The following is a 57,671-nucleotide window of genomic DNA, read 5'->3' as shown; positions in this document are numbered from 1 at the left end:
AATACCTTTTTTGCTAATCTCTTTGCAGAGTATATGATCACTAAAAACTTAAAACTCCGAATCACTGGTGGAGTAAACAAATCCGCCAGCCGTAGAGATGTATTTTATAATTCAAATACATATCAAGGCAGTTTATTTAGTGCAAGCTCTAAAGGAGGTCCCTATGGCTCAATTTCAACTGTGCAAACAGATAATTTTTTAAATGAGAATACTTTAACCTATTCAAAAGTTTTTAATAAAGTGCATCGCTTAAATTTAGTAGGAGGTTTTACCTATCAAAAAAGAAGTGGGAACATATTTGGAGCAACAGCATTTAGTGTGCCTAATGAGGAACTGGGTGTTTATGGATTAGACGAGGGAGTACTTAGCGCTCTTCAATCATCTCTAACAGAAAGTAAGCAGGCATCTTTTTTAGGAAGAGCAATGTATAACTATAAATCTAAATATTATGCTACTGCCAGTTTCCGTACTGATGGTTCTTCCCGTTTTGCTCTAGGTAACCAATGGAGTTATTTCCCTTCAGGGTCACTAGCATGGCGTTTTAGTGGTGAAGATTTTATGAAAAGCTTACCATTTGTTTACGATGCAAAACTAAGAGCAGGATATGGAGTAACCGGCAATAACAGGGTTACAGATTATGCGTTCCGAGCTATACAGGCCATGCCCACAAATGCGGCTTATGCTTTTAATAATGGAGTAACCCCAGGTAGCGTTCTTACGGCTTTATCTAATAATGATTTGAAATGGGAGAGTACAGGACAGTTTGATGCCGGATTGGATTTGGATCTTTTTAAAGGAAGGATCCAGTTTACTACAGATTTTTATATTAAAAAAACTTACGATTTATTATTGAATTCAGGTCTTCCGGGTAGCGTAGGGATATTAAGTACCTTTAAAAATATTGGCGAAGTACAAAATCGTGGATGGGAATTTAGTTTAACAACTGTTAATATTCAAAAGAAAGATTTTAAATGGAGTTCTAATTTTAATATATCATTTAATAAAAATAAAGTTATTGATCTTACAGAAAATCAGGAGGCAATAACGACCTCAGTTGGATGGGATAGTGGTTTTAAAATGCCCTTATACATTGCCAAAAAAGGAGATCCAATCGGTCGTTTCTATGGCTTCGTTTGGGAGGGTGTTTATCAAAAATCTGATTTTAACTACCTTCCTAATGGAACACCCTCACTTAAAGACGAAGTGGCAACAAATGGAGGTACCAGGGCTAGTATCCGACCCGGAGACGTGAAATATAAAGATTTAAATGGCGATGGTATTTTAAATAGTGATGATTATACCATGATTGGGAATCCTTACCCAATTCATACTGGTGGTTTTAGTAATAACTTCGAATACAAACAGTTCGATCTGAATGTTTTCTTCCAATGGTCTTATGGAAATGATGTTTTTAATGCTAATAGACTCTTTTTTGAAGGTTCCAGCGTGGCAAGATCGCATCAAAATCAATACGCGTCTTATATAGATCGTTGGAGCGAAACTAATCAGGAAAGTAAAAATTTCCGGGTAGGTGGACAAGGACCTTACGCTTATTCTTCCCGTGTAGTGGAAGACGGCTCTTACCTTCGTTTGAAAACTGTGTCATTAGGTTATAATTTACCTGTTAAGTATGCAAAATCTCTTAAAATAAGTGCACTTAGGGTTTATTCATCGGCGCAAAATATTTATACCTGGACAAATTATTCCGGTCAAGATCCCGAGGTTTCTACCAAGAACTCAGCATTAACAACAGGATTTGATTATTCTCCTTTTCCAAGAGCCTTAACATTTACTTTTGGCTTAAATGTTACATTATAAATAGGTCTGTCGTTTAATATATAAGAAATGAAACATATTAGTAAAACATTAGCAGTATTAATCCTTTTTATTATGGGTTCCTGCAAAGATATTTTAGAAACCACTCCTAAAGATTTTCTAGATCCTGAGGAATATTATACAAAGGAAGAACATATAAAATCGGCGCTTACAGGAGTATACGCTCCTTTAGGAACAGAGGCAATGTACCATCTAAATCTTATTGGGAGTCTTACCAATGCAAATGATGAAGTCTTAAGATCTGCTACTTCCGGAACCGGACTAACTGGAACGATGGTGTATAATTATTCCGCTTCTGATGCCGCAGTATCTGGTTTGTGGGATGCATGCTATCTGGGTATAAATAGAGCTAATACTTTACTTGCAAATATTGATAAACCTCAAATGGATGAAATATTAAGAGAACAATATAGAGGAGAAGCATTATTTCTTAGAGGATACTATTATTTTGTCTTGGTTGATAACTGGGGTGGTGTACCGCTTAGATTAATCCCTTCAAAATCCTCAGCTGTAAATGTAAATATGGCAAGGTCATCTGTAGGAGCAGTTTATGATCAGATTATAAAAGATATGACAGCAGCCGAGTCATTAGTTGCTAAAATTTCAACATTAGGATTTAGTGGTCGTATTTCTAAAACAGCTGTACAGGGTATATTAGCTCGTGTGAATCTAACTATGGCAGGATTTCCGCTAAAAGATGAAAGCAGATATGCTGAAGCTGCTAAATGGACCAGCAAGGTGATTAATAGTGGAGAACATGCATTAAATAATGATTATCGCCAAATATTTATTAATCATACAGCTGATATTTATGATATTAAAGAATGTATTTGGGAAATAGAAGCGTATGGGAACAACAATAATACCGGTGCATACCAAGAAGGTTCATGGCTGAGTACTTTTGGTCAGATTATTTCTACAGACCTTCAAAACCCGGGTTATGGTTACGGTGCTTTTTATGCAACTGCGAAACTTTACAATTTATATGATGCTACAGATTATAGACGCGACTGGTGCATATCTCCTTTCCGTTACAATGGTAGTGTAAAAGCTGCGGTAACCACATTGTACAATCGTTTCCCCGGAAAATGGCGTCGTGAATACGAACCGTCTCCAAAATCTAAAAACTTCGGTCCTACAAATATTCCAATGTTGCGCTATTCAGATATTCTTTTAATGAGAGCAGAAGCAATTACAGAAATGAAAAAGGCAGCGGACCCTTTAATGGTTGATACTGTTAATTTAGTAAGAAAAAGAGGTTACGGAACATTTCTTTTTGGAGATACCCTAAACAGAATTACAGTTACCAACCAAGGCGTTAACTATAGTGCTGGTAATATGCCTGTAATTACCATATCTGGCGGTGGAGGCACTGGAGCAGCTGCAGTAGCAGTTTTAACAGGTGATAAAATTTCTGCTATTAATATTACGAGTGGAGGAAAATTTTATACATCAGCACCCACTATAACTATTACAGTTCCAACTGGCGGAACAGGAAGTAATGCGCTTGCAACGGCTACTATAACCGCTGTTTCTCCCAATTTATCATCGGCAAAAACTGCATCATACACTACATTTATAGAGGCTATAAAAGAAGAACGAAGTCGCGAATTATGTTATGAAGTATTACGTAATCATGATCTTAAACGCTGGGGTATTTTTATTACGCGTATAAAAGAAGTTGCTAACGAAATAACAATAAGTAGCCCAACCATATACCCAGCTTCTTTTAAGTTTTTATCCCGGGCCGGAGATAATATAGATCAGAGACATCAGCTTTTTCCTATTCCGGCAAGCGAATTATCGTTAAATAAACTGGCAACCCAAAATCCAGGATGGTAGTATTAGATTAAATAAATTTGAGTGATATATGAAAAAAGTTAGTTTTATTTCAAAAGCATTAATTATGATTTTACAACGTAAGTCATTTATATTCATACTATTTGTTGCTATCTCTATGATTTGTGCATGTAGAGATACAGAAGTAAGTGAGCCTTCTTTTGCTATAGAGGCATCTGCAACTACAGTAAATGTAGGCGATAGTATCAATTTTAAATTTTCTGGACACCCAAACCTTATTACATTTTATTCAGGAGAACCTAATAAGGAATTTAAATACCGTAAAAGAGCAAGCATAGAAGACGGGAAAACAACTTTGGAGTTTTCTACTACTAATGCAGTAAAAACTACTCAAGCAAACGGATTTACAGTTTGGGTTTCAACTGATTTCACCGGAGTTAACTCTGCCGTAGCATTAAAGTCCGCTACATGGACAGATATAACAGCGAATATAAATTTGTCTACTGGTGCTAATGTTGTGCCTTCTGGTATAGTAGATTTAAACCAGTATGTTTCATCAACAGAGAGTAATAAACCCATTTTTATAGCATTCAGATATAATGTAGCGGCATCTGCCGGGCAGGGGACATGGGTAATTAAAAGTTTCAATATAAATAACACTACTCCTTCGAGGATTTTTGACCTTGCAAATATTGGAACAGCAGGTTGGGTTGCCACCAGTATTACTAATCCTAGTCTTAACTGGGTTATTGCACCTGCCGAACTTACCATTACTGGACGTGGCTCTGGTTGGGTAGCAACCGAAGATTGGGTGGTTACAAAACCACTTTATATCAATAGAATAGCTCCAGATACAGGTCTTACAATTAAAGATACGGCTTCGCCGGTAAATGATTTCCAGTATGCATTTGAAACACCGGGGACTTACAATGTAAGCTTTGTAGCTGCAAATGCAAATTCTAAAAATCTAAAAGAAACCGTTAAAGAAATAACCATTTTGGTTAATTAGTAATATTATTAAAAAAAAAGAAAACACAGATTATAATAATATGATCAGGTACTATTTGTTTTTTATTGCTTTATTAGCAGTAAACTCTAGCAACGCTCAAGAAGATAATTCATCAAATAAAGGATTATTAAATCTAATAAATGAAGATTTTAAAGATGCGGATGCTCAATATAAATTTTTTAAAACTCAGATTCCGCTAAATGAGTTACCTAGAACACTTGATGAAAAAGGTAAACTAGTAACTAGCGGGTCCGCCTGGTGGTGTAGCGGTTTTTACCCAGGGACATTGCTTTATTTATATGAAAATAGTAAAGATACTGTTTTATATAATGAAGCTATAAGAAGACTTAAGCTACTGGAAAAAGAACAATATAATAAAACCACACACGATCTTGGTTTTATGATGTATTGTAGCTTTGGCCATGCCAATCGTTTAAAGGCTAACGAAAAGTATAAACAAATTTTAATAAATAGCGCAAAATCTTTAAGTGATCGTTTCGACCCAAGAGTAGGCTGTATTCGCTCGTGGGATTCAAAAAAGTCATCAGAATTTTTAGTGATTATTGATAATATGATGAATCTTGAATTATTGTTTTATGCAACAAAAATAACTGGAGATTCTTCTTATTATAAAATTGCCGTTTCGCATGCTGATGTAACCATGAAAAATCATTTTCGCCCAGATTATAGCTCGTACCATTTGGTAGATTACAATCCAGAGACAGGAGAAACCAATGTTAAACGCACTCATCAGGGTGTTGCAGATGAGTCTTCATGGGCAAGAGGGCAGGGTTGGGCATTATATGGTTATACTACCATGTATCGTGAGACAAAAGATAAAAAGTACCTTGATTTCGCAAATAACATAGCCAACTTTATTTTAAATCATCCCAATTTGCCAGCAGATAAAATTCCTTATTGGGATTTTAATGCTCCAGAGGTTCCAAATGCACTAAGAGATGCTTCTGCTGGATCTTTAATAGCATCAGCATTAATAGAACTGGCAGGGTATAACAAAGGAAATGTCTCTAAGAAATATTTGGGAGTAGCTAGGCAAATTATAAAAACACTGTCAACTAAAGAATATAAAGCGGTAGTAGGTACAAATGGCGGTTTTTTATTAAAACATAGCGTAGGAAGCATGCCGCATAAATCTGAAATAGATGTTCCTTTAACCTATGCCGATTATTATTATACAGAGGCATTATTAAGGTATAAAAATCTAATAAAGTAATTAGTAAATCTTGAAGATGAAAATTATAAAAATGCTAATTCTGGCAGTTGTTTTTATGCTGACAGCAAGCAATAGCTTTGCACAACAGTTAAGCTTTAATGATGATATTAATACAGACTCTTTAAGAAAACGATGCTATGATTTTATAACAGGTGGAGCTTACACTTTAAAAGACCCCTTAATAAAATCTAAAATAGAATTGATAAGTCAAAATGCTTTAAATACATGGAAAAAAGGATTTGTAAGTGATACTTTGAACAGAAAAACCCTTTGGAAAGATTTGAAATTTGAAACATCTGCAGATATCACAACTTGTTATACCAGGCTACTTTCAATGACTACTGGTTTTACCATGCAAGGCACAGCGGTATATCAAGATGAAAACTTAAGAAATGACATTATTAATGCACTGGACTGGCTATATGCAAATAAATTTAACGAGCGTATGGCCATCCCTAAATCTGGAGGACATAATAATTGGTGGGATTATCGTATAGGTAGTCCTGATAGGTTATGCAACATCATGGTAATGATGTATGACAAGCTGAGTGTTAAGCAACGAGAGAATTATCTTAAGACCATAAGTTACAGTACACCAAGTGTAAGCAATTATACAGGTGCTAATTTATTGTGGGTAAGCAGAATTATCATATTGAATGGCATTCTTTCCGGAAACACCACAAAAATAAAATATGCTCGTGACGCAATAAAAGAGGTTTTTGAATATGTTAAAACGGGCGACGGTTTTTATAACGACGGATCTTTTATTCAGCATAACAAACATCCTTATGCAGGAGGGTATGGCGCAGCTTTATTAGGCTCGCTGGCCGAACTTATGTACCTCCTACCATCTATAAAAGCTGTTCCATCGAGTGAAAACGTTTACCACTGGGTTTACGACTCATTTGTTCCTCTGATTTATAAAGGAGGAATGATGAGTATGAGTATGGGACGTGAAATTTCCAGGAGTAATGTTTCTGAACATAGGAAAGGCCGTTCTGTTATAGAAGCAATGGTATTATTAGCAAATACAGCCCCTCCTCAGCATACAGCAAAAATAAAGTCGTTAGTGAAGACTTTCGTGATGGAAGATAACTCGGTTTCAAATTACTATTCTATATTATCTTCCATCACGATGATTAGGATGGTAAAAGCCATTGTTGAAGATAAAAGTATCCCTATTTTAAGCAATCAGCTTCTTTATAAACAGTTTGCTAATATGGATAGGGCAGTACAGCACACATTAAATTATGCTTTTGCGGTAAGCATGCATTCATCACGTATTTATAATTTTGAATCCATCAATGAAGAAAACCTTAAAGGATGGCACACTTCAGATGGGATGACTTACTTATATACCGCAGATCAAAAACAATTTGAAGATCATTTTTGGCCTACTATAAATTATCAGCGTTTACCAGGCACAACAATAGTAGATAACAGTAAAGCAGTTCAGAATAAGACAAATGGTATAGATTGGGTTGGTGGTGCCTCTATGCAAGATAAATACGGAGTTACAGGAATGCATCTAGCTCCTTTTGAAAGTTCTTTATCTGCTAAAAAATCATGGTTTATGTTTGATAACGAAATTGTTGCACTTGGTGCAGGCATCACTTATAAGGATAAACAAAATGTAGTGACTACTATCGAACAGCGTAGATTAAGTAAGAAGAACACGAATATTTTTACGATAAATGGGGAGGTGATGCCACAACTTTTTAATGTACATAAACGAAGCGGTATTCAATGGGCACATTTAGAAGGAAATGTTCCAGCTTCGGATGTTGGTTATTATTTCCCGGGTGGAGCAGAATTAAATATCGAAAGAAAGGTTCAAACAGGTTCATGGAAAGATTTAAGGCCTGTAAATTCTGATAAGGAAATAAATAATAATTATGTAACCCTCTGGAAAGACCATGGTAGCCCTGTAGAAGATACTAACAGCGCAGAAAATACGTACTCCTATGCGTTGTTACCCGGTTTTTCTCAGACTAGGGTAAAACAATATAACCGCAATCCCGAAATAGAAATTTTGGAAAATACTTCAAGTGTACAGGCTGTAAGAGACAATAAACTTAATTTATTAGCCGCCAATTTTTGGACAGATAGTATTCAAACTATAGCTATTGTAGGTGGACAACCTTATTTAACAGTTAATAAAAAGACCGCAGTAATGGTGTTAGAAGAATCAAATCGTATCATTATTTCTCTTTCAGACCCGACGATGAAAAATGAAAGTTATACGGAGTTAGAAATTCACTGTGACGCTTTAGAAGTACTTAAGAAAGATCCTCATATTACCATCAAACAAATTAGCCCTGTAATAAAATTATCTGTAGATATGAAAAACTTGCAGGGAAGAACTGTAGCGGTAGAGTTTTCAAAGAAAAAATAGGAAATATTTTATTCAGTATGTCTGGTGCTTTATCAATTTTAAATTAAGTTGTTTGAGCATTCACCCTCTTATTCCAGAATAGTGTATTCAGTATAAGCCATTTATAAGACCAAATAATTATGCTGGAAAAACGACGCAGCTTTATCAGACAAGCATCTTATTTAGCAACTTTATCTATGTTGATGCCTGCTATTCATGTACTTGCCCTTGAGAAGGGGAAAAAGAAAATTCTTTTAAGAAATTGTTGGCAAACTATAAATATCGGAGATATAGCCCATGTTTTTGGTATTATGGAACTGTTTATCAAATATATTCCTGATGTAGAAATCGTTCTTTGGCCGGTTCTAATAGATAATGGTGTTGAGGAATTAATTAAAAAAACATACCCTGAATTAAAGATTGTTAATGGTCGTTTTGATTTGGGTAAAGGAAAACCTGATACTATAGAGCTGCAAAAAGCTTTTGATGAGTGTCACCTTATGATTTACGGTTCTGGATGGTATTACGAGAAAAGTACCGATTTGAGATCGTGGTGGAAGACTACTAAAAAACCTTTTGGTGTTTATGGAGATACCGTTCAAGAGCTAAGTCCAGAACTACAGGACTTATTTAACCATGCCTCTTTTTTCTATTTCAGAGATACAGAGTCTCTAAAATATGTGAAAAGTTTGAATCTTAAATGCCCCGTACAGGAATTTGGTCCCGATTCTACCTTTGGGATAAATCTCCATAATGATAAAAAAGCAGAAGAATATCTCGAGTCGGTTGGACTTGAAAAAGGCAAATTTATTTGTGTAATTCCCCGGTTACGGTATACCCCTAACTGGAAAATGAAAGGTTATGTTCCTTCTGAAGAGGAGAAATGGAAGTATGAAGTTTCTTTAAAATATAAAGAAGCAGATGCTATTAAGCTAAGAGCAATTATAACTTCTTGGGTAGAAGAAACAGGATTGAAGGTACTTGCTTGCCCCGAAGTAGCTTTTCAGGTAGAGTTAGCAAAAGAAACTATTGTAGACCCTCTGTCTGATGAAATTAAGAAGAATGTAGTTTGGCGAGATAGTTTTTGGTTGACGGATGAAGCTGCATCAGTTTACGCTAGATCCAGAGCAGTAGTTAGCTTAGAAATTCACTCTACCATTATTGCTGTTGCAGAAAGAGTTCCGGCTATTCATATCAAGCACCCAACAGATACCCGTAAAGGCCAAATGTGGAGAGATATTGGATTAGCCGATTGGTATTTCGAAATTGACGAAACTCCCGCCTCCCAAATCATAAATAAAGTTTTGGAGATACACCATAATTACCCCCAGGCTTTAGCAAAGCTTGATAAAACCAGAGCTTATTTACAGCAAGTACAGAAAAACACCATGAGTACAATTGAAAATGTACTCATGAACAGCTAAATATTGGTACGCTTTTGATAAGGAGCGCTACTCTGCTTTTTTAAATTAAATTTTTTTATGAAAAGAATTCTACTTTTTGCAAGTTTTTGGCTTTCTTTTAGTTTTTTATATGGTCAGGGTATTTGGACAAAAGCAAGCAATAATTGGACATACGATTTAGGAACTAATACGGGTACAGGACTTTTAGGAGATTCCGGATATACCACCGATGCCATAAACACCACAACCAGTCCATCTGTACGGGGATTTATGCCTTATCCTCCATCAGGAAGTGTAAGCTTGGTAAACGTTGGCAGCGGTACAGGCAAATGGTATTTATTGGGTACTGCGTCTGCTCCAAAATTAAGATATGTCTCCTCCAGTGCAGGTAAAGTCTCTAAACTCTCTGCCTATAATATCGAAAACGCGACTTCCGTAGCCAGTTTTTTCTGTAAAATGGAGTTTAATGTTAATTCAGCAACAGCGCTGGATTGGAGGCTGGCTATCGGAAAAGGCACTACTCATATCAGAAATACAGCAGGCTTGCCTGCTGCTACATCTGTAACCAGTTTCCCTACAATTTTTTCAACGGTACGTTGGAATTTACTTACTGCCGGAACAAATTTAAATTTTACTTATACGCTAAAGACCAGTAATGATGCCACTGTAGTGATTGAGGTGCCAATTACTGGAATAACCTTTAGTAAAGGCAGTATCTATGATATGGAGTTTTATTATAATAATTCTTCCATCGTTCAGGATTATATAAGAGATTCAGTAACTTATTCTATACCAGCTCATTATTATCATATTTGGGCAAATGGAATAAGGTTGAGTGATGCTGTTTCGCATGATTTTCCGGGAATGCAGCTTGGAGAGAATCAGACATTAGACGGGATTGCTTTCCAAGGCGCTACCAGTACACCGGCCGGTTCATCAGAACTGTTATTGGGTAATCTTTCTATCAATCATGTAGAAAGTCCTTTAGGGTTTGACGAAGAAGAAGTAACTCCAGCAGATTCTATTTTACCCATAGTAGTTTTAGATTCTGCTAGAGTAAGTGTAATTTCCGCAATGATTCCTTTGCTTCCCAAAGGAATGGGAGAGCCTTATCACGAAAGGACAACATGGAATGCTTTGCTAGCCTCTGGAAAATTTCAGACACTGATAAACGAAGCGAATCTTGCGCTGACGCAACCCTTGCCGGCTATTACAGATTCCATTTATTTGGCTTATTGGACAGAAGGTGATTCGCAAACCGCCAAAACCATCATGGCTAAAAGACGCTATGTTTTAGCGGCACTTGTGTTTGCCGAGTGTTTTTATAATGATGGTACCTATATACCGGCCATTAACCAAGCGATCAATGATATTATTGGTCAAAAGTCATGGAATTTCCCCAGCGAAGACCGCTCAAAGCATAACTTTAATGGTACACGATATACAATTGCATTATGTGCGGCGGATTACGCACAAACTTTAGGACAGACTTATTATCTTTTAGATGATAAACTGGATACTTTAATGCGTCAGAAGATAAAAAATGCGCTGTATACCAGGATTTTTAATCCTACGATGAGTGCTATAAATACAGCTAATGCGTATGGCGAATTTGGTGATCTTAAAAGTGCAGGTAATCATAATCCGGTATGTATATCTGGAGTAGTAAGCGCCGCTTTAGCAGTTATACCTGCACCTATAGAGCGGGCAGCGTACGTAGCAATTGGCGAACGCTATTCCAACAACGGCGTTGCTGGATTTTTAAATGACGGGTATTGCACAGAAGGTCTTTCTTACTATAATTATGGCTTTGGGCGCTATATCATTTTAAGAGAACAGCTTTTGCAGGCAACCTCTGGTCACGTTGATTTATTCGACAGTCCAAAGATCAGGAAAATTGCAGAGTATGCGCCAAATAGTGAAATAATCAATAACGTTTACCCCACAATAGCCGATTGTACTATAGGCACCGGGCCGAGTTCTTCTTTACTATATTATGTAAATAAGAATTTAGGAATGGGTTTGAAGAGATATGATAGCTATACTTTTACAGGAAATACGAGTACTCAGCTTGTGGACATCATGTGGGGATTTCCAAATTCTGCATCATTAATTCCGGACACGGTAGCTTTATCTTCTCAGATAGGAATTCGTTCTTATTTTAATGTGGCAGGTGTGTTAACCTCAAGACCAGCAGCAAACACAACTTTAAACCTGGCTGCGGTTTTTAAAGGGGGAAACAATGATGAGGAGCATAACCATAATGATGTAGGGTCTTTTAGTGTGGTGTCCGGTTCTGAAATGATGATTGGCGATCCGGGCGCAATCCCTTATACTGCTAAAACTTTTAACTCCGAGCGATATACCTATAAAACTATCAATTCATACGGGCATCCGGTTCCTGTTGTTGCCGGGAAACTGCAAACCACATCAGCATTTGCCAAAGCAGTAGTGTTAGATACAGTTTTTGCCACTGCAGAAGATAAATTAGTGATGGATATTAAATCGGCTTACATGGTGCCACAATTGGTAAAGTTGGAAAGAACTTTTACATATAACCGTACCGATACTGGTTTCGTTTCTGTAAAAGATAACTTTGAATTTACCTCTGCCCAAACTTTTGAAACTGCATTAATCACAAGAGCGGTCTGGCAGTTAATTGCTCCAAACTGTATAGAATTACAAGGAACGAAAGAGAAAATCTATGTCTACATTGCTGTCCCGGGTGCTTTTACCATTACTCCGGAAGTAATCTCTGAAGAAGGAGGATTGCCATATACACGTTTAGGTATTGCTTTAAACATACCAATTCTTGCAGGGGAAATTACACTAACATTTCGCAAGCCAGGTTTCATTGCTGGCATCCCTGGAAATTGGTTACGGCCAACTACACAATGGAATTATAACTCGGGAACAAATTCAGGTGATGGGATATTAGGCGGTGCACCATTTACACAGGGAACTATAGTAAATACAACAACTTTTGGTGGTGTAAAGGGTTTTATGCCTTATCCGGAATCTGGAAGTGTGAGATTAGGTGGAATCACCGATGGTGCAGGAAAGGGTAAATGGTGGCTTACCGGAACAAACGAATGGTCGGCAATACGTTTTGCTTCTTCTAATAGCGGGAAAGTTGCCAAGTTAGCGATGTATGATATTGATGTAGCTACGGCGATAGCAAAAATAAGCTATAAACTCACATTTAATGATAGTACTACTACAGATGCAAACTGGCAATTCGCAATCGGCAAAACAGCAGGTACAACGCTTGCTGCGAACCAGATCAACGGTACAAGTGGTATTACTGGTTCTGGAACCGCCAGCCGTCCAGAGATATTTGCTGCTTTTAGGTGGTTGATGGCCTCCGCAGTATATACTTTTTCTTTCAGAGATAAAGCCAACGCTTCCGCAACCACCACTTTTATTGATATTAACTCTGGTTTTTTTAAGAAAGGCGGTACCTATAACATGGAATTTTATTGCAACAACTCTTCTGCATCCGAAAAATATATAAAAGGAGCAACAGAATACGCTGTTCCTGCAAGAAGTTATCATATTTGGGTAAATGATGAACAGCTGACCTACATCGGTTCTACAAATTTTCTGGCCAATGAGTTACCCGCAGATGAAGTAATTGATGGTTTTGTATTTACCAGTCAAACCAGTAAAACAGGAAATAGTAATAATATTTCTGCTGAAATGAGATTAAGTAATTTACAATTTGATGCTGCTCAAGATACACCGGTATTCCTCTTTAAAAACTTTTCTATCATAAGAGAAGACGAGAAAGTAAGTTTAAAATGGGAAGCAACCTCTGGAAAGCATGATGATGCTTATGAAATATTAAGAGCAGAGAATGCTTCTGCTGGCTTTCATCCCATTGGTGAAATAGATGCGGTAGCTGGCACTTCTGAAAGTTCTCAGTATATTTTTACAGATAAATATCCATTTAATGGGGCCAATTATTATAAGGTAAGACAGAAAGACGCGGACGGAATTTATACAGAATCAGAGGTGCTATCTATAAAAATGAGTGATTATAAAGACTTTTTTGTCTTTATGGATGCTACCGAACTTTTAAACGCTATGGTATTCTCTCAATCGGAAGGGACAGCTACTTTGAGGATAACAGATGTTTCTGGTAAAATTTTATTAGATAGGAATTATACGTTAATAACAGGTTATAATCAGTTTAATGTTGATTCGTCCTCTATTCCGAAAGGTGTGTATGTGGCAACTCTGTTAAAAGATAACAAACAGACAAGTATTAAATTTATAAAGTAATCGTACCAATTTCCATATGAAGCAATAGAAAGTCTGCTTTTTATCCATGTAGAGTCCACATTTTTATATTTAAACGTGGACTCTACATGGAAACATACTTATAAATATTTTAAAATATAAAGAAGTTGATATTTATGACCCGAGCTGCGTTTAAATTATTCTGAATAGCATTCACCCATTATAGGAGTTCCGGTGTATTCAGAATAATAATAACCAATAAAACCATTTATGAGGCAATTAACTACCCGCGTGGTAACTAAATTAATTGGAGTAGCAACCATTGCTTATTTTTCTGTTTGTAATGTTTCTGCACAAGAGACAAATAAAGCGCCGATTAATAAATATAGAATAAAGTCAACATATTCATTGGATCCAGCAAGGCTGAAAGAAATATCCGCCATGTTGCCTGAACAACCCAAAGGAATGGGCGAACCTGCATCCAATCGCTCTGCATGGGATAAATTATTAAATTCCGGTAAATTCGACAGGTTAATTGCAGATGCTGATGCTGCGATTTTAAGTCCGTTGCCAGAATTGACGCATGAAATTTACATGTCTTTCTTTAATTCAAACGATTCGGAAACTTCTAAAATGCTGGTCAGAAAAAGAATAGTGGTTTTTGGTGCCATGGTTTGGGCAGAGTGCCTGAAAAATGATGGTAAGTATATGCCCGGAATTGAGGCGGCTCTGGTAGATCTTATTAATCAGAAATCGTGGAATTTCCCGGCAGAAGATCGCAAGCTGACGAATTACAACGGAACATTATATACGATACATCTTAGTGCGTCATGCTATGCGCATGATATTGCGGAGGCGTTGTATCTATTGGGAGATAAAATCAAACCAGAATTAAGGAAAAAAGCGATGGAAGCACTTTATACAAAAGTACTTACACCAGCAATTACAGGTCATGATACAGGCAACGAACAGTTTGTTTCTTTAACTAATACAGATGGTAATCATAATACCGTTACAATCGCGGGAGTAACAGGTGCTGCGCTAGCCGTTATTCCTGATAAAAATGAGCGAGCTAAGTATGTTGCTATTGCAGAAAGATATATAAAAAACACGCTTGCAGGATTTCTGGATGATGGATACTGTACCGAGGGTTTAGGTTATTACAACTATGGTTTTAAGCATTATATTTTGCTTCGCGAAACCCTTTTACAAGCTACCAATAATAAAATAGATCTTTTTAATGATCCAAAAATAGACAAGATCGCACATTATGTCCCAAATATTGAGATCATGAATAATGTATTTCCAACCATTGGAGATTGCAAAATGAATGAAAAACCTATCAAATTTATGATGTATTATTTGAACCGTACACTTAATCTTGGGTTAAAAAATTATGGTGCCTATACTTTTGATGATAATTTTAATCCACCATTGCAAAACATTTATATGGCTTTTCCTACTGCGGCTACTTATTCCAACCCATCAGGAGATAAAAGTCATAAAACAGGAATCAGGTCTTATTTTGATAAAGCAGGTGTAATTACTGTACGCCCAGAAGAAGGTTCTTCTTGTAAATTAGGCGTTACTTTTAAAGGTGGTCATAATCAGGAATTGCATAATCATAACGATTTGGGTTCGTATACTTTAGTTGCAGATAAAGAATTGCTAAGCGGTGATCCTGGACTTGCTACCTATACCTCTAAAACTTTTACAGCAAAACGTTATACTATTAAAACCATTGCTTCTTACGGGCATCCAGTTCCGCTAGTTGCAGGAAAAGAGCAGTCTACAGGAGCTCAGTCAAAAGCCATTATTTTGAAAAATGATTTTACTGATAAAGAAGACCAGGTTGTAATGGATATTGCGTCTGCGTATGCTGTTCCAGAGCTTAAAAAATTATGTAGAAGCTTTACCTATAACCGGGAAAATGATGGATACCTCACAGTAGGAGACGAAGTTGAGTTTACTGAGTCTAAAGATTATGAAACTGTAATCATAACAAGAGCTAAATGGAAGCAAATAGGAAAAAACCAAATAGAACTTCAGGGGATAAAGGAAAAATTGATAGTTTCTATTCAATCATCTTCAGCTTATACAATAGTGTCCGAAACAATTACTGAGGCACCAAAACCCTATACAAGACTTGCCATAAGATTAAACGAGCCAGTAAAGTATGCAAAAATATCAGTGACTTACAAAAGGGTTAATTAACTTTTTTTTGAAATAGGTGTTAAATTTATTATGAAAAATAGAAGATTATTTTTAAAACAGGCATCGTATATGACAGTCTTGGGAATATTGGCTCCTGTTTTTCAGGCAATCGCTACAATAAATGGAGGTAAAAAGCAAAAGATATTGCTTCGTTCGGGATGGCAAACCATTAACATCGGAGACATTGCACATTCTTTTGGTATTATTGCTTTGATAGAAAAGTATATCCCGGAGGTCGAAATAGTGTTATGGCCAAATTTGTTGGATAGGGGTGTTGATGCCTTAATAAAAAAATATTTTCCCAAAGTGACTGTTCTGAGTAGTAAAACTTCTATTGATGGAAAGCGCTCTTTGGAATTACAAAAAGCTTTTGATGAATGTAACTTCATACTTCATAGTTCCGGCCCTTATGTAACCGCCAAAAAAAATTTGCAGGAATGGTGGGACGAAACAAAAAAGCCATTTGGTATATATGGCGTATCGTTAAATGAAGTAGATGGAGAATTACAGGAACTCATCAATCATGCATCATTCTTTTACTGCAGAGATACAGAATCCTTAAAGTATCTAAAAAACCTGAAATTAAGATGCCCAGTACAGAAGTTTGGTCCAGACTCTACATTTGCAATAAGTATCCATAATGCAGATAAAGCGGGAGCATATCTCAAATCTGTTGGTTTGAAAGAAAAGGAATTTATCTGTGTGATTCCACGTCTTAGATATACACCAAACTGGAAAATTAAAGGAAATATCCCCACCGAACTTGATATTTGGAAAGATAAAGTTTCCGAATTATACCGAAAAGAGGATGCCGAAAAGCTTAGGGAAGTAATCATTAAATGGGTAGAGAAAACAGGATTAAAAGTTCTTGTTTGTCCCGAAGTAATTTACCAGGTAGAATTTTCTAAAGAAACTTTAGTCGACCCTTTACCGGAAGATATTAAAAAGAACGTTGTTTGGAGAGATAGTTTCTGGCTTCCTGACGAAGCGTCTTCAGTATATGCCCAATCAAGAATCGTTATTGGTGTAGAACCTCATTCCCTTATAATGTCCATTGCTAATGGTGTACCAGCAATTCATATCAAACAGCCTTCAGATACAAGGAAAGGACAGATGTGGAGAGATATAGGTTTAGGCGAATGGTATTTTTTAATGGATGAAACGCCTGCATCCCAAATAACAGCTGTCGTATTAAATATTCATAATGATTATCCCGAAGCCATAAAGAAAGTAGAAAAATCGAGAGATTATGTTAGAAAGCTTCAAAAAGAACAAATGAGAGAAATCAAAAAGCTTTTATGAAATTAAAGATTTAATAAAAGTATGCGAGATAATCGACCATGTTATTATTGATAGTAAAATCATAAAAATGATCCGACCATTTGTTTTATGTTGTTGATTGTAAGCTTTATCACAGGTTGCAATCAAAAAAAGAGCAGTAGTTTCTATACCGTTACTTTGTTTTATTTACACGAAAACAGTGGCGATACGATATTGCACAATGAAGCTCTAAACAAGCTCGCGTTGCTAGAAAAAGAACAATACAACACAGGTACCCAAGATTTGGGATTTATGATGTATTGCAGTTTCGGTAACGCAATCAGATGTTATAAACAGGTATTAATTAATAGTGCAAAATCGTTAAGCTCTCGTTTCGATCCAAAAGTTGGGGCTATACGTTCATGGTAGCAGTGGTCGTAGTCCTTATGAAAATAGTCTTTCTTACGATAATAGGGGTAATTTACATATTTCATGGTGTTGGCGGGAAGGGGGGGAATGGTCTCGGAAGTAGGGATATATGCCATATTTACAGTCCCGATCAGGGTAATAACTGGTATAATTATAAAAATGAGAAGGTCGCCAGCGCAAGTACTAATAAAATTGTTGACACATTTACTCCCGGTATTCAACTTAAAATTCCTGACAGGACATGGGGACTGATGAACAGTCAGGCTCAGGTTTCTAACCGTGACGGTATATTCCATGTTGTAATGTATCATTTAAAAGAAAGAGGGAGCAGAACCGTCTTGGGCGAGATTAAAAAATTCAGCTTATTTTCACTACTATCAGGATAAAAAAGGCAAGTTGAAAGAATTTCAAATTCCGGCCATTGGTAATCGTCCTAAGTTGCTTGCAGATAGAAACAGTAATCTATATCTGATTTTTATAGAAAAAGATCCATTTGATAGAATTGTGAAATATTCGGGGGAAATTGAAAATTCTGCAAGTCACTAAAGAAAAGCAGTGGACAGACTGGAAAGAGGTTTATATTTTTGATGATGAATATTTTAATGAGCCTATGATTGACCAGAACAAGTGGGATAATGAACAAATCCTTCCTTACAGGATAAACCAGATGTATCTTCCGGAATATCTGTTGCTATTAAAGTAATAGATGACGGATTTAGTAACAGAAATAGGTAAGGAAGACCTACGCTATAAAAGCAAAAAACTATTATTAGGAATATCCTCTTTTCTAAATTTTTTTAAATCCAGTTGTGTGCTGGCTATTTAGGACTTCTGATTCATATCACATCGTATCTCTTTCAATTTTTAAATTAGAAATAAGCATGGCAGTTCACCCGTTGAGCTTGTTAAGGTGTATATATAAATATAAATCATATGCGATTACTAAGCGATGCTTATATGTCTCATGCTTAATAATTAAACGAATATAATATGAAATTGCAACCTCTATTACTATTAATTTTTATTGGCAAATTTGCCTTTGCCCAAACACAGGGTGTATGGACAAAACCTGTTACAACATGGAAATACGATTTAGGAGCTAATACCGGTACAGGAGTATTAAATTCAGGAATAGGCTATACTACCGAAACAACAGGTGGGAATAGAGTTTCAACTGCATCTTCTAATCAAGGTTTTTTACCTTATCCTCCATCAGGAAGTGCTATGCTTTCAAATATAGCAACACCACCTGTAGGTACAGGAGAATGGAGCTTAGAAAATTATTTGTCGTCTGCCTCTATAAAATTCATTTCTTCAAGGGCAGGTAGGGTAGCTAAGTTTTCACTATATAATATAGGTAATGCATCTCCAGTTAGTAGTTTTTTTTATAAGATATCTTTTGCTGATGCAAATGTAGATGTAATGGACTGGCGTTTTGGTATTGGATTAACAAATGGACGTGTTAATCAATTAAATAATACCACTGCTGGTATACCTGGAAATACATCTAAAACAAGTTTTCCTAATTTTTTCGCAACCTTAAGGTGGGCCGCAAAAGGTAGTGAAATTCCTTTTTCTTATTGTTACAGAGGAGTAGAAGCAGATGGGGAATCAGAAGGAAATACCTATGAGCGTAAACTTAATGGCGCCACTTTCTCAAAGGGGGGCACTTATAATATGGAGTTTTATTGCAATAATTCTTCAGGAGATCAACATTATCTAAGAAATAAAGTTGACTATGCTGTTCCAGCTAATTCCTTTCATATATGGGTTAATAGTGTGCAGTTGACAGCTAATGGGTCTCCGAATATTGGCAGCTATCAACTTGTTCCTAATCTTAAACTAGATGCTTTTGTATTTCAAGGCTCCACAAGTATACCAGCAAAAGCTGCTGTTTGTTATATAAGTGATTTCTTAGTTAACCAAGTTCAAAATCCACTGAAGTAATATGATTTTAGCTTTTTCGCAATTTATTAGGCTAAATAAATCCTTTTAATAATAATAATAATAATAATAATAATTAACCTTAATGAAATAATTATGAAAACAAAACTTTTACTTTTATTATTTATTACAGGTACAAGCTTTGCCAATGCACAAGGTGTATGGGAAAAGGCTTCAACCTCATGGGTGTATAACCTTGGTGCAGGAACAGGTAATGGCACAATAGACGGATCAGGGTATATAGGTACTGTTGCCACCACTTCAGCACCCCCTGCAACAGTAGGTTTCATGCCTATTCCACCTTCTGGAAAGGTGAAACTTTCGAACAAAACTACAGTAGATATAGGAGAAGGTGAATGGTATCTAAAAAATTATTTGTCAAAGCCCGCACTTAAATTTATTTCTTCAAGGAGTGGAAGGGTAGCTAAATTTTCTATGTATGAAATTGCCAATGCTACTCAAGTAGCCAGTTTTTTTTACAAGATCACTTTTGAAGAAAACAGTTCAATGACAGAGATGGATTGGCAATACGCTATAGGAAGAACTAACGGAGCTTCAAACCAGTTAAATAATGAGAATAGTGGTATCCCTGCCAACCCTTCAACGCAGTCTTTCCCAGATTTTTTCGCTACTGTTAGATGGCAGATACCAGTTGCGTCTCCTGCAAATTCAAATCCGGAATTTAGATACTGCTATAAAGGGTCAGGAGGAAACGGAGAAACAGCTGGAACCACATATGAACGAGTATTGAATGGTATCACCTTTTCTCAAGGTGTTAGTTACGATATGGAGTTTTATTGTAATAACTCTTCTGAGGTGCAAAAATATGTGCGTAATACAGTTACATATACATTGCCTTCTAATTCCATGCATATATGGGCAAACGGAACTCAATTAACTGCCAGTATAAGTGGTAGTTCAACAGCTAATATCCCAGGTTACAATTTAGAACGGGACAATAAATTAGACGCGTGTGTTTTTGTCGGGCAAAGAACGTCAATAAGCGGATCAACAAAGCACTCTACTAGCTATATTCAGAATATCGAGATAAACCATGTTCAAACTCCATTGCCAGTTTCTTTAAGATCATTCAACGGTACAAGTAAAGGATCATCAATATTGTTGAAATGGTCAACTGCATCAGAACAAAATAATGCAGGATTTGATGTACTAAAGAAAACAGAGACTTCAGATTTTAAAGTTATAGGTAATGTGGCAGGTGCAGGTAATTCAACAGAAATAAATACCTATTCATTTACCGATTTTAACCCTTCATCAGGTCCTAATTATTACCAGCTAAAACAAATTGATAATAATGGCGAATTCTCACTTTCTAATATAGTGGCTTTAAGTTCTTCTTTAGAAAATCAAGAGTTGAAAATCTATTTGAATAGTGAAGGAAAATTAATGGCATCCGTTTTTTCGAAAAAACTAATAAGTTCCTCTACTATTATCATAACTGATATATCTGGAAAAATACTATTAAATCTGAATACACCTTTGCAAGAAGGGTATAATACCCTCAGCTTAAATGTGAACAACTTGGTAAAAGGCATATATACTGCATCTTTAGTTACGTCAGAAAATAAATTGAGTACTAAATTTATACTGTAAATAGTATTTATACTGAACAGCCTTATTCCATATCGGCCATTTGATGAAAAAAATCATATTCATATTCTTATTTCCATTGCTATTATCTTCAACGGTAAAGGCAGATGATTATGATGTTTTATATGACAGACTATATGCCGATTATGTAGCACCTGTTCCTTTAGGAATGTTAGTTATTCAGGGATATATGGATAGCCAACAGACAAATGGAAGCTGGACAGATATAAACTACGATCAGCATACTTTTGTTGGTGGTTGGCAGCCTATTAAACATTGGGAAAGACTTGCAAGCATGGCATTGGCATTAAAAAAAACAAGTTATTCGTTTTATGGCAATGCTATCCTAAAAGGTAAAATTAAGGCAGGATTACTTTACTGGTATAATCGCACTCCTCAGCCCTATTCTAGTAACTGGTATGATAATGAAATAGCCATGCAGGATCATATCAACAAAATACTGATTTTAGTTAAAAATGATTTTAGCGGTGCAGATTGGGATTCTGTTATAAAAACAGGGTGTGATAAATATTTGTCATTTCCAACAAATTACCATCTTCGCACACTTACTAATGCTGTTTGGATAGCCCGCAATCTGATACATCACGGGGTGATAGAGAAAGATCAAGCAATTTTGCAGGAGGGGATAAACAAAATGGCAACACAACTAGCTATCCAGCCGGGGCATACAGAGGGAGTACAAAAAGATTACTCTTTCTTAGTGCATAGGTTACAAATGTATAATGGCGGGTATGGTAAATCCTTAATAAATACAATTAGTTACTATATGCACTTAATAAGGGGGCTTACATTGGTTGGCTTTAGCACCGAAAACGTAGTGCTGTTAAGTGATTTCTTATTGAATGGAGATCAGTGGATGACTTATGGACAGACGTATGATTTTAGTACGGTGGGACGAAATATTAGTCGTAGAAGCGATCAGGGAATATCGAGTTCGGGATTGAAATCCACGTTAATTAGGATGCAAAGCGTGGATCCTGAAAGAGTTGCGCAATACCAGTTAATGTACAATCACCTGAATAATCCTACCGGAACCATAACCGGTATCATGGGAAATAATTTTTTTTACCGAGCCGATTATATGACACATCGGAGGGAGAATCTTTTTATTGGCGTAAAAATGTGCTCAGCAAGAACGGTGGGAACGGAAGGACTAAATAGTGAAAATCTTTTAGCTTATTGGCTGCCGTTTGGCGCTACAACCATTATGAGGAATACGAATGAGTATTACGATATTTTTGGAGTTTGGGACTGGACAAAAATACCAGGTGTCACCAACCCTGCGGTGCCTGTGATATGGCCTTCAACAAGTGTTTATCATAGCCAGTCTACCAGTTTTGTAGGTGGTGTGTCTGATGGTATTAACGGTATTACTGCTATGCACTTGCAAAAAGACACTGTGATTGGTGGGGTAAATGTAGATATTGAAGCCAAAAAAACCAATTTTTTGTGGAATGGCGAGATGATTTGTCTGGGTGCAGGCATAAACTCTTCTTACAGTGGCGCATCCACTACCACAACCATAAATCAATCGTATTTAAAAACAGCTGTTCTAGTGGATAGCAATATCATCCCAAAGGAAGAAAATACCTATCCTAATGCGAGATGGGTACACCACGACAATACCGGTTATGTTTTTGCAAACAATACAGCTGTTCAAATGAAAACCAATATGCAAAGCGGTAACTGGTACACTATTAACAAAAACCAGGTAAATCAAACCGTAAGTGCAGATATTTTTAAACTATGGATAGATCATGGAAATGCACCATCTAACGCAAGCTATGAATATATAGTTTTACCAAACAAAAGTGTAGCAGAAACTAATGCTTATGCCACTAATATGCCTGTAACAATACATGCAAATACCGCTTCTTTGCAAGCAGTGAGTCATGTTTTGTTGAGGCAAGCGGGTATTGTTTTTTATAACCCAGGAAATATCACGATTGAGCCAGGACTTACCATTTCGGTAGATAAAGCATGTGTTCTGCTGGTAGATTACAGTAAACCAAAAGTAAAAGTCACTCTATCAGATCCAGCACAAATTCAAAGTTCAATACAAGTGTCGTTAAGTTATGCTGGTTCGGAGAGCGAGGTTCTTAACTTTATTATGCCTTTGGGTGATATGTTGGGCAGTAGTGTTTCTTTAGTTGCTTCAAAACCCAGATATGCGAAAGGTTTATGGGAGAAAACAGCGATTGAATGGGAGTATAATCTTGGTGCAAATACAGGTGCTGGGCAGGTAGGTAGTCTGGGTTTTACCGAGCTGGGAGGCTCCTCTATTACAAGCATGCCTTCTTCCCTAGGATTTATGCCTGTTCCATCATCCGGCAAAATACGAATTGCTAACAAAAACACCCCAACTCCCACAGGTGAGGGAGAGTGGCATTTGGTTAAATATGGAGCATCACCTGCACTAAAATTTGTTTCTTCGAAGGCGGGGAGAGTAGCCAAATTTTCTATGTTCGATATCGAAACTGCAACATCAGTGGCCAGTTTTTTTTACACTATTACTTTTGAACAAAACAGTTCTATGAAAGAAATGGACTGGCAGTTTGCTATAGGACGAACAGATGGAGTCAACCCCAATGGCGCAAACCAGTTGATTAATCAAAACAGTGGCGTTCCGGCCAATTCGTCTACTACAGGTTTTGCAGATTTTTTTGCCACTGTAAGATGGCAGATACCTGAAAATTCCCCTTTTAATTCTAATCCAGAATTCAGATACTGTTATAAAGGGTCAGGAATAGGAGAAGAGATTGCAGGAACAACCTATGAGCGGGTATTGAACGGTCTAAAGTTTACACAAGGTACAGCCTATAATATGGAGTTCTATTGCAATAACTCTGCGGAACAGCAAAACTATGTACGCGATGCTGTAACATATACAGTTGCTTCCAATGCTTTGCATATATGGGCCAACGGGATACCATTAACTACTGTTATAGGTGGAATTACAACAAACAATATACCTAGTTATAATTTAGCGGTTAATAATAAATTAGATGCTTGTGTTTTTATAGGTCAAAGGTCTTCAATAATTGGATCAACGAAACATGCTGTCGGTTATATCCAGAATATTATCATAAGACATGTCGAAGAACAAAGTATTATGCCCGTCTCTCTTCAATCTTTTAACATTACAGGCAATGGTTCTTCTATGTTGTTGAAATGGTCAACAGCATCAGAACAAAACAACTACGGATTTGGCGTGTTAAGAAAAGCAAAAGATTCGGAATTTGAAATTATCGGTGATGTACCGGGTGGAGGTGACTCTAAAGGGATTAAATTCTATTCTTTTACAGATTATAACCCTTTTCCTGGTGCTAATTATTATCAGTTAAAACAATTTGATAATAATGGGAAATATTTTTTGTCTAAGGTAATAGCTGCCAATGTGACTAACGCTAAAAATGAATTAAAGATACATGTTAATGCTGCTGAACAATTAGTTGTGTCTTTTTTTGCTAATGATCTCTCAACTTCATCATCAGCCATTTGTATAAATGATATGTATGGAAGATCTGTTTTAAGTGTGAATACTTCTTTAGTACAAGGTCACAATACGATACCGTTAAATATTAGTAATCTGATTAGGGGAGTTTATACAATTACATTAGCTACGGGAAAATACAGGTATAACTCCAAGTTTATTTATTAAAACAAATATTATCATTGTGCTAAAAAAGATACATTTAAAAAGTTGCATCATCTTAATTTTTTCTCTTTTAAACTTTGCTGCAAAAGCTCAGTTGAAATTACCAACCTATTTTAGTAATGATATGATACTACAAAGGGAACAAGTAGTGAAAATATGGGGTTGGAATGCTCCTTCACAAGAAGTAGCTATTAAATTTAATAATAAAGAATATAAGACAACAGCTTCAGTAGATAGTGTTTGGAGAATTAATCTCCCACTAATGAAAGCAGGAGGGCCTTATGATATCAATATAAGAAGTAATGGTAAAGAAGTGTCTTTTGTTAATGTTTACTTTGGCGATGTGTGGTTTTGTAGCGGACAGAGTAATATGAATTTTAAGGTAAAACTAGTTCAGAATCACGATAAAGAGATACAAGATGCAGAGTATCCTCAAATAAGACAATTAGATGTATCTCGGGTAACAGCTCTTAGCCCTCAGCTGAATCTTAAAAGCGCAAAATGGTCTATTGCTAATTCCAATACAATTGATGACTTTTCTGCCGTTGCGTGGTTTTTTGCAAAAGAATTATATAAAAAAGAGGGCATTCCTATTGGCATTATTCATTCCTCATGGGGAGGCTCTCCTATAGAAACTTTTATGAGTGTTGATGCGCTAAAAGATTTTCCATCAGCTCAAAAGAAAATAGCGGTTATCAGCCCCGATTATATAAATGGTATAAAGGCCCGTAATAAAGCATTAATTGCTGCGGCTCCTCCAGGAACTAAAAATCCGGAAGGATTTATAAATGTAGATAACCATTATCCAACCTTTGTTTATAATGCTATGATTGCTCCTTTTTTTTCAAATCCCATAAAAGGAGTCATATGGTATCAGGGAGAAAATAACATAGGCTTGAACTCTTGCTATACTTATGAGGAGATGTTGACTAATATGATTACTTCCTGGAGAACATCATGGCAAAATAGTAATCTGCCATTTTTAGTAGTACAATTGGCTAACTATGGGAAAGTTACCGAAAAGCCAGAATCTGCTGGATGGGCTGTTGTGCAGGAAGCACAATCTAATGTTTCTAAAAAATTAGATTATGTAGGTTTGGCAGTAACCAATGATATTGGAGATCCTAATGATATACATCCAACAAATAAACAAGATGTAGGCAAGCGCCTCGCTTATCAGGCTCGTAAAATTGCGTATAGACAAAAGAATTTAGTGGTGCAAGGTCCAATAGTTAGTAAAATACGTAAACTTAAAGATAGGTTTAAATTAAGTTATGAGAATGTTGGCAGTGGTTTAATGGCAAAAGATAGTGCCAACCAACTAAAAGGATTCGCCATTGCTGGGCAAGACAATGTATTTCACAGGGCAAATGCCTCGATAAAAGGTAATAAAGTAATCGTATGGAGTGAGGATGTATTACAACCTATAAATTTGCGCTATACATTTGAAAGTAGCCCTGCTGCAATTAATTTTTACAATAAAGAAGGCTTTCCTGCAGTCCCATTCCGTACAGATAAATTAAAAGATGCCTCTAAAAGTCGTTAACGAATAATACTTACATTACATGAATTTTTTTAAAATAAGCTGGGCAATATTGCTTTGTATTGCCATTTCAACGAGCTCTTTTGCACAGATCAATACCTCAACAGAAAAGAAAATAGACTCCTTAATCAGTTTAATGACTTTGCAGGAGAAAATAGGGATGATTCACGCCAGTGGTGCATTCACAAGCGGAGGAGTAAAACGTTTGGGCATACCAGAACTGGTAATGAGTGACGGGCCAAGTGGAGTAAGACGTGAAATTGGGAATTTTTGGGAATATTATCGAAAACCACGTCCGGGATATTTAGATTCATCTACCTATTTACCTGTTGGGATGTGTTTAGCGGCCACATGGAATCCTATTCTTGGTTATGCTTATGGAAAGGTTTTGGGCAGCGAAGCAAATTTTCGTGGCAAAGATGTTATACTAGGACCTAGTGTAAATATAATTCGCACACCTCTTAACGGAAGAAATTTTGAGTACCAGAGTGAGGACCCTTATTTATCAGGTAAAATATCTGTTGAATATATAAAGGGAGTACAAGATCAGGGAGTATCGGCATCTGTAAAACACTTTGCTGCAAATAACCAGGAAGTGGACAGGCGAACCATTAATGTTGAAATGAGTGAGCGGGCGTTACGTGAAATTTATCTGCCAGCGTTTAAAGCAGCAGTAGTGGAAGGTAATGTAAATACAGTAATGGGTGCTTATAATAAACTAAGAGGCCAGCATGCTTCGCATAACGAGTACTTAAACAACAAAATACTGAAGGGAGAATGGGGTTTTAAGGGTTTGGTAATGAGCGATTGGGAAGCAGCAAATAATACTTTAGAGGCATTACTTTATGGTTTAGATATAGAAATGGGAGTTGAAATTGACTTAGGTACAGATCCCACAAAATATAATAAATATGTACTAGCAGATACTTCTGTAGTGCCTTTGGTTAAAAGTGGGAAAGTGCCAGAGTCTGTAATAGATGATAAGGTGCGTAGGATTTTGCGGGTGATGTATAAAACCCGTGTTATAGAAGGAAACAGGCCTCAGGGAGCATACAATACACTAGAACATCAGCAGATAGCCTTAAAAGTAGCAGAAGAAGGAATTGTGTTATTGAAAAACACGAATAATATATTGCCATTAAACAAATCAAAAATTAAAAGTATCGCCGTAATTGGAGCAAATGCCGATAGAAAAAATGCACTTGGCGGAGGAAGTTCCCAGGTAAAAGCTTTTTATGAGATAACACCATTGCAAGGAATCAAAACCATTGCCAAAGATAAAATTGCGATTAACTTCACCGAGGGGTATCGAATAGAAAGAACGCCTACTGCAAATACAGATTCTTTAATAAAAGAAGCGGTAAAATTGGCTTCTTCTGCAGATGTAGCTATTGTATTTGGAGGTTGGACAAACAAAAATACAGATACAGATCGTTTGTTTTTAGATGCAGAAACTAATGATAAACCCAATATGGACATGCCATTTGGCCAGGATAAATTAATAGCAGCGGTTTTAAAAGCCAATCCCAAAACAATTATTGTCCTGTTAGGAGGAGGAGCTATAGATATTACACAGTGGGAAGAAAAAGCAAGTGGAATTATCGAGTCTTGGTATAGTGGTATGGAAGGTGGAAATGCACTTGCTAAAATAATTTTTGGAGAGGTAAACCCATCAGGGAAACTGCCTGTTACTTTTCCAAGGAAATTAGAAGATTCTCCGGCTCATAAACTAGGAGAATATCCGGGTAACGGCAATACGGTTCATTATAAAGATGATATTTATGTCGGCTATCGCTATTTTGATACCTATAAAGTAAAACCTCAGTTTGCTTTTGGGCATGGTTTATCCTATACCACTTTTAGATATAATAACATAAAAACAAGAAAGATCGCACCAGATAAAGTTGAGGTAACCATGTCTATAACTAATACAGGTAAAATAGCTGGTGCTGAAGTTGTACAATTATACATCAAAGATGAGAAATCTTCATTGCCACGCCCATATAAAGAACTAAAATCCTTTCAAAAGGTCTTTTTAAAAGATGGCGAGTCAAAACATCTTACATTTCTACTAAACAGCGATGCATTTAGTTATTATGATGATAGGAATGGTAAATGGGTTGTTGAACCTGGTATATTTGAATTATTAATAGGAAGTGCCTCTGATGATATCAGATTGAAACATAAGTTTAGTCTTTAAACGGGTTTATGAAAAAGAAAATCATAATTACCTTTCTCTTAATAATGTGCGTTCGGAACATGTTGATAGCTCAACCTAAAATTGTGCTTAAACTTGATGATATCGGTGTTGCTAATCACCTTTGTAAGGCTGGCCAGGTAATGGATTATTTATTGCAAAAGAGTATTAAAGCATCGTATGGGTTAATTGCCAATCGATTAGATGAAACAGCTTTTTCTACTTTAAGTAAATACATAAATGCCACAAATAGTAGGGATGAAAGAATGGTAGAATTATGGCATCATGGTTTTGATCATTCCAATAATAACCTCTCAAATAACAATAAGGAGTTTAGTGGTACAAGCTATGGATTTCAAAAAAAACATTTTAATGATGCCAATCAATTAATAATTAAAAAATTAGGAGTTCAGATGCATACTTTTGGTGCACCCTACAATGCAGCAGATAGTGTTACATTAAAGGTGATTTCAGAAAATTCAAATTATAAATTAATCTTTTTCCCAAGTTTAGATGTTGGCAAACATTTAAAAATAACAAGTTTAAATAATCGGGTTGATATGGAAAAAGGTGTGGGAAATCCTAACTACGAATATTTTGTATCAAACTATGAGAAAAATGTTGTTTACCAGCAGTCTTTTATGATTATACAAGGTCACCCCAATAACTGGACTATAGAACAATTTAACGAATTTACTAAAACTATAGACTTTCTTGTTTTAAAAGGATGTGAGTTTGTATTGCCATTTGAACTTGTGAAATAACCACAATAATTAATAAGAGTTTACTATTTTTGAAAGTTAAATTAAGATAACAGGTTATATGCAACAGGCAATAAATAGATCTTTTGATATACTTGAGTATTTAGCAATTGATCCGGAAATACCACGCAGTTTTAGTGATATAGCTATAAATGTTGGGTTAAATACAGGTACTTGCGCAAATATTATTAAAGCCATGGTTAAGCGTGGCTTTTTAGAGAAATTAGACGATAAGAAAGGTTACTTATTAGGTAAAAAGCTTTACCAGCTCACAAGTTTCGATGGTTATAAAAAAGATTTGATTCAAGTTGCTAAGCCACTTTTAGAAAAACTTACAGAAAAAATTAATGAAAATGCTTCTTTAGCTGTGCTTAAAGAAAGCTCAAGAATATTATTACATCAAACCAAAAGCAAGCAGGAGATTCAGGCGACTTCTTCAATAGATAAACCTGCTTATGAATCCTCAACAGGAAGGTTATTACTTGCAGTGCAAAAAGATGCCGAAATAGAAAAATATTTGCAGAATTGGGGATTACCTTCTTTACCTGTATGGAAAGAAGCTGCGACAAAAAGCGGCTTTTGGTCCCAAATAGAGAAGATAAGAAAAGATAACTATGTGATTCAGGAATCTCAGAATCAGATATCCGGCCTATCTGTCGCTGTTTTTCAAAAGGATAAAGTAATTGCTTCAATTTGCTTATATATGCCATCTTTTAGGTTGATTAATTTTGATAAAAGTTATCTTATTTCTGAATTACAAGAAACCGCCAAACTTATTTCCTCTTCTCTTTAGTTTCTTTGCACTAAAGATGTAATCATTTGGTTTTATAAACGATATAGGTTGAGTTTTTAAACCAAAAGGCAAATCGCATTTAGTCTCTCGACTCAATATTTTAAGCATTTTTTCTATGTTCAAGAAATAAATCCCTGTATACCTCTCATTTATTTATTCCCGAAAAATTGAATAAATAAATATTTGGAAAATTTAAATTTAAACGTAGCTTTGTATAGTAGAGCTTTACTTTATATAGTAAAGCAAATACTTCCAAATTATAAACTTCTTGTATTATAAATATAAGGTCCATGAAATTAAAAGGTAAAAGAGCACTAGTTACCGGCTCATCAAGAGGCATAGGTAAAGAGATTGCATTACAGCTTGCCAAAGAGGGTGTTATTGTGGCACTTCATTATTCTAACAATAAGATAGAAGCAGAGAAAGTTCTTCTTGAAATTAAAGAGTTAGGAGTAGAAGCTTTTCTATTTCAAGCTGATTTTAACGATCCTCAGGAAGCTATTAAATTAGGAAATGATGTTTGGGATAGCTTAGGTTCTATAGATTATCTAATTAATAATGCAGGAGTTTCTTATAAGACTCATTTTTTAGATGCTACTATAAAAGATATTGACTTTTTTACGAATATCAATTTTAAAAGCACTCTGCTATTAACTCAAACCATTACAAGGAAAATGGTTGAAACCAGCACTGAGGGAAGTGTATATTCCGTGACTTCAATTAATGGTATACAGCCAGGTATAGGGCTGAATATTTATGGCGCAACAAAAGGTGCTCTGGAAACATTGATGAAAGGGGTTGCTTTAGAATTGGCGCCACATAACATAAAAGTGAATACCATTGCTGCGGGGGCAATACAAACATCCATGAATGCGCCTGTCTGGAAAGACGATAATAAACTAAGATTAGTGAATGATAATATTCCTCTTGGTAGGTTGGGGCAAGCACAAGAAGTGGCATCTGTAATTGTAAGCCTCCTTTCTTCTGGTACTTATATGACAGGGGCAACCATTGTTGTAGATGGTGGCTGGATGCTTAACCAAGGCTATATTAATCCTCAAACTTATAATTTTAGTTAAATGAAACTGTCTTTTTTATTTTTCGGTAACAAGCCGGATGAGAAGTGGGCTTTGTGCAGGCAGATGGGAATAAAGTATGCGATTGCTAAGTTAGATCCAGAACTCACGGGAGACGCTGCCCCATGGGAGTTAAGTTCGATGAAAAGATCCTATGATATATTCAAAGAAAATGGATTTGAACTTATTGGTTTCGAAGGAGATCAGTTTGATATGAATCGTATAAAATTTGGATTAGAAGGCAGAGAAGAGGATGTCGAAAAATATTGTCTGATGTTAAAGAACATGGGCAAATTAGGTGTAAAACTGCTTTGTTATAATTTTATGGCAGGAATTGGCTGGTATAGAACCAACACTGCTTTAAAAGAAAGAGGTGACGCATTGGTTAGTGGCTTTAGTTTAGCAGACGCAGAAAAATTAAGTCCATCTAAACTAGTTTCTTTAAGCGAAGAGAAATTATGGGAAAACTATAAGTGGTTTTTAGAACATGTTTTGCCTGCTGCAGAAAAAGCAAACGTAAAAATGGCCCTTCACCCTGATGATCCCCCGGTATCTCCTTTAAGAGGAGTTTCCAGAATATTTATAAATGCTGCAAATATTCGCAAAGCTCTCACTTTGGTTGATAGCAATTCTCATGGTCTTACCTTTTGCCAAGGAACCTATACAACTATGGGAGAAAACGTAAAAAGTTTAATTCATGAGTTTGGAAGTCAACAAAAAATATTTTTTGTACATATACGTGACGTAGAGGGGAACGCTTCAGATTTCAAAGAAACATTTCATGATAATGGACCAACTAATATGGTTGATATGTTTAAGGCCTACCAAAATACAGGAATTGACGTACCTGTACGTTCAGACCATGTGCCTACCATGGCCGGCGAAAATAATGAGCAACATGGTTATGCGATGAAAGGCAACTTATTTGGAATTGGATATATGAAAGGTATTATGGAAACATTAGGGATACCCCAAGAATAAATAAAAAAATTGATAAGACTTTTACTATAAACCAAGTACAAGCAATCTACTAAACCAAAACTAACTTTTATAACAATAATTATGATCCTGCAAACCGATAGCGAGTTATTAAAACAATTGAAAAGTGGTAATTCAAAAGCTTATGACCAGATTTTTTTGAAATATTATAAAGTATTATGTGTGAATGCCTATTTTTTTTTAAAAGATTATCAGGCATCAAAAGACCTTGTTCAAATATTTTTTTTAGAAATATGGGAGAAAAAGTTGTACCTAAATTTAGAGGGCGAGATAAAAGGTTATTTATACAGATCTGTTCAAAATAGGTGTTTAAATAGTTTAAGAAAAGAAGAATCAGAGCAGAGAAAGAGAATAGGCTTTTATGAGATTTACTCAAATGAAGACCATACTTTAGATAATAATATAACTGAAAGTCTATACAATAGGTTAGCTAATGCATTGCAGCAATTACCTAAACAAAGACAGGTGGCTTTACAGATGGTTTATTTTGAAAAAAAGAAATATCAAGAAGCGGCAAATGTGATGGGTATAAGCATTAATTCTTTAAAAACACATTTAAAAATAGGTATTAAAAATTTGCGAGAACAGGTAGGAAGTTTCGAAAACGCTTAACCTGATTTATACTTTTTGGTGTATATATAATACTACTTGTATGCAATTGTAGATTAAATAATAAAGAATAGATGGTGCCAGATTCGGAACAAATTAAACTTACTGAAAAGGCTGTGTTCACCAATACAACAGTACCTAAATCTTATAAGTGGGAACTGCTGGTGTTGCTTTGGTTAGCATTCTTTTTTAATCAAGCAGATCGCCAAATATTTAGTGTTGTTATGCCACTAATACGTGAAGATCTTTCTTTAACTGATGCAGAATTGGGTTTAATTTCATCTGTTTTAGTTTGGACTTATGGTTTGCTTGTGCCTTTAGCTGGTTTTGTTGGAGATAAATTCTCCAAGAAAAAAATTATTGCATTTAGTCTTTTTATTTGGAGCACAGCAACATTGTTAACGGGTATCTGTACCACCTTAGTTCAGTTTATACTTTTAAGAGGTGTGGCAACTGGAGGCGGAGAAGCTTTTTATGCCCCGCCTGCAAATGCATTATTGAGCGATCATCATAAAAAAACGAGGTCTATAGCTTTATCAATTCATCAAACTTCGGTATATGCTGGTATTATTTTAAGTGGTTTTATAGCAGGTTTTATTGCAGAAAGATACGGTTGGCAAAAAGCTTTTTATTGCTTTGGTTTTTTAGGTGTTGCTTTAGCTGTGGTCATCTTTAAAAGATTGGCTAATGATATACCTATAGTAATAGTAAAAACACACCCTTTTAAAGAAACTCTCAAAGAAATTATAAAAAAACCTAGTGTTATTTTATTGACCCTCGGCTTCGCCTGTATGGTTTTTGTAAATGTGGGCTATTTAACGTGGATGCCATCTTTTTTAACAGAAAAATTTCATCTTTCTTTATCTAATGCCGGTTTTTCGTCGATGTTTTATCATCATATAGGCGCTTTAGGAGGTGTGATTTTAGGTGGTTCTGTTTCAGATAAACTTGCGTTTAAAAATCCGGTTTTTCGTTTAGTAATACAAGCTGTTGCCTTATTATGTGGAGCACCCTTTATTTACTTTTTAGGGATTGCCCAAACAGAAACGCTTATGTATGTATCGTTGTTCCTTTTCGGCTTTTTTAGAGGAATATATGACTCAAATATTTTCGCCTCTTTATATGAATTGGTAAAACCTCATATAAGATCATCAGCATCTGGAATTATGCTCATGTTTGCTTTTTTAACAGGTGCTTTTTCTCCGTATTTATTGGGTGTTTTAAAGCCAACGCTAGGTTTGGCAACAGGTATATCATGGTTATGGGTAAGCTATTTTTTAGGAGCAATATTTATTACAATTGCGGCAATGTTTTTCTTTAAAAAGGATAGAATTTATACGTACAGTTGAGATTTGATTAAGAGGAAGTGATAAAGTTAATAGAAAGAAAAATTGAGGAAGTTGCAGAAACAGAAAAGGAATTTGCTGAGCATTTGGGCATACAAAAAAAATATAAATATAATTAAGGAGTAAACTATTTAAAACAATTGTTATGAGTATAGACACGTATAAAAAGGAAGTGAGCATGATGAAGCTTGATAAGCTAACAGAAATGTTGGAAGGTGTAGAGGAAGTTGTTTTTCCTATCCCAGATAAGGAACTACTTAAGAGGTTTGAAAAGTTATATACTGGTGCTGTAAATGATGTTCTTAGAGAGCGCTGTTTAATTAATCAGGCTTTGCCAGGCCATATTGTCCCTCTTCGTGAATATCAAACTGTTGCTGGATTTGCTTTTACAGTGAAAAGTGCGCCCCATGTAAAAGTTAGAGGCGAAATGGAATATCGTACTGAAATGCTAGATGAAATGGGTGAAGATTCATTTGTAGTATGGGACACTTCTAATGATTCGCAAGCAACTTTATGGGGAGGAGTAATGACAGCAACCGCAAAAGGTAAAAAAGTAAAAGCGGCTTGTATAGATGGAGGAATTAGAGATACTCACCAGATTTTGGAAGCCGATTTTCCCATATTTTACAAATACAGAATTTCTAACGGTAGTTTAGGACGTTGTTTAATTACAAGCTATCAATCTACTTTACTAATTGGTACAGCGACTGTGAAGCCAGGAGACGTTGTTTTGGGAGACATAGACGGAGTACTGGTGATTCCTCGTGGGATAGCATACGAAGTACTACTTCGTTCTGAAGAAATCAAAGAGAATGAAGATAAGATTTTTGGTTGGGTACGCTCAGGAGAAACAATACATGAAATATCTGCAAAAGGTGGGTACTTTTAGAATGTATTGCTAATTAATCGAAATATAAATCCCGGTTTAATACCGGATTTATATTTCGATTTTTCCTCAGAAAGGCCCACAAAAATTTTTATTCTTACTGGTTAGACAAGTTTGTGTAATAATTTATTTTCAAATCTTGGAAATTGCTGACTCTAGTTTTTTGATTTTCAAATAGAATATCCCATCGGCAAAAGCTGGTTCCTCATTCGCTCTGCAAGCGCCACTTTTCCTTCACCCGCATTTGCCTTCGCACAGCAGAGTTCTTAGGTATTAATGATGATGGTGGAATGAATTTGCTGCATCTTTGCAAATATCACAATACAGAGATGGAAAATAAGTGTTTCTCTTAGGTATCTGTTTTTCTTTCAAGAATATACCGCTCGGTATACCGTTTTGTCCGTTTCCAAGGCTCAATACCAGCAAAGTATCCCCGGAGGATACTTTCAACCCCCTCAGTGATAGCTTAGGATAAGAAAAGTAGGGCCCTGCTCCAAATCTGCTTGCTCCTTAAAATAGGACCGTCCGTCTAAATAGTTTGTGGAAAATCAAAGCGAAATTATTCAGATGCTCCATTGCCTTCCAATAAGCTGATGATATCTTCGCGTTTGTAATAAAGCGAACCTCCAATTTTGGTAAAGGTTAAAGTTCCGTTTACACGAAGCGTCTGTAAGGTTCCGGGCGAAATGTTCAAGAACTTTCGTACTTCATAACTTTTGAGCCATTCTTTAGGTGCTTCAAATTTTCCGGGTCTGATGATTTTGTGGATCTCGTTAAGCAGTTCTGCTTTGAACTGATAAAGGTCGTCTTTGGTTAGAATTTCTACTGCCATAGTATTGCTTTTGTAGGTTTGTAAATAGGCTGAGTGGAAACGAAATTTTTGCCATGAAGGCTTTATTTCTAGTCCATCTCAACTGTTATCTTCTTCAAAATTCGGAACTGCTTTTGGATAAACATCACAACCTCAACCGTAGTTGTGATATTTTTTTTCAAGATTATTTTTCACGGTAGATAAAAAATAAGCACATCCGAATTGCGCTTTACAAAAATAAAAAGAATGTCAGAGAATATCCTGTCTAAAATATGGACTGGATATTTGATGGTTTTTAGTTGGCGTAATCTCTTTGGGAATACAGTTGAAAAAGTATCGATACAATGGGTTGTAACACACGCATTTTCTAAATAATATTTTTGAATCCTAAATTTATTTTTTATATATTTGAATGATATTTAACGCATTGATACTTTTAAATATAGTTTATGAATGATATTTCATACGTTTCAGATTATAGTGATTTAGCTATTCTGAAACAAGTTGGAGAATTTATTAAATCCAAGCGTATCGCCCAAAATCTTACGCAAGATGATTTAGCCGAAAAAGCAAGCATAAGCAGATCCACCCTAAGTTTGGCAGAACGTGGCGAAAGCATTGCCTTTTTAAACCTACTGAAAATTATGCGGGTACTTGATGCCTTATATGTTTTCGAACAGTTTAAGATCACGAAACAGATAAGTCCGATGCAGTTGGCAAAAGAAGATGAGAAGACCCGAAAACGAGCTTCAAAAAGTGAGGTAAAAACTGAAAAAGGATTAGAATGGTAACGACAGCTTTTATAAAATTATGGGGAGAAAGGATTGGTGCAGTAGCTTGGGATGAAGCTCAGGGATTAGGCTCTTTTGAATATGAAAAACGCTTTATTGCAAAAAAAATAGAGATAAGCCCGTTGAAGATGCCATTGTCTTCACGTATCTATTCTTTTCCAGAATTACGAGATACATCAACCTTCAAAGGATTGCCGGGATTGTTGGCAGATGCCCTGCCTGATAAATATGGAAAAGAATTAATCAATATATGGCTTGCCCGCAACGGACGTCCGGAAAATTCACTAAATCCAGTAGAACTTTTATGTTTTATCGGCACTCGAGGAATGGGCGCATTAGAATTTGAACCTTCTATCCTGAGCACCAAAGCCAGCTCTCAATCATTGGAGCTTTCTAGCTTGATTGACACTACAATGAAACTACCCGAAAGTAGAGCACAGTTTGAAGCCCATACAGACCGTGAAATGCAGGATGTCATTTTGGATGTGCTGAAAATGGGAACTTCAGCAGGTGGTGCCCGACCAAAAGCAATCATTGCTTATAATGATAAAACAGGGATGATCCGTTCGGGACAGACGTTACAGGAAAATGGATATGAACACTGGCTTTTAAAATTTGACGGCGTAAACGATTCACAATTTGGAGTAAGTTATGGTTATGGTCGGGTAGAAATGGCTTATTATAAAATAGCTAAAGATGCGGGAATTAAAATGATGGAAAGCCGTTTGATTGAGGAAGAAGGAAGGGCGCATTTTATGACCAGGCGTTTTGACAGAAAGAATGGCAATCAGAAACTGCATGTACAGACTTTCTGCGCCATACAGCATTATGATTTCAATAAGATTACCAGCTACAGTTATGAACAACTATTCCAAACGATGCGCCAGTTGAAACTTAGCTATGCCGATGCTGAGGAAATGTACCGTCGGATGGTTTTTAACGTACTCGCCCGCAACTGTGACGACCATACTAAAAACTTCGCTTTTATGATGGAACCCACAGGGAAATGGGAGTTAGCACCAGCGTACGATATTTGTTACGCATACCGACCTGATAGTGAATGGGTAAGCCAGCACAACCTAAGTATAAATGGCAAAAGAAAAGATTTTGTTAAAGCCGATCTGTTAACCATTGCAAAACAAAATTCAATACGTAATCCAGAGGGTGTAATCGCTGAAGTTTTAAATACGATAAGTAATTGGATGCACTATGCCGAAACTTATAAAGTAGAAGAAAAGCTAGCGAAAGCGATAGATAACACACTCATAAAATCGATATAAAGCCTATTGAATTTTCTTTACAAATTAGTATTCAATTTCCATGAGCCGATTAAAAAGATTAATCGGCTCATTATTTTTGATTATTTGAGCCGATTAAGAATGAAAGTCGGTCCGTTATCTATAGCGGGTAATTTTCAAATATTGGCGCAATTCACTTACCGATAGAACCGCTACGGGAAACCTCGATTACCTTTACGATAAAAACTCTTCTAAATATCTAAATACTTGGAAAACAAAGAACAAGTCATTTAAATGTATGACCTTCCTCACTCTTTTTATCCTCAATTTTACTCAAATTTGGAAAGGAGGAAAAATCTTATGAAAACTTTAGATATCCAATTTGTTCATCCTGTTCAAGGAAGAGTTCAGTTAAGAAATAAGGCGACGAAAACAGTTAAAAACTTCACTTTCATCAGTGATGAAAATTTCACTGTACACATAAAATCAAAGGATTTAGCCGACGGAAACTGGTCCGCGTCTTTAGAATGGAATCATGATAAGCAATTATTTTTGATCGAAAAGAATTTTAAAGTTATTAATGAGAAAGTCGTTCAGTCTGTATAAAATTGAAAGACAATACAAGACGTAAACGAATAATCGTTTACAGACCAAATAAAGCCAGTTCCAATCAATTCAATAACCTACAAAACAACTAATTATGGAAACCATGGTGCAAAAGCAATTATCCGCCGAACTACAAGAACTTTATCTTAAAAACAAAGAATGGCTTTCCGATATTTTGTTTTTGGACGAAGAAGTGCGGTTTTTTAGAAAGCTGTTTGATAAAGTCATCACCTTAGCTATTCATGAAAGAAAAATTGAAGGACTTTATCCCATAAATATAAGTTTGACTAAACTCAGTGAAAAGCGACAACTGCTGAAAGAGGTTATTGTCAAACATCAAGGTCTGCTGGCTTCGGCAATTAAAGACCAATCGGAAATAGGTATGGAATTACTAAATGAAAATGCTGAAATTTCCAAAGAAATAAAAAGCCTATTTGCAGAAGAGCGAGCAGTTCGCAAAAATCTGTATGCCTTAAGCGAAAATATTTTTGAAGAAGAAAATAAGCATCACTTGCTTTCCAAATAATAATTTTCAGATGAACGTTCAAATCATTCGCTTTGCATTTACTCTTTTCTTCGTCGCTTTTTCTTTCATCGGTTGCGGGCAAACGGCGGTAAATGAAAACTCAACAAATAAACTACAAGAAAGTTGGGAGCAGAGCCTAAAAGGAAGCTTTAGCGAGCAAGTTGAACTTACTTTTGATAGTTTAGAGATTGAAGAATTCTTTAAAATTTATCCGCAAATTGACAAAGTAAAAATAGATGTTGGTACTTTTTACAGAACTAGAGCATACGCTTATGCATGGTTTGAAAATGGCCTACCCATTGAACAAGCGGGTAATTTATATAACAGAATTATCAACCTAGAAGAAGAGGGGATTTATCAAACTATTCCTTACCGCAAAGAATTAGATTCTTTGTTTTATGCGGTCGATAAATATCAGAAGAAACCAAATATTTTGTTGGAACTGATGCTTACTGCCCAATACTTTGCGTTTTCTAAATTGAGTTGGGACGGCATGGACAAAGCTGTGAGCGAATCTTTGAAATGGCACCTCCCACGTAAAAAAGTGAATTACGAATATTATTTGGATAGCCTTTTAAAATACAAAGATTTAGACGCTAAAGAACCCGTTTATAGGCAATATGCTTTACTGAAAGACTATTTAAAAAAGTACAAAGCTTTAGAGCAACTAAACAATTGGAATACCATCCAAACTTCGGGTACCTTAATCCAAGGCGACACTTCAAACATTGTTACTGATGTAAAAAAGCGATTTTATTTATTAGGAGATTACAAGGGAGATACCACTGCTGTATTTGATGAAGAACTATATCAAGCTGTTGAAAGTTTTCAAAAAAGAAATGGTTTAAGTATTGATGGTAAAATAGGTCCAGAAACCATCCGTACCCTAAACATTCCTTTAAAAAGTAGGATTCGCCAAATTATAGTAAATATGGAACGAAATCGCTGGTTGCCTATTTCCACTTATCAGGATGTGCTCGCTGTAAATATTCCCGATTTTAAGCTTCATGTTTTTCATGCCGATACTTTGTTATGGAATTGTAATGTGGTAGTTGGTCAAACCAGCCATCCCACTACATTATTTTACGGAGAAGTAAAATATGTAGTTTTTAGACCTTATTGGAATATCCCTGAAAGTATTGTGAGAAATGAAATACTTCCGCATATCAGAAAAAAACCCAACTATATTTCTACTCACGATATGGAGATTACCGGCTATAGAAATGGTTTGCCAATTGTAAGGCAAAAACCTGGCGCCAACAATTCTTTAGGATTGGTAAAATTCCTTTTTCCAAACAGCTATAATACTTACCTGCATGATACGCCAGCTAAATCATTATTCGGGGAAACCTCCAGAGCTTTTAGTCATGGATGTATTCGCGTGGAACAACCAGTGAAACTTGCAAACTTCCTTCTTCGTAATGATGCTTCGTGGACGGCGGAGAAAATCAATTCGGCCATGAAAAGTGGAAATCAAAAATATGTAACGCTCAAAGATAAAGTGCCTGTGTTTATTGCCTACTTTACTGCATTTGTTGGGCAAGATAAAAAGCTGAATTTTAGAAAAGATATTTACGATTTGGATGAACGTTTGGCTGATATGATTTTAGACGATTCTGGAAAAGCTAAAGATTAATCCTTCTACTTATAATAGATCAACAAAATGGACGTGAATAATTTTGACGTACAAGGACTAAGTAAGGGTGCTGTGGAGAAGTCCAGATTAAAAAATGGCGCCAACAGTTTGTCATTTAGAAAGTCAAACGGATTTTTTGATGCCCTAAAAGGATTGACGAAAGAACCAATGGTCATTTTATTGCTGGTTACTTCCTGTATTTATTTTGCAAGCGAACAACCTGGAGATGGTGTTTTCCCTGCTTTAGCAATTGTGTTGGTTGCGGGAATCTCCCTTTATCAGGATTCTAGAAGTCGAAATGCGTTCGAAAAACTTAAAGACTATTCACAGCCTAAGTGTAAGGTAATTAGGGATGGGAAAGTGATAGAAATAAAAAGCTAGTGGTAGGCGACAGCTTGATGGTACAAGAAGGCAGTTCGATTACTGCAGATGGCATAATTATTCATTCTAATGATTTTTCCGCCAACGAAAGTATCCTTATGGGAGAATCGCTCTCCGTTTACAAAGACAAATCCTCAAAAGATAATTTAATTTTTCATGGTACAACTGTCGCCAGCGGATTGGCCATCGCCACAATAACAGCAATTGGTAACCAAACCCGGTTAGGCAAAATCGGCGAAAGCCTGGAATATGATATTTAAGAAACACCTGCTTTTTAAAAAAATATCAATAAAAATCCCACGAGTTTGATAATTGCAAACCAACATCAATTATACTCGAAATTATAATCCTATTTACTGAATTATAATACGTTACATTTATATACTTTCCTCTGTTCTCTCCAAACGATAAATTGAATACGTGAGCAATTAGCTATAAAACTTAAAGCAGTGCAAAACGAAAAAAAATCAGCCATGTCTAAAACAATAGATACGACAACCAATGATGAACAAACCGATATTCTTGAAGCAGCTGGATTAACGGGAGTATGCACAGACGAGCATCTGAACGTGATAAAGGCATTTGGAGATACCACCATTTACCTTAAAAACGACAATTTCAACTTTCAGCTTACGGAGCTATTACCGGATAATATTGCGTTAATTATAAAAGCTGCAGCCCATCAAACGCTGGAAAAGCAAGAGCCGATAGCGTTAAACGATTTAGATTTCAGCGGTGGAGATTTTGCAGAAAACTATTTTGTTAATGTTTTAATTAGTCCATTGCCTACTAAAAACAATACCCCGCAACTGCTTGTCCTTTTTAGTTCAAATAAAAAAAAGCATAAAAATAAATTCACTACCTCGTCAGGCGATCACAAAAAATTAAACATGAACTATCTGACTAGTTTGGAGCGTGAAATAGAAGACGCAAAAAACAAGTTAAATACGGCTTACGAATTGGTTAATTCTTCTAATGAAAATATCCAATCCTTTAATGAGGAACTGCAGTCTGCCAATGAGGAAATGCACAGTTCCAATGAAGAACTACAATCTGTGAACGAAGAATTGCAGACTATTAATAAGGAACAACAACAAACCAACGCCGAGCTAACCGAATCTAATAACGACTTAAATAATTATTTCCGTAGCAACACCAATGGGCAGCTATTTGTTGATCATAACCTGATGCTCAAAAGGTATTCAGCAGGTACTGTTAAGCATATTAATCTTCAAAAAAGCGACATTGGTAGACCATTTGGGGATATTACTACCAACATAAAGCTTGAAACACTTGTCGCAGATGTTAAGCAAGTCATGCTTGACGGGCAAATTATTGTAAAAGAAGCAGAATCTTCTGATGGCAAAATGTACCAAGTGATGACTATGCCCTACGTTTTAAAAGATACAGGCAAAACCGATGGTGCCATCATCAGCTTTTACGATATTACTGAATTTAAAAAACTACTTGCCGCATTAGACATCAGTAATAAAAGCTTGACAGATTCGGTAGCCATTATTGAATCGAGCCGTGAACAATTAACGGAATCTCTTGCAAAGGAAAAGCAGTTAAATGTGCTAAAAAGTCGCTTTGTTTCTATGGCATCTCATGAATTTAAAACCCCGCTTACCGCTATACAACTTTCGGCAGCATTAATCGGTAAAGTAGCTCTTGACTCCGACAATATTGCGTTAAAAAAATATGCTGAAACCATTAAAAATGCGGTCAAAAATTTAACGAACATTTTAAATGATTTTTTATCCGTGGAAATTTTGGAGACAGGCAAAATAAATCCAATCCTTAACACTTTGGATATGGTTGAATTTGCAGAAGAGATTGCTGAAGACATGGAATCGCTCACAAAGAAAGAGCAACAAATAACTTACAAGCATACCGGTGTGGATCGTATGGTTACTTTAAATTCGTCTATGCTTAAGAATGGTATTATTAATTTAATTAGTAATGCAATCAAATATTCGGGTCCAGAATCTTTAATTGAATTTTCTACCACAATTATTGCGGATGAGTTGACGATTGTAATCAAGGATAACGGGATGGGAATTCCAGACAAAGACCAGCTCCATTTATTTGAACCATTTTACAGAGCACAAAATATTGGAAATATACCCGGTACTGGCTTGGGCTTAAATATAGTGAGCAGGTACACGGCAATGATGAACGGCAAAATTAAGTTTGAAAGTAAACTGGGCGAAGGAACAACTTTTACGCTTGTTTTTCCGGTTAAACCAATTGATCAAATAGCTTAAATTAAACAGCATGAATAATATTGAAGATCCACAATATGTTATCGCAATTGGTGCATCTGCGGGAGGTTTAGAGGCAATTTCCACCTTTTTTGACTATACTCCGTTAGACTCCGTATCATACATTGTGATACAGCACCTCTCTGCTGATTTTAAAAGCCAGATGGTTCAAATACTTGCGCAACACAGTAAGTTAACCGTAATTGAAGCTATTGAAAATGTAGATATTAAAGCCAATACCGTTTACCTGATACCCAGCTCAAAATTTATGACTGTGGAAAAGGGTAGGCTTATCATGTCTGATAAAACCGACCAACCACGTCCTCACATGACCATTGATTGCTTTTTTGAATCCCTTGCAAAAGAACGCGGGGATAAAGCGATTGGTGTTATACTTTCTGGAACAGGTAAAGACGGCTCAAAAGGTATTGAAGCAATCAAGAATGCTGGCGGGCTGGTTTTAGTACAAGACCCAGATACAGCTAGTTTTAATGGAATGCCATTGGCAGCCATTGCCACAGGTTGTGTTGGTCAGGTTCTTTCGCCCAAGGCAATGCCCGAGTTTATTGATGAATATGTTAAAGATGGCTTAGCAGAATCAGCAGACGGCCAAACATCTGAGGAAATCAGTGAAGAAGCGTTAGAAAAAATATTTAACCTCATTAAAAAACAGTTGCCACTTGATTTTTCTGACTATAAACGCCCTACAATTATCCGTCGTATCAAGCGGAGAATGGTGCATCAGAACTTGAGGACCGTAGATTTATACTATGAGTTTTTGAAAAAAAACTCGGAAGAAATTAACTTGTTGGCTAATGATTTTTTGATTAATGTAAGCTCTTTTTTCAGGGATGCGGACGCTTTTAAAATTATTGAGGATACAGTTATTCCAAAAATTATTTCGCAAAACAATACGCAAGTACTAAAAGTTTGGGTGGCTGGCTGTGCTAACGGCGAGGAGGCGTATTCTATGGCGATTTTAATCAAAGAGTATTTAATTAAGCATCCTAAAAACATGGAGGTAAAGATTTTTGCCTCAGACATTAGTAAAGTAGCTCTTGATAAGGCTTCTAAAGGCATTTATCCGGAAAGTATTAAAAAAACGGTGTCTAAAGAAAGGCTTCAGCAGTTTTTTACAAAAGAAGACGATACTTATAAGGTAAAACACGAAATCAGGAAAATGCTGGTATTTGCCCAGCATGATCTCACTAAAAATCCGCCGTATTGCAATATAGATCTTATCAGTTGCCGTAACTTGTTGATTTACCTTAATTCAACTTTGCAACATAAGGTTTTTGCCATGCTCCATTTTGGATTAAAAGAAGGTGGCTATCTTTTTTTAGGACCGAGCGAAAGCACAACAGCAATTAAAGATGGATTTAATGAAGTTAGTGCAAAATGGAACATACTAAAGAGTAATAAAATTGGTAGAACTGTTAGGTTTGATGCATTTTCATCTAGCTTAATTGGCGATATTAAAACCACCAGAATAGAAGTTAGTAAGAAAGTAATTGCGCCAGTTTCTAAATCCGGTCTGCGTGATCAGGTTAACGCGGCGCTTGTAAAAGAGTGCAAGCTAAATGGTGTTTGTACCGATGAAAAATTATCCGTTGTAGAGTCGTTTGGTGACACCAAAAAATATTTAAAGAACATCAACTTCAACTACAACCTGCCCGATCTTTTGCCTGTGCATATTGCAATCTCAGTTAAAGCTTCCACCCACAAAGCGCTGCAATTAAATGAACGGGTTACGCTTAAAGGACTTAATTTAGAAGCTACCGCTGATGCAAAAACAAGCTTGCTGGATATTGTAATTAGTCCGTTTTTTATAACTGGTTCTGAAGAGCGTTTATTATTGATTTTATTTACAGATAGTGACGCTAAAACACCCGAAAATAATGTAATTTATGTGCAGGATATTAATGAAGTAACCAAAGAACACGTTGTTAGTTTAGAAGAAGAGGTTGCACAATTGAAACATGCGTTGGATGTAGCGCATGAAGGTATTGAATCTTCAAACGAGAGCATGCAGTCTTTTAATGAAGAATTGCAGTCTTCTAATGAGGAAATGCAGTCGGCCAATGAAGAAATGCAAAGTGCCAACGAGGAACTACAGTCGGTAAACGAGGAACTACAAACGGTTAACAAAGACCATCAGGGTACAATTGATAAACTAACGGATTTGAACGATGATTTAAACAATTATTTCAGAAGCAATACCAACGGACAACTGTTTGTTGATCAAAACTTGTTGCTTAAAAGGTATTCTCCAGGTGCTGTAAAACATATCAATATCCGCGAAAGCGATATTGGACGCCCACTGAGTAATATTACCACCAATATAAAATTTGAAACGCTAATTGAAGATGTAAAAAAAGTTATCCAAAACGGAGAAACGATTACGCAAGAGGCCGAAGCGATAGATGGCAATGTCTATCAGGTAATGACGATGCCCTATCTTAAAAGGAACAGTACAGACCCTGACGGTGCCATTATTAGTTTTTATGATATTACCGAGCTAAAAAAACTGCTTGGAGAGTTGGATATCAGCAATAAAAGCTTGGATGTTAGCAACCGTAATCTTGACGGAAGTAACCAAAGCCTTTTACGGATAAATGCGGATTTGAATAATTTTGTTTTTGGTGCTTCACACGATTTGAATGCACCAATTTTGAATATTGAAATGTTGTTGGGCATACTTAATGATAAATTGGACACCAAAGACCCAGAGGTGATGAAGCTTTCGGGAATGATGAATAAAGCAGTCACCAATTTTAAAACCATTATTGGTGATTTAGCTAAGGTCGGCCAAATCGAATCAGAAAACACCAGCGACGATTTCGAAAGTTTTCCAGCACTTTTTGAGGAAATTAAAAAGGTGCTATCTGAGAAAATTAGGCTTACCAAGGCTGTATTTAAAACTGATTTTCAACACGCTGAAGTTAGATTTGCAAAAAAAAATCTGAGAAGCGTGATGCTAAACTTAATTGGCAATGCACTCAAATTTATCAAGCCAAATCATGATACTGAAATCATTATCAGAACCGAAAAAATAGGTGATTTTATTATATTGACAGTAGAAGATAACGGTATCGGAATAGCTCAGAAGGATATAGAAAATATTTTTGACAAATATGTACGCGTAAGTGCAGATGTTGAAGGTACGGGAGTTGGGTTATACCTTATCCGTAAAATTATTAACGCATCTGGCGGTAAAGTTGAAGCAGCCTGCGAGCTAGGAAAGGGATGTACTTTTAAAGTTTTCTTTTTGATATAAAACATAGTTTTTTGATATATTGTTTAGTTAATTATTGATACCGTTGAGCAGTAGATTTAACAAATTAGAACTTTTTTAATTAATGCTTTTTAGGCGTTTGTAGTCGAAAGTTTCTTTGTTGTCGTGTTATTTCGAAGCATAAACACTGATTTTAAGCGTAAAGGTACTGAAGGTGATAGTTAGCGTATTTGCGCATTGCCCCTTTTTCTGTGCAATTGCTAAGCGAGGTTCAAGGCAAAGCGAAAAGGCGTTGTGGGAATCCCTAGGTTCTTTTGCACATTTTTTTTAAGGCAACGTTTTCCACCTGTGCTTAAAAAAGGGTTCTTTTTTCCTTGGCTAGTGATTCCAATCAGCCAGCTACGGAATCGGAATAAAGGTTAGTTGCTTAATTTAATAATATCAACAATGTCATAGAAGCTTTAACCTTATATTAAAACAATTCATGAAAAAGCTTATTATTTTTGATTTAGACGGCACATTAGCTAAAAGCAAATCTGCGATAGATATTGAAATGGCAGGTCATTTAAGCGCTTTGTTAAAAGTTGTACATGTTGCAATTATATCTGGTGGCGACTGGTCACAGTTTGAAAAGCAGATTTTAGATCATTTAACCAGAAAAGATTTGCAACGTAAACTCTCCATACTTCCCACGTGTGGCACTAAATTCTATCAATACAAAGAAAGTTGGCAACAATTGTATGCAGAGAATTTTACTGATACCGAAAAAACAAAAATCATAGATAAGTTAAACCAAGCGGTTAAAGACGCAGGACTGGATATCAAAAAAACTTGGGGAGAGCAGATTGAAGACCGTGGAAGCCAAATTACTTTTTCTGCATTGGGACAAAAAGCTCCGTTAGCGGAAAAAAAAGATTGGGACAGTGATTTTTCTAAACGGAAAAAGATTAAAAATACACTGGATAAATCTCTGCAACAATTTTCGATAACAATGGGCGGAACCACTTCCGTAGATATTACTAAAGCCGGCATTGATAAAGCTTACGGCATACATAAACTTGAGGAGGTTTTAGACATTAAAATTTCTGAAATGATTTTTATAGGCGATGCGCTGTTTGAGGGCGGAAACGATCATCCGGCAAAGAAAACTGGCGTAGCTTGTATCCAAGTTAGAGATTCCGAAGAAACTAAAAGAGTTATAGAGACGATGGTTGCTTGTTTAAATGGCAATTCAAAAAGAGAAAAAGCATGATCCCATTTAAATTAGAACGCATTTGTACCATCATGGAGCCTGAAGCTGGCAATGAAATGGAAGTTGAAGGTGTGCTTAACCCTGCGGTAACGCGTGGGCCGGATGGAGGTTTGTACCTTTTTCCGCGGTTGGTTGCGAAAAATAATTATTCCCGCATTGGAATAGCTAGGGTGAAGTTTGATAAAGACGGAGAACCAATTGGCGTAGAAAGGTTGGGCATTGCGTTACAGCCAGAAGCTGATTATGAAAAGCGAATAAATGGGGGAGGAGGATGCGAAGATGCAAGAGTTACTTTTGTAGAACCTTTGCAGGAATATATTATGACTTACACCGCTTTTGGTGCAAATGGTCCCCGGATCGCAGTCGCTAAATCAAAGGATTTGTTTACTTGGGAGCGTTTGGGGCTTGTGAAATACCAAGTTTATAAAGAAGTTGATTTTAACGGAATTAATAACAAAGATGCAAGCATTTTTCCTTCGGCAATTCCTAGTCCTAACGGTCACCCCTCTATAGGGATGTTGCATCGTCCGCTTTTTGCGGGTACAACGCCAGAAGAAACTTGCGAAGATCAAGGGAGGCAAATGGATTCGCACAAGGAAAGTATTTGGATTTCGTACTACAATATTGGGGAAGATAATACTTTTCAATACGCAAAATTCACTTCCAATCACCGTTTGGCACTCCCCGCAGAAGCTTGGGAGAATTTAAAAATTGGAGCGGGCTCCCCACCTTTATTAACTAAGCATGGTTGGCTGGTGGTTTATCATGGTGTACATGAACTACCTGATTCTACGGAAGCTAAACGTGATCTTTGCTATTCTGCTGGAGTAATGATTCTTTCAGAAAAAGATCCACAGAAAGTTATATATCGTTCGGTAAAGCCGATATTGATTCCGGAATTGCCAGAAGAAACCATCGGAACAATTGCAAATGTGGTATTCCCAACCGGCACAGACCGTCGTGATGATATTGCACAGCCTAACCGAATTGATGTTTATTATGGAATGGCTGACAACCGAATTGGTGTTGCTAAAATGGAGATTCCGGATGTGTTACCTTTGTGATAACATCTCATATTTTTAAAATACCGCGTTTTTAAAAAAAATGCAGTGCTAAAAACATTACATTCACACCAATAAATTAGAATTATGCTTCCAAAAGATTTACAAATAGAAAGGCTTGCAGCGCATAATAACGAACTTGAAAACTATTTCAGGAATACCATTATTCCGCAATTATTTATAGATGGAGATTTAATATTGAGGAAATTCACTCCTCCGGCGATGAAGCAATTCAGCCTGAAGTTGACTGATATTGGCAAATCTATTAGTGATATCAAAGATAATTTCCGCTTTCCGACCATTGTTGAAAATATTCAACAAGTAATTGATGATAAAGAAATACTTGAAAAGGAAATTCAAACCACCGATTTTAGATGGTTTCAGATGGATATTATTCCATACATAGAACAAAAAACTAAAAAAGCAAATGGCGTAATCATGACTTTTGTTGAGATTACGATACGTATTAAGGACTTAAAAGATCAGGAGAAGTTAATTTTAGATCATGAATTACTGCTGGATACTATTTCTCATGATATAAAAAGTCCGCTTACAAGTTTGATGTTAACGATTAGCCTATTGAAAAAGAACTCAATAGAAACATCAGAACAATATAAATCACTCTTTTATATTTTAGAAAATTCCGTAAAAAAAATGCAATCTGTAATAAATGAGCTAACAGATGCCGGAAAGCAAAAACAAAAATACAAAACACAAGAGGAGCTTTTAAGTTTCGAAAATATTTTAGAAGACGTTAGGCTTACACTTTCTAGTAATATCCAAGATTCTGGTGCAAAAATAACCTCCGAAGTAAACGTATCTGAAATCCTTTATTCTCGAAGAAAATTAAGAAGCATCGTTTATAACTTGGTAAATAATGCGATTAAATTTAAATCAACAGAGCGCAAACCAGAAATATTTATTAACACTACCAGAGAGAAAAATTACGTAGTGATTTCTGTAAAAGACAACGGTATTGGCATTGAAAAAGCTAACCGAGATGCCATATTTAAAAAATATAATAGAGTGGAAACGGATATTGAGGGTTCTGGAATTGGGTTGTATTTGGTAAAGGAAATAGTAAGCAGTTCAAAGGGCAAAATTATATTGAAAAGCAAAGTGGGGCAAGGATCAGAATTTAAAGTGTTTTTAAAACAATAATATAGGATAGAGGCAAGGTATGCCTTGCCTCTATCCTATATGTTAAAAATCCGATTTAACATCTTAAATAATTCTGGGTGCATCCGTTCAAATTTCTCAGGTTTCTCAAAAAAATATTCCGAAGCCACAGCTAAAAACTCAGCTTCGTTGGTTAAAGCATAAGGATTAATGTCAGATTTGCCATCTTCAATCCTCCGCATTTCTTGATGCATCATTTTTAACCACGGAACTGCATATTCATGTGCAAACAAGTTTTCTGGAACACCGTCCGTAGCGCCGTCTGATTTATCTAAAAGATGAATAAATTCATGAATGGCGGCATTTTCTTTTCCGGCCGAGCTTGAAAAACCTTTAGTTAGTGCTCCTCGCGAAAGCAACATTTGACCGTTCATATAACCTGTACCAACCATTCCCATTATATTTCGGCTTCCTCCTTCAAATTGGAAATCCTTGTCAAAAGTATCTGGATACAGAATTACGTTAGTTAGGTTTTTATATTTCCACTCGGGAAAGCCAAAAACTGGAATAATAGCGCTGGAAGCGATTAATGTCCGGTCTTTATCAGTGACGTCGGTACCAACGCCTTCAATCCGAACATCATTTAAAAACTCAAAGACTAGTGTTTCAAATCTACTTTTGCTATTTATATCCAACTTTTTATAAAAATCAACTTCTTGATTAAGTAGGTTTTTGTAGGAGAGCAAATCTGATTCTGTATTGACAACAGAAGGCTTTCCCTTACGAAATAAAAAATACCCGCCAGCAATAACAATCAAGGCAATAACAAAAAACATCATCAAGCTAATTTACTCACATTTTTCTTTCAAAAAGCTAGTTAAATGAGTTTCTAATAAGGTCAAATCGTAATTAAATTCTTCCTTGCTTTTTTCTATTGCTACTTCCTCATCCGTTACGGTCAAAGTAAATGCAACACCATCGATAATTTCTGGGAATGAGATATTTATAATATCCTGAACGTGAGCGTATTCAACAGTCAATCCCGAATCTATTTTAGCATCTATATAGGTTGCAAGTTCTTTTTTTAGCAGGTCGAAAAGTTCTGCTGCTGTTAATGGTTTCATGTTTTTAATGGTTGTCATATTTTTTATTTTTGTTTTTACTGATGTTTCTTCAAAAAATGAAAATTTAAATAAACACGCAACTCTGCGTCTCTACAACCTCTGTGGTTTTTAAAAAAAACAATGCCTTCTGTGGTTAAAAATCAGTGAACGCTGTGGTTAACCTTCGGCTCCGCTCATGCTTACAAAAGTCAAAGAATCAACTCTGCTTTAACGCCTCAAATCCCGAAACCACATCAAAAAGTTCTTCATCAATCATACTCTGCCTTAAACTTTGGAATTTCTTGTTTAAATTTTCTAATGTATCACTAATACTTTTTTCTGCTCTTTGCATTGCTTGCAATCTACTGGCATTTTCTGCGGCTAAAGATTCGGCGCAGGCCCTAAATACTGAAACAAACAAATAGGCATTGATGAGTGCATTCAAAGCATTTTTAGGACTACCCACCACTTCGGGAATGTTGTTGCTTGGCCATTTAGTCGCCATTAAATTATCCATCCATTTTTCATCCAGAGGTAGTAAACGCTGCATTACCGCTTGATAACCCGAACCACCCTTGGGGCGATTATGTATGATATAAAATTCTTTTACCTGTTTATTTTTATTTGCTGACTCAATTTCCAACAAAATGCTTTGTACAAGTGGAGTAATTGCATCAATTGAACTAGGAACTGGATGAGATTTGGTAATGTTATAGCCTGCAACCGATAAAAGTCCCTGAACGCGTTCGCCAATTACCCAGACTTCCAAATTGCTAGTAGAAGCGGGAAACGACTGTTGTAAATAATCTGCAATTAAATCGTTAAACTGCCCGACAAGCCCAAGGTCCGAACCAAAAACAATGGCGCAAACTTGATGCGATTTAGATGTTGATGAGATCGGTTTCTGAGCCATCTTTTTTACCTTTTCCGAAATCAAATAAGCTTTAATACCAAGTGTTACGGTATGGTTATAGTCTCCAAGTGAAGCCACCGCAGCTTCATATTGTGAAATATTGGAAGCTGCCATTGCCTTCATAGCTTTAACTACAGATTTAATGTCTTTTGCACCTTCCAATTTTCGGTTGAGGTTTTCTAAGGTATCCATCAGTCTGTTGTTTTTTTAGCTTGAGATTTTTCCTTAAACGGAAGAAGAATTTCAGTGGTAGTTTTTAAAATAATATCACGATTGACATCACTCAAGGGTTCATCGCCAAACAAACCTTTTAATATTTCACTAGGGAAACGTTCTATGTTTTGAAGAATCATCGCCTCTGCTTCCAAAATTTTATTAACTGAAATTTCATCAAAAAGGCCATTGCTTAAGGCTAATAAAATGACAATCTGTTCCGAAACTTCTAAAGGATGTAGCTCGTTCTGTTTAAGGCAAATCCTGATGCGCTCGCCATGGTCAATTACTTTCTTGGTGTTTTCGTCCAAGGTAGTACCAAAGCGATAGAAGTTTTCCAATTCTTCAAACTGCGCATATTGTAATTTTAAGTTAACGATGGATTTATATGCGGGAAGTTGCGCATTTGAGCCTACTCTTGAAACAGATTTTCCCACATCTACGGCAGGTAAATTTCCGGCTTCAAATAATTTTGGCGAGAGGTAAATTTGTCCATCGGTAATAGAAATTAAATTGGTGGGGATATAAGCTGATATGTTTTGCGCCTCGGTTTCAATAATGGGCAATGCCGTAAGCGAACCGCCTTTCAGTTTATCGCTAAGGTGAGTAGCTCTTTCCAATAACCTGGAGTGGATATAAAAAATATCCCCGGGAAAAGCCTCTCTACCTGGCGGCCGACGCAATAACAGCGAAAGCTCTCGATAAGCCCGGGCATGATGCGTTAAATCATCATACACAATGAGTACGTTACGGCCTTTTTCCATAAAGTGTTCGGCAATACTGGTGGCTGCGTAAGGTGCAATATATTTTAATCCCGGTGCACTATTTCCTTCAGCCACCATTACTATGGTATAATCCATTGCACCTTTTTCTTCGAGCTTAGCAATCACTTTTGCAACTGCAGCAGAACGTTGACCTATAGCGCAGTAAATACAGATAACGTCCTTTCCCTGCTGGTTAACAATGGTATCAATGGCAATTTGGGTTTTCCCGGTTTGCCTATCGCCCACAATCAGTTCTCGTTGTCCACGCCCAATTGGGATTAAAGCATCAATTACCTTGATACCGGTTTGCAAAGGCGAATTCACTGCGGTACGGTCCATAATGGCAGGCGATGGGCGCTCTATGGGTAATCTTTTTGAAGTTTTAATTTCGCTTTTACCATCAATGGCGATGCCCATTGGGTCGATAACTCTTCCAATTAAATGGTCACCCACCGGGATATCCATTACTCGTCCGGTACGCTCTACCTCGTCTCCGGCATTTAATAAAGTATCCTCGCCCAGCAGGATGACGCCAATCTCATCCTCATCCAAATTATAGGCAATGCCATATAGGTCATCCGAAAATTTCAACAATTCCTCAAAACCCGCTCCTTGAAGTCCAGAAACCTTCACAACGCCAGTTGCCACACTTTTTACATAGCCCACTTCACGAGGAGAAAAACCAAATACATGGTTTGTAATATCCTGATTAAGCTGATTAAAAGTATTGGAAATATTATTTTCTAAAGTTTTGGTCGGCATATCATCAGTTTTGCTCAGTTTCCTGAGTTTTAGCTAGGGGAGAGGTAAGGCTTTTTTCTAACGAAGTGATGTATTCCGAGAAACTCCACGAAAGTTTATAGCCATTGGAGGCCAATTCTATTCCGCTGATGGATTTGGGATGTGTTTCAAACTCGTAATCGCTGGTTTCGCCCAGTAAATCTGCAATGGCTACCTTAATGCTTTTTTGTTCTTTGCCGGATAATGCAAAAGCACTTTTAACTGATACCGGCTTGGAGTCAGAATGGAAAGCATCTGTAAACTTTGTTTTTTCTTTGGCACTTAGCGATTTTATCTTGCCAATAAATACCTGAACAGTTTGTTCCTCTAAGCTTGTAGAAGCTAATTGAGCAAGTGCTTTTTTAGCAATATACAAAACCTGTTGTTGAGTTTTTTGAACTATATCAGCGTTTAAGTTCTCTTGAAGTTCTTTACTAGCTTGCTCAATTTTAGTCTTTAGGTCTTCTGCGTCTTTTTGAGCTTTATCTAGGAGTTTTTGCCTTTCGCTTTCCGCATCAGCAGTAACCTGACCCATCATTTTCTTTTTATTGGCATCAAAAGCTTCATTTTTCTGTTTAAATTCCAGCTGTTCTTTTTTTGCCTCGGTCACTTTGCTTTTCGCATCCTCAAGCTCGGTAGCAATTTTAGTTTCTCGCTTTTCAACAGCATCTAAAATAGGTTTGTACAGGTATTTCTTCATCAGCCAAACCAGCACCAAAAAATTGATGAGCTGCGCAATGACTGTAAACCAATTAATTTCCATGAGCTACTATTTAGCGATGATGAAAGTCCAAAAAGGGTTAGCGAAAATCAGAATCATAGAAACCACAAAACAGTAGATCGCTGTAGATTCTATCATAGCCAAACCCACAAACAAAGTCCGGGTTATGGTTGGTGCTGCATCCGGTTGTTGTGCTATAGCGCTTAACGCGGTTGATACCGCTTTTCCCTCGCTTAATGCCGGAAACATACAGCCAATTCCAGTTGTTAATCCTGCAGTAATAATTGATACGACTGCTATTGATGATACATTATCCATTGTATTGATTTTTAATTATTTATACTTTAAACTCTTCACTTTAAACTCTTCACTTTAAACTCTTCACTTTAAACTCTTCACTTTAAACTTAACACTTACAACCTACTACTTTCTTCTTCTTCACGCTCTCCTGTACCGCCGCCGCGATATAAACCGTCGCCAAGATGCAAAATATATAAGCCTGCACCATGCCAGTCAGTAAGCCCAAAGCTTTCATTACAATGGGGATAAACAATGGCGAAATGCTTAATAAGATAGCGATGATCATTCCGCCACTCATGATGTTGCCAAATAATCTGATGGCCAACGCCAAGGTTCTTGATAGTTCACTAATGATATTAAACGGTAGCATAATAAAAGTTGGCTTTATATAAGTTTTTAGGTATGCAAAAAAACCAGTTTGCTGAATTCCGAAAAAGGGAACCGCCAAAAACACCGCTATCGCCAATGCTGCCGTTGTGGAAAGTGAGCCCGTTGGAGGTTCGTACCAAGGCAGAATAATCCAAAAATTACTTACCGCAATAAATAAAAATAGGGTTCCAATAAAACCGATGTATTTATTGGGATTGTCTAATCCCACTTCTTTAATCTGTTCGTTTATGGTGGTTACAATAATTTCTAAAATAGCCTGCCAGCGAGAAATGGTTTTCGTGGTTTTTAGTTTACTCGTAATAAGCATGGCGCCGATGACCATAAAAAGCATAATTACCCAGGTAGTGACGATGGTAAGGTTGATGGTAATGAAACCATTGCTCCAAAAAACGGTTTGATCTGGACTTAAATTCATGATTGTTTAGCTTTAGAGATAAGTAGCTTTTGATCATACTTCGCCGTTAACCATAAAACCAAAAACCGTGTTGCAATAAAGCTGGCTATGCAAACTAACAGACGCTGTATATTACCCTGTGCAACAAAGTAAAAACCGGTTAGCGTAATACCGATACGAATAATGGAACTGGCCGCTATCCATAAACCCATATAATTTTCTCCGATGGTTTTCTTAACCGTAATCCAAAGACCACCGAAAAATAAAATACCCAACCCAAATCCGCTTATTAATGCAACAATCATCTTTCTAAATATTAATGTTCTTTTATGATCCAATTCCAGGCTATAAAGCAACCGCATACCAAGCCTAACACTAAACCAGTTATGGTCCACGAAAACGTTTCGGGATAATTCTTATCTAACCAAATGCCACCAATAGCACCCAAAAAAGTAGGTGCAGTAATGGACCAGCCAACCATTCCAAACATTCCTAAACCAAACCATTCGCTTCTTTTTTTCTCGTTAAGTGCTTTTAATTTTCGTGTTTCTTTTTCTTTGATGATTCCACCAAAAACTTCGTCGATATCCTTGTTTGGTTTAATCATAGCTGTTAAATTTCTTGAGCTTAGCCAAAAAACCGGTTTCCAGTTTTGATACCATCTGATTCAGCTTTTCGTCATTCTCGTCGGTATTTTTAAACTCCTTTTTTATGGTTTCTGCCAATTCGCCCAAGGCTACGTTGCCAATAGCATTCCGCACAGAAACCAACACCTGCAATCCAGTTTTAACTAACAATCCTTCATCAACTGCCAAATAGTGTAGTTTATCAGTTTGGTAGGCAAAAATCCCCGGAACCAGTATGGCAACGCAATCCAATCTTTCTGGCAAAAAGCCAAAAGATCCTTCACTTGTTTCAGCTATTATATTTTTGACGTTTTTGAGTTCGGCAAAAACCTTGTAAGGCAATAATATCTTTAGCTCCATATTAAGATTGCTTAAGTGATTGAGCTTCTTCTTCCGGATGATTCTTATTGTTATTTTGCTGTGCTTCTACTGCTTTATCAATGTTGCCTATCATGTAAAAAGCATTCTCCGGCAAATCTTTAAACTCGTCAGCCAAAATCCGCTCGCAACCATCCAAAGCATCTTTTAAACTCACAACTTCGCCTTTTACCCCGCTAAACTGCTCGGTAGCGAAAAAAGGCTGTGTTAAAAAGCGCTCTAACCGCCTTGCCCGGTTCACTACCAATCTGTCTGCTGTGGATAGCTGTTCCATCCCCAACATAGAAATGATGTCTTTTAAATCTTCATACAATGACAAGGTTTGCCTAATCTGTTGGGCAAGTTGGTAATGGCGTTCGCCGATGATTCCGGGTGTGGCCATTTTTGAATTGGATTGCAGGAAATCTATGGACGGATAAAGTCCTTCACTAGCTCGTTCCCGTGATAGTACAATGGTTGCCGATAGGTGCGAAAAAGCGTGTACCGCAGCAGGGTCGGTTAAATCATCAGCGGGAACATATACCGCCTGAATGGAAGTAATTGCCCCCGTTTCCGTATTGGCGATGCGTTCTTGCAAAGCAGATAATTCGGTTTCTAAAGTTGGCTGATAGCCTAAACGTGAGGGCATTTGTCCCATTAAACCAGAAACTTCCATACCCGCCTGTATAAAACGGAAGATATTATCAATCAGTAATAAAACATCTTTATGTTCATCATCCCTAAAATATTCGGCCATAGTTAATGCCGCATTCCCTACACGAAATCTTGCTCCTGGAGGCTCGTTCATTTGCCCAAACATCATGATCATGTTATCCAGTAAACCAGCATCCTTCATGGTGTGATAAAGCTCATTGCCCTCCCGACAACGCTCGCCTATCCCGCAAAACATACTCACACCCTTATTTTTCCCCACCATGTTGTGGA

Annotated in this window: 48 protein-coding genes (2 of these 48 running past the window's edge); 36 read left to right on the top strand and 12 right to left on the bottom strand. The window is 36.5% G+C overall.

The window, feature by feature from the left end:
• The 24 genes from B176_RS0111035 to B176_RS0110910 all read left to right on the top strand — a co-directional run.
• Positions 1-1,818, top strand: partial view of a TonB-dependent receptor gene (locus B176_RS0111035; protein ID WP_017258872.1) — the 3' portion only. It extends 1,623 nt beyond the left edge of the window; only the last 1,818 of its 3,441 coding nucleotides appear in the window; the start codon falls outside the window, past its left edge; the stop codon is at positions 1,816-1,818.
• Between the two features lie 27 nt (positions 1,819-1,845).
• Entirely contained in the window at positions 1,846-3,678 is a 1,833-nt protein-coding gene (locus tag B176_RS0111030) for a RagB/SusD family nutrient uptake outer membrane protein (RefSeq protein ID WP_017258871.1), read from the top strand.
• 28 nt (positions 3,679-3,706) lie between these two features.
• A complete protein-coding gene (locus tag B176_RS0111025; RefSeq protein WP_017258870.1) occupies positions 3,707-4,645 on the top strand; it encodes a DUF5017 domain-containing protein in 939 nt (312 codons plus the stop codon).
• A gap of 40 nt (positions 4,646-4,685) precedes the next feature.
• Positions 4,686-5,879, top strand: a complete 1,194-nt coding sequence (locus B176_RS0111020; protein WP_017258869.1) for a glycoside hydrolase family 88 protein — start codon at positions 4,686-4,688, stop codon at positions 5,877-5,879.
• A gap of 16 nt (positions 5,880-5,895) precedes the next feature.
• Positions 5,896-8,274, top strand: a complete 2,379-nt coding sequence (locus B176_RS19440; RefSeq protein WP_017258868.1) for a polysaccharide lyase 8 family protein — start codon at positions 5,896-5,898, stop codon at positions 8,272-8,274.
• A 119-nt stretch (positions 8,275-8,393) separates the two neighbouring features.
• Positions 8,394-9,677: a polysaccharide pyruvyl transferase family protein gene (locus B176_RS0111010; protein ID WP_017258867.1), complete on the top strand. Its 1,284-nt coding sequence runs from the start codon at positions 8,394-8,396 to the stop codon at positions 9,675-9,677.
• Between the two features lie 57 nt (positions 9,678-9,734).
• Positions 9,735-13,940 (top strand): T9SS type A sorting domain-containing protein, encoded by a 4,206-nt coding sequence (locus B176_RS0111005; protein ID WP_017258866.1) that lies wholly within the window; start codon positions 9,735-9,737, stop codon positions 13,938-13,940.
• A gap of 228 nt (positions 13,941-14,168) precedes the next feature.
• Positions 14,169-16,112: a heparinase II/III family protein gene (locus B176_RS0111000; protein WP_017258865.1), complete on the top strand. Its 1,944-nt coding sequence runs from the start codon at positions 14,169-14,171 to the stop codon at positions 16,110-16,112.
• Positions 16,113-16,142: 30 nt separating this feature from the next.
• Positions 16,143-17,414: a polysaccharide pyruvyl transferase family protein gene (locus tag B176_RS0110995; protein ID WP_017258864.1), complete on the top strand. Its 1,272-nt coding sequence runs from the start codon at positions 16,143-16,145 to the stop codon at positions 17,412-17,414.
• A gap of 87 nt (positions 17,415-17,501) precedes the next feature.
• Complete coding sequence (locus B176_RS20960) at positions 17,502-17,801, top strand: hypothetical protein (protein WP_017258863.1); 300 nt, start codon at positions 17,502-17,504, stop codon at positions 17,799-17,801.
• 17 nt (positions 17,802-17,818) lie between these two features.
• On the top strand, positions 17,819-18,187 hold the full coding sequence (locus B176_RS0110985) for a BNR-4 repeat-containing protein (protein WP_161603025.1): 369 nt from the start codon (positions 17,819-17,821) through the stop codon (positions 18,185-18,187).
• Between the two features lie 137 nt (positions 18,188-18,324).
• Positions 18,325-18,504, top strand: a complete 180-nt coding sequence (locus tag B176_RS0110980; protein WP_017258861.1) for a hypothetical protein — start codon at positions 18,325-18,327, stop codon at positions 18,502-18,504.
• Between the two features lie 287 nt (positions 18,505-18,791).
• Entirely contained in the window at positions 18,792-19,748 is a 957-nt protein-coding gene (locus B176_RS0110975; protein WP_017258860.1) for a hypothetical protein, read from the top strand.
• Positions 19,749-19,841: 93 nt separating this feature from the next.
• Positions 19,842-21,359 carry a T9SS type A sorting domain-containing protein gene (locus tag B176_RS0110970; RefSeq protein WP_017258859.1) on the top strand — a complete coding sequence of 506 codons (1,518 nt, stop codon included), beginning with the start codon at positions 19,842-19,844 and terminating at the stop codon, positions 21,357-21,359.
• A gap of 43 nt (positions 21,360-21,402) precedes the next feature.
• Positions 21,403-25,038, top strand: a complete 3,636-nt coding sequence (locus B176_RS0110965; protein ID WP_017258858.1) for a polysaccharide lyase family 8 super-sandwich domain-containing protein — start codon at positions 21,403-21,405, stop codon at positions 25,036-25,038.
• Positions 25,039-25,054: 16 nt separating this feature from the next.
• Positions 25,055-26,581, top strand: a complete 1,527-nt coding sequence (locus B176_RS0110960; RefSeq protein WP_017258857.1) for a sialate O-acetylesterase — start codon at positions 25,055-25,057, stop codon at positions 26,579-26,581.
• Between the two features lie 19 nt (positions 26,582-26,600).
• Positions 26,601-28,778 carry a glycoside hydrolase family 3 C-terminal domain-containing protein gene (locus B176_RS0110955; protein ID WP_017258856.1) on the top strand — a complete coding sequence of 726 codons (2,178 nt, stop codon included), beginning with the start codon at positions 26,601-26,603 and terminating at the stop codon, positions 28,776-28,778.
• Positions 28,779-28,786: 8 nt separating this feature from the next.
• Positions 28,787-29,539, top strand: a complete 753-nt coding sequence (locus B176_RS0110950) for a DUF2334 domain-containing protein (protein WP_083852708.1) — start codon at positions 28,787-28,789, stop codon at positions 29,537-29,539.
• 58 nt (positions 29,540-29,597) lie between these two features.
• Positions 29,598-30,329, top strand: coding sequence for an IclR family transcriptional regulator (locus B176_RS0110945; protein WP_017258854.1), 732 nt, complete (start codon positions 29,598-29,600; stop codon positions 30,327-30,329).
• A 290-nt stretch (positions 30,330-30,619) separates the two neighbouring features.
• Complete coding sequence (locus B176_RS0110935; protein ID WP_017258852.1) at positions 30,620-31,408, top strand: SDR family NAD(P)-dependent oxidoreductase; 789 nt, start codon at positions 30,620-30,622, stop codon at positions 31,406-31,408.
• On the top strand, positions 31,409-32,386 hold the full coding sequence (locus B176_RS0110930; RefSeq protein WP_017258851.1) for a mannonate dehydratase: 978 nt from the start codon (positions 31,409-31,411) through the stop codon (positions 32,384-32,386). It begins immediately after the preceding gene.
• A gap of 81 nt (positions 32,387-32,467) precedes the next feature.
• On the top strand, positions 32,468-33,016 hold the full coding sequence (locus tag B176_RS0110925) for an RNA polymerase sigma factor (RefSeq protein ID WP_017258850.1): 549 nt from the start codon (positions 32,468-32,470) through the stop codon (positions 33,014-33,016).
• A 71-nt stretch (positions 33,017-33,087) separates the two neighbouring features.
• On the top strand, positions 33,088-34,362 hold the full coding sequence (locus B176_RS0110920) for an MFS transporter (protein ID WP_017258849.1): 1,275 nt from the start codon (positions 33,088-33,090) through the stop codon (positions 34,360-34,362).
• 142 nt (positions 34,363-34,504) lie between these two features.
• The gene (locus B176_RS0110910; protein WP_017258847.1) at positions 34,505-35,248 is read left to right on the top strand and encodes an RraA family protein; all 744 of its coding nucleotides are present in this window, start codon (positions 34,505-34,507) and stop codon (positions 35,246-35,248) included.
• A gap of 556 nt (positions 35,249-35,804) precedes the next feature.
• Here the strand turns inward: B176_RS0110910 and B176_RS0110905 are convergent.
• A complete protein-coding gene (locus tag B176_RS0110905) occupies positions 35,805-36,077 on the bottom strand; it encodes a helix-turn-helix domain-containing protein (RefSeq protein ID WP_017258846.1) in 273 nt (90 codons plus the stop codon).
• Positions 36,078-36,505: 428 nt separating this feature from the next.
• On the opposite strand from B176_RS0110905, the gene B176_RS0110900 reads away from it, so the two are divergent.
• The 12 genes from B176_RS0110900 (at position 36,506) to B176_RS0110845 (ending at position 50,207) form a co-directional block, all read left to right on the top strand.
• Positions 36,506-36,847: a helix-turn-helix domain-containing protein gene (locus B176_RS0110900; protein ID WP_017258845.1), complete on the top strand. Its 342-nt coding sequence runs from the start codon at positions 36,506-36,508 to the stop codon at positions 36,845-36,847.
• Positions 36,841-38,127, top strand: a complete 1,287-nt coding sequence (locus B176_RS0110895; protein ID WP_017258844.1) for a type II toxin-antitoxin system HipA family toxin — start codon at positions 36,841-36,843, stop codon at positions 38,125-38,127. Before B176_RS0110900 ends, B176_RS0110895 begins: the two co-directional genes overlap by 7 nt.
• 318 nt (positions 38,128-38,445) lie before the next feature.
• The gene (locus B176_RS0110890) at positions 38,446-38,691 is read left to right on the top strand and encodes a hypothetical protein (RefSeq protein WP_017258843.1); all 246 of its coding nucleotides are present in this window, start codon (positions 38,446-38,448) and stop codon (positions 38,689-38,691) included.
• 94 nt (positions 38,692-38,785) lie between these two features.
• Positions 38,786-39,217: a hypothetical protein gene (locus B176_RS0110885; protein WP_017258842.1), complete on the top strand. Its 432-nt coding sequence runs from the start codon at positions 38,786-38,788 to the stop codon at positions 39,215-39,217.
• Positions 39,180-40,853, top strand: a complete 1,674-nt coding sequence (locus B176_RS0110880) for a L,D-transpeptidase family protein (protein WP_161603023.1) — start codon at positions 39,180-39,182, stop codon at positions 40,851-40,853. The genes B176_RS0110885 and B176_RS0110880 overlap by 38 nt, the downstream gene beginning before the upstream one ends.
• Positions 40,854-40,880: 27 nt before the next feature.
• Positions 40,881-41,234: a cation-transporting P-type ATPase gene (locus B176_RS21410; RefSeq protein WP_026063277.1), complete on the top strand. Its 354-nt coding sequence runs from the start codon at positions 40,881-40,883 to the stop codon at positions 41,232-41,234.
• The gene (locus B176_RS21405; protein WP_026063276.1) at positions 41,234-41,494 is read left to right on the top strand and encodes a P-type ATPase; all 261 of its coding nucleotides are present in this window, start codon (positions 41,234-41,236) and stop codon (positions 41,492-41,494) included. The genes B176_RS21410 and B176_RS21405 overlap by 1 nt, the downstream gene beginning before the upstream one ends.
• A gap of 189 nt (positions 41,495-41,683) precedes the next feature.
• Positions 41,684-43,501, top strand: a complete 1,818-nt coding sequence (locus B176_RS0110865) for an ATP-binding protein (protein ID WP_017258840.1) — start codon at positions 41,684-41,686, stop codon at positions 43,499-43,501.
• Between the two features lie 10 nt (positions 43,502-43,511).
• Positions 43,512-46,775 (top strand): CheR family methyltransferase, encoded by a 3,264-nt coding sequence (locus B176_RS0110860; RefSeq protein WP_017258839.1) that lies wholly within the window; start codon positions 43,512-43,514, stop codon positions 46,773-46,775.
• A gap of 442 nt (positions 46,776-47,217) precedes the next feature.
• Positions 47,218-47,985: an HAD-IIB family hydrolase gene (locus B176_RS0110855; RefSeq protein ID WP_017258838.1), complete on the top strand. Its 768-nt coding sequence runs from the start codon at positions 47,218-47,220 to the stop codon at positions 47,983-47,985.
• Positions 47,982-49,049, top strand: a complete 1,068-nt coding sequence (locus B176_RS0110850; RefSeq protein ID WP_017258837.1) for a glycoside hydrolase family 130 protein — start codon at positions 47,982-47,984, stop codon at positions 49,047-49,049. The genes B176_RS0110855 and B176_RS0110850 overlap by 4 nt, the downstream gene beginning before the upstream one ends.
• An 84-nt stretch (positions 49,050-49,133) precedes the next feature.
• Positions 49,134-50,207 carry a sensor histidine kinase gene (locus B176_RS0110845; RefSeq protein WP_017258836.1) on the top strand — a complete coding sequence of 358 codons (1,074 nt, stop codon included), beginning with the start codon at positions 49,134-49,136 and terminating at the stop codon, positions 50,205-50,207.
• A 35-nt stretch (positions 50,208-50,242) separates the two neighbouring features.
• Here B176_RS0110845 and B176_RS0110840 read toward each other — a convergent pair whose 3' ends face one another.
• From B176_RS0110840 to atpD, 11 genes are all read right to left on the bottom strand, one after another.
• Entirely contained in the window at positions 50,243-51,004 is a 762-nt protein-coding gene (locus tag B176_RS0110840) for a M90 family metallopeptidase (protein ID WP_154647949.1), read from the bottom strand.
• 9 nt (positions 51,005-51,013) lie between these two features.
• Positions 51,014-51,289 carry a hypothetical protein gene (locus B176_RS0110835; RefSeq protein ID WP_154647948.1) on the bottom strand — a complete coding sequence of 92 codons (276 nt, stop codon included), beginning with the start codon at positions 51,287-51,289 and terminating at the stop codon, positions 51,014-51,016.
• A gap of 196 nt (positions 51,290-51,485) precedes the next feature.
• Positions 51,486-52,373: a F0F1 ATP synthase subunit gamma gene (locus B176_RS0110830; RefSeq protein WP_017258833.1), complete on the bottom strand. Its 888-nt coding sequence runs from the start codon at positions 52,371-52,373 to the stop codon at positions 51,486-51,488.
• Positions 52,373-53,920 carry an alternate F1F0 ATPase, F1 subunit alpha gene (locus B176_RS0110825; RefSeq protein ID WP_017258832.1) on the bottom strand — a complete coding sequence of 516 codons (1,548 nt, stop codon included), beginning with the start codon at positions 53,918-53,920 and terminating at the stop codon, positions 52,373-52,375. Before B176_RS0110825 ends, B176_RS0110830 begins: the two co-directional genes overlap by 1 nt.
• 4 nt (positions 53,921-53,924) lie before the next feature.
• Positions 53,925-54,701 carry a F0F1 ATP synthase subunit B family protein gene (locus B176_RS0110820; RefSeq protein WP_017258831.1) on the bottom strand — a complete coding sequence of 259 codons (777 nt, stop codon included), beginning with the start codon at positions 54,699-54,701 and terminating at the stop codon, positions 53,925-53,927.
• A 6-nt stretch (positions 54,702-54,707) separates the two neighbouring features.
• A complete protein-coding gene (locus B176_RS0110815) occupies positions 54,708-54,977 on the bottom strand; it encodes a F0F1 ATP synthase subunit C (protein WP_017258830.1) in 270 nt (89 codons plus the stop codon).
• Between the two features lie 88 nt (positions 54,978-55,065).
• On the bottom strand, positions 55,066-55,764 hold the full coding sequence (locus B176_RS0110810; RefSeq protein ID WP_017258829.1) for a F0F1 ATP synthase subunit A: 699 nt from the start codon (positions 55,762-55,764) through the stop codon (positions 55,066-55,068).
• Positions 55,761-56,048: an ATP synthase subunit I gene (locus B176_RS0110805; RefSeq protein ID WP_017258828.1), complete on the bottom strand. Its 288-nt coding sequence runs from the start codon at positions 56,046-56,048 to the stop codon at positions 55,761-55,763. The genes B176_RS0110810 and B176_RS0110805 overlap by 4 nt, the downstream gene beginning before the upstream one ends.
• 11 nt (positions 56,049-56,059) lie before the next feature.
• Complete coding sequence (locus B176_RS0110800) at positions 56,060-56,350, bottom strand: AtpZ/AtpI family protein (RefSeq protein ID WP_017258827.1); 291 nt, start codon at positions 56,348-56,350, stop codon at positions 56,060-56,062.
• The gene (locus tag B176_RS0110795; protein ID WP_017258826.1) at positions 56,343-56,729 is read right to left on the bottom strand and encodes a F0F1 ATP synthase subunit epsilon; all 387 of its coding nucleotides are present in this window, start codon (positions 56,727-56,729) and stop codon (positions 56,343-56,345) included. Before B176_RS0110795 ends, B176_RS0110800 begins: the two co-directional genes overlap by 8 nt.
• Position 56,730: 1 nt before the next feature.
• A protein-coding gene (atpD, locus tag B176_RS0110790) for a F0F1 ATP synthase subunit beta (protein ID WP_017258825.1) crosses the window boundary here: on the bottom strand, positions 56,731-57,671 show its 3' portion. It continues 532 nt past the right edge of the window; only the last 941 of its 1,473 coding nucleotides appear in the window; its start codon lies beyond the right edge, outside the window; the stop codon is at positions 56,731-56,733.

The organism is Pedobacter arcticus A12 (assembly GCF_000302595.1).
In the GTDB taxonomy this organism is placed as follows: domain Bacteria; phylum Bacteroidota; class Bacteroidia; order Sphingobacteriales; family Sphingobacteriaceae; genus Pseudopedobacter; species Pseudopedobacter arcticus.
This window is presented reverse-complemented; position numbering and strand designations above follow the sequence as displayed.

Excerpts from the sequence above, each read along its gene's own strand:
- B176_RS20960 (WP_017258863.1), top strand. The coding sequence starts at position 17,502 with ATGTTGTTGATTGTAAGCTTTATCACAGGTTGCAATCAAAAAAAGAGC.
- B176_RS0110800 (WP_017258827.1), bottom strand. The coding sequence starts at position 56,350 with ATGATTAAACCAAACAAGGATATCGACGAAGTTTTTGGTGGAATCATC.
- B176_RS0110935 (WP_017258852.1), top strand. The coding sequence starts at position 30,620 with ATGAAATTAAAAGGTAAAAGAGCACTAGTTACCGGCTCATCAAGAGGC.
- B176_RS0111010 (WP_017258867.1), top strand. The coding sequence starts at position 8,394 with ATGCTGGAAAAACGACGCAGCTTTATCAGACAAGCATCTTATTTAGCA.
- B176_RS0110945 (WP_017258854.1), top strand. The coding sequence starts at position 29,598 with ATGCAACAGGCAATAAATAGATCTTTTGATATACTTGAGTATTTAGCA.
- B176_RS0110900 (WP_017258845.1), top strand. The coding sequence starts at position 36,506 with ATGAATGATATTTCATACGTTTCAGATTATAGTGATTTAGCTATTCTG.
- B176_RS0110805 (WP_017258828.1), bottom strand. The coding sequence starts at position 56,048 with ATGATTGTTGCATTAATAAGCGGATTTGGGTTGGGTATTTTATTTTTC.
- B176_RS0110825 (WP_017258832.1), bottom strand. The coding sequence starts at position 53,920 with ATGCCGACCAAAACTTTAGAAAATAATATTTCCAATACTTTTAATCAG.
- B176_RS0111020 (WP_017258869.1), top strand. The coding sequence starts at position 4,686 with ATGATCAGGTACTATTTGTTTTTTATTGCTTTATTAGCAGTAAACTCT.
- B176_RS0110955 (WP_017258856.1), top strand. The coding sequence starts at position 26,601 with ATGAATTTTTTTAAAATAAGCTGGGCAATATTGCTTTGTATTGCCATT.
- B176_RS0110905 (WP_017258846.1), bottom strand. The coding sequence starts at position 36,077 with ATGGCAGTAGAAATTCTAACCAAAGACGACCTTTATCAGTTCAAAGCA.
- B176_RS0110855 (WP_017258838.1), top strand. The coding sequence starts at position 47,218 with ATGAAAAAGCTTATTATTTTTGATTTAGACGGCACATTAGCTAAAAGC.
- B176_RS0110985 (WP_161603025.1), top strand. The coding sequence starts at position 17,819 with ATGAAAATAGTCTTTCTTACGATAATAGGGGTAATTTACATATTTCAT.
- B176_RS0110860 (WP_017258839.1), top strand. The coding sequence starts at position 43,512 with ATGAATAATATTGAAGATCCACAATATGTTATCGCAATTGGTGCATCT.
- B176_RS19440 (WP_017258868.1), top strand. The coding sequence starts at position 5,896 with ATGAAAATTATAAAAATGCTAATTCTGGCAGTTGTTTTTATGCTGACA.
- B176_RS0111030 (WP_017258871.1), top strand. The coding sequence starts at position 1,846 with ATGAAACATATTAGTAAAACATTAGCAGTATTAATCCTTTTTATTATG.
- B176_RS0110850 (WP_017258837.1), top strand. The coding sequence starts at position 47,982 with ATGATCCCATTTAAATTAGAACGCATTTGTACCATCATGGAGCCTGAA.
- B176_RS0110885 (WP_017258842.1), top strand. The coding sequence starts at position 38,786 with ATGGAAACCATGGTGCAAAAGCAATTATCCGCCGAACTACAAGAACTT.
- B176_RS0111005 (WP_017258866.1), top strand. The coding sequence starts at position 9,735 with ATGAAAAGAATTCTACTTTTTGCAAGTTTTTGGCTTTCTTTTAGTTTT.
- B176_RS0110815 (WP_017258830.1), bottom strand. The coding sequence starts at position 54,977 with ATGGATAATGTATCATCAATAGCAGTCGTATCAATTATTACTGCAGGA.
- B176_RS0110845 (WP_017258836.1), top strand. The coding sequence starts at position 49,134 with ATGCTTCCAAAAGATTTACAAATAGAAAGGCTTGCAGCGCATAATAAC.
- B176_RS0111000 (WP_017258865.1), top strand. The coding sequence starts at position 14,169 with ATGAGGCAATTAACTACCCGCGTGGTAACTAAATTAATTGGAGTAGCA.
- B176_RS0110925 (WP_017258850.1), top strand. The coding sequence starts at position 32,468 with ATGATCCTGCAAACCGATAGCGAGTTATTAAAACAATTGAAAAGTGGT.
- B176_RS0110810 (WP_017258829.1), bottom strand. The coding sequence starts at position 55,764 with ATGAATTTAAGTCCAGATCAAACCGTTTTTTGGAGCAATGGTTTCATT.
- B176_RS0110795 (WP_017258826.1), bottom strand. The coding sequence starts at position 56,729 with ATGGAGCTAAAGATATTATTGCCTTACAAGGTTTTTGCCGAACTCAAA.
- B176_RS0110835 (WP_154647948.1), bottom strand. The coding sequence starts at position 51,289 with ATGAAACCATTAACAGCAGCAGAACTTTTCGACCTGCTAAAAAAAGAA.
- B176_RS0111025 (WP_017258870.1), top strand. The coding sequence starts at position 3,707 with ATGAAAAAAGTTAGTTTTATTTCAAAAGCATTAATTATGATTTTACAA.
- B176_RS0110970 (WP_017258859.1), top strand. The coding sequence starts at position 19,842 with ATGAAAACAAAACTTTTACTTTTATTATTTATTACAGGTACAAGCTTT.
- B176_RS0110930 (WP_017258851.1), top strand. The coding sequence starts at position 31,409 with ATGAAACTGTCTTTTTTATTTTTCGGTAACAAGCCGGATGAGAAGTGG.
- B176_RS0110975 (WP_017258860.1), top strand. The coding sequence starts at position 18,792 with ATGAAATTGCAACCTCTATTACTATTAATTTTTATTGGCAAATTTGCC.
- B176_RS0110910 (WP_017258847.1), top strand. The coding sequence starts at position 34,505 with ATGAGTATAGACACGTATAAAAAGGAAGTGAGCATGATGAAGCTTGAT.
- B176_RS0110895 (WP_017258844.1), top strand. The coding sequence starts at position 36,841 with ATGGTAACGACAGCTTTTATAAAATTATGGGGAGAAAGGATTGGTGCA.
- B176_RS0110890 (WP_017258843.1), top strand. The coding sequence starts at position 38,446 with ATGAAAACTTTAGATATCCAATTTGTTCATCCTGTTCAAGGAAGAGTT.
- B176_RS0110950 (WP_083852708.1), top strand. The coding sequence starts at position 28,787 with ATGAAAAAGAAAATCATAATTACCTTTCTCTTAATAATGTGCGTTCGG.
- B176_RS0110995 (WP_017258864.1), top strand. The coding sequence starts at position 16,143 with ATGAAAAATAGAAGATTATTTTTAAAACAGGCATCGTATATGACAGTC.
- B176_RS0110920 (WP_017258849.1), top strand. The coding sequence starts at position 33,088 with ATGGTGCCAGATTCGGAACAAATTAAACTTACTGAAAAGGCTGTGTTC.
- B176_RS21410 (WP_026063277.1), top strand. The coding sequence starts at position 40,881 with ATGGACGTGAATAATTTTGACGTACAAGGACTAAGTAAGGGTGCTGTG.
- B176_RS0110820 (WP_017258831.1), bottom strand. The coding sequence starts at position 54,701 with ATGGAAATTAATTGGTTTACAGTCATTGCGCAGCTCATCAATTTTTTG.
- B176_RS0110840 (WP_154647949.1), bottom strand. The coding sequence starts at position 51,004 with ATGATGTTTTTTGTTATTGCCTTGATTGTTATTGCTGGCGGGTATTTT.
- B176_RS0110965 (WP_017258858.1), top strand. The coding sequence starts at position 21,403 with ATGAAAAAAATCATATTCATATTCTTATTTCCATTGCTATTATCTTCA.
- B176_RS0110830 (WP_017258833.1), bottom strand. The coding sequence starts at position 52,373 with ATGGATACCTTAGAAAACCTCAACCGAAAATTGGAAGGTGCAAAAGAC.